Annotated in this window: 55 protein-coding genes (2 of these 55 cut by a window edge); 27 read left to right on the forward strand and 28 right to left on the reverse strand. The window is 45.0% G+C overall.

The features are described from left to right. Positions 1-331 carry the final stretch of a GGDEF domain-containing protein gene (locus R7Z78_RS19390; RefSeq protein ID WP_104976349.1) on the forward strand. The gene continues 818 nt to the left of window position 1, outside the view, so only the last 331 of its 1,149 coding nucleotides appear in the window; its start codon lies beyond the left edge, outside the window; it ends in the stop codon at positions 329-331. Here the strand turns inward: R7Z78_RS19390 and R7Z78_RS19395 are convergent. Both R7Z78_RS19395 and R7Z78_RS19400 read right to left on the reverse strand, forming a co-directional pair. Continuing rightward, a complete protein-coding gene (locus R7Z78_RS19395; protein ID WP_104976350.1) occupies positions 293-616 on the reverse strand; it encodes a hypothetical protein in 324 nt (107 codons plus the stop codon). The genes R7Z78_RS19390 and R7Z78_RS19395 overlap by 39 nt on opposite strands. A 132-nt stretch (positions 617-748) precedes the next feature. Next, the gene (locus R7Z78_RS19400) at positions 749-1,033 is read right to left on the reverse strand and encodes a pyrimidine/purine nucleoside phosphorylase (RefSeq protein WP_005383244.1); all 285 of its coding nucleotides are present in this window, start codon (positions 1,031-1,033) and stop codon (positions 749-751) included. A gap of 328 nt (positions 1,034-1,361) precedes the next feature. Here R7Z78_RS19400 and R7Z78_RS19405 point away from each other — a divergent pair, with 328 nt between their 5' ends. Both R7Z78_RS19405 and R7Z78_RS19410 read left to right on the forward strand, forming a co-directional pair. After that, entirely contained in the window at positions 1,362-1,865 is a 504-nt protein-coding gene (locus tag R7Z78_RS19405) for a DUF2850 domain-containing protein (protein ID WP_021035895.1), read from the forward strand. 369 nt (positions 1,866-2,234) lie between these two features. Beyond that, entirely contained in the window at positions 2,235-4,781 is a 2,547-nt protein-coding gene (locus R7Z78_RS19410; RefSeq protein ID WP_169644033.1) for a glycosyl hydrolase family 18 protein, read from the forward strand. 168 nt (positions 4,782-4,949) lie between these two features. Here R7Z78_RS19410 and R7Z78_RS19415 read toward each other — a convergent pair whose 3' ends face one another. Both R7Z78_RS19415 and R7Z78_RS19420 read right to left on the reverse strand, forming a co-directional pair. Continuing rightward, a complete protein-coding gene (locus R7Z78_RS19415; RefSeq protein ID WP_047102493.1) occupies positions 4,950-5,807 on the reverse strand; it encodes an alpha/beta hydrolase in 858 nt (285 codons plus the stop codon). 128 nt (positions 5,808-5,935) lie between these two features. Beyond that, complete coding sequence (locus tag R7Z78_RS19420) at positions 5,936-6,526, reverse strand: TetR/AcrR family transcriptional regulator (protein ID WP_047102492.1); 591 nt, start codon at positions 6,524-6,526, stop codon at positions 5,936-5,938. Between the two features lie 250 nt (positions 6,527-6,776). Here R7Z78_RS19420 and R7Z78_RS19425 point away from each other — a divergent pair, with 250 nt between their 5' ends. Together R7Z78_RS19425 and nhaD are read left to right on the forward strand one after the other, a co-directional pair. Continuing rightward, complete coding sequence (locus R7Z78_RS19425; protein ID WP_104976351.1) at positions 6,777-7,802, forward strand: acyltransferase; 1,026 nt, start codon at positions 6,777-6,779, stop codon at positions 7,800-7,802. 420 nt (positions 7,803-8,222) lie between these two features. Then, positions 8,223-9,653, forward strand: a complete 1,431-nt coding sequence (gene nhaD / locus R7Z78_RS19430) for a sodium:proton antiporter NhaD (protein WP_025768739.1) — start codon at positions 8,223-8,225, stop codon at positions 9,651-9,653. Positions 9,654-9,690: 37 nt separating this feature from the next. Here nhaD and R7Z78_RS19435 read toward each other — a convergent pair whose 3' ends face one another. Next, positions 9,691-10,086, reverse strand: a complete 396-nt coding sequence (locus tag R7Z78_RS19435; RefSeq protein WP_017821038.1) for a GFA family protein — start codon at positions 10,084-10,086, stop codon at positions 9,691-9,693. A 201-nt stretch (positions 10,087-10,287) separates the two neighbouring features. Here R7Z78_RS19435 and R7Z78_RS19440 point away from each other — a divergent pair, with 201 nt between their 5' ends. Then, positions 10,288-10,896: a YitT family protein gene (locus R7Z78_RS19440; protein ID WP_005374427.1), complete on the forward strand. Its 609-nt coding sequence runs from the start codon at positions 10,288-10,290 to the stop codon at positions 10,894-10,896. 71 nt (positions 10,897-10,967) lie between these two features. Here R7Z78_RS19440 and R7Z78_RS19445 read toward each other — a convergent pair whose 3' ends face one another. From R7Z78_RS19445 to R7Z78_RS19455, 3 genes are all read right to left on the reverse strand, one after another. Beyond that, positions 10,968-11,786: a hypothetical protein gene (locus R7Z78_RS19445; protein WP_017633819.1), complete on the reverse strand. Its 819-nt coding sequence runs from the start codon at positions 11,784-11,786 to the stop codon at positions 10,968-10,970. 100 nt (positions 11,787-11,886) lie between these two features. Continuing rightward, positions 11,887-12,369 (reverse strand): methylated-DNA--[protein]-cysteine S-methyltransferase, encoded by a 483-nt coding sequence (locus R7Z78_RS19450; protein ID WP_064354446.1) that lies wholly within the window; start codon positions 12,367-12,369, stop codon positions 11,887-11,889. Further along, complete coding sequence (locus R7Z78_RS19455; RefSeq protein WP_031780807.1) at positions 12,366-13,733, reverse strand: AlkA N-terminal domain-containing protein; 1,368 nt, start codon at positions 13,731-13,733, stop codon at positions 12,366-12,368. The genes R7Z78_RS19450 and R7Z78_RS19455 overlap by 4 nt, the downstream gene beginning before the upstream one ends. A 194-nt stretch (positions 13,734-13,927) precedes the next feature. Here R7Z78_RS19455 and R7Z78_RS19460 point away from each other — a divergent pair, with 194 nt between their 5' ends. From R7Z78_RS19460 to R7Z78_RS19470, 3 genes are all read left to right on the forward strand, one after another. Continuing rightward, the gene (locus R7Z78_RS19460; RefSeq protein ID WP_017633816.1) at positions 13,928-14,131 is read left to right on the forward strand and encodes a hypothetical protein; all 204 of its coding nucleotides are present in this window, start codon (positions 13,928-13,930) and stop codon (positions 14,129-14,131) included. 325 nt (positions 14,132-14,456) lie between these two features. Then, positions 14,457-14,900: a DoxX family protein gene (locus R7Z78_RS19465; RefSeq protein ID WP_005374434.1), complete on the forward strand. Its 444-nt coding sequence runs from the start codon at positions 14,457-14,459 to the stop codon at positions 14,898-14,900. A 9-nt stretch (positions 14,901-14,909) separates the two neighbouring features. Continuing rightward, entirely contained in the window at positions 14,910-15,605 is a 696-nt protein-coding gene (locus tag R7Z78_RS19470) for a pirin family protein (protein WP_104976352.1), read from the forward strand. Positions 15,606-15,686: 81 nt separating this feature from the next. Here the strand turns inward: R7Z78_RS19470 and R7Z78_RS19475 are convergent, their stop codons facing one another. Next, positions 15,687-16,580, reverse strand: a complete 894-nt coding sequence (locus R7Z78_RS19475; protein WP_005374436.1) for a LysR family transcriptional regulator — start codon at positions 16,578-16,580, stop codon at positions 15,687-15,689. Positions 16,581-16,729: 149 nt separating this feature from the next. On the opposite strand from R7Z78_RS19475, the gene R7Z78_RS19480 reads away from it, so the two are divergent. Then, the gene (locus R7Z78_RS19480; RefSeq protein WP_005374439.1) at positions 16,730-17,083 is read left to right on the forward strand and encodes a DUF413 domain-containing protein; all 354 of its coding nucleotides are present in this window, start codon (positions 16,730-16,732) and stop codon (positions 17,081-17,083) included. Positions 17,084-17,230: 147 nt separating this feature from the next. On the opposite strand, the gene R7Z78_RS19485 is transcribed toward R7Z78_RS19480, so the two are convergent. Beyond that, complete coding sequence (locus tag R7Z78_RS19485) at positions 17,231-17,482, reverse strand: DUF3081 domain-containing protein (protein ID WP_005374440.1); 252 nt, start codon at positions 17,480-17,482, stop codon at positions 17,231-17,233. Positions 17,483-17,856: 374 nt separating this feature from the next. Between R7Z78_RS19485 and nagB the strand changes: the two genes are divergently transcribed. Beyond that, positions 17,857-18,657, forward strand: a complete 801-nt coding sequence (gene nagB, locus R7Z78_RS19490; protein WP_005374441.1) for a glucosamine-6-phosphate deaminase — start codon at positions 17,857-17,859, stop codon at positions 18,655-18,657. A gap of 91 nt (positions 18,658-18,748) precedes the next feature. On the opposite strand, the gene R7Z78_RS19495 is transcribed toward nagB, so the two are convergent. Next, entirely contained in the window at positions 18,749-19,615 is an 867-nt protein-coding gene (locus tag R7Z78_RS19495; RefSeq protein WP_005374442.1) for a hypothetical protein, read from the reverse strand. 154 nt (positions 19,616-19,769) lie between these two features. Then, the gene (gene gltS, locus R7Z78_RS19500) at positions 19,770-20,996 is read right to left on the reverse strand and encodes a sodium/glutamate symporter (RefSeq protein WP_025768732.1); all 1,227 of its coding nucleotides are present in this window, start codon (positions 20,994-20,996) and stop codon (positions 19,770-19,772) included. Between the two features lie 413 nt (positions 20,997-21,409). Between gltS (R7Z78_RS19500) and R7Z78_RS19505 the strand changes: the two genes are divergently transcribed. The 3 genes from R7Z78_RS19505 to R7Z78_RS19515 are packed head-to-tail and all read left to right on the forward strand — an operon-like array spanning position 21,410 to position 23,465. After that, positions 21,410-21,781 carry a GntR family transcriptional regulator gene (locus tag R7Z78_RS19505; protein WP_005374444.1) on the forward strand — a complete coding sequence of 124 codons (372 nt, stop codon included), beginning with the start codon at positions 21,410-21,412 and terminating at the stop codon, positions 21,779-21,781. Continuing rightward, entirely contained in the window at positions 21,778-22,635 is an 858-nt protein-coding gene (locus tag R7Z78_RS19510; RefSeq protein WP_005383221.1) for an ABC transporter ATP-binding protein, read from the forward strand. The genes R7Z78_RS19505 and R7Z78_RS19510 overlap by 4 nt, the downstream gene beginning before the upstream one ends. Continuing rightward, positions 22,635-23,465 (forward strand): membrane protein, encoded by an 831-nt coding sequence (locus tag R7Z78_RS19515; RefSeq protein ID WP_025768731.1) that lies wholly within the window; start codon positions 22,635-22,637, stop codon positions 23,463-23,465. Before R7Z78_RS19510 ends, R7Z78_RS19515 begins: the two co-directional genes overlap by 1 nt. A 99-nt stretch (positions 23,466-23,564) precedes the next feature. Here the strand turns inward: R7Z78_RS19515 and gltS (R7Z78_RS19520) are convergent, their stop codons facing one another. Next, positions 23,565-24,800 carry a sodium/glutamate symporter gene (gene gltS / locus R7Z78_RS19520; protein WP_025768730.1) on the reverse strand — a complete coding sequence of 412 codons (1,236 nt, stop codon included), beginning with the start codon at positions 24,798-24,800 and terminating at the stop codon, positions 23,565-23,567. A gap of 862 nt (positions 24,801-25,662) precedes the next feature. Between gltS (R7Z78_RS19520) and R7Z78_RS19525 the strand changes: the two genes are divergently transcribed. The 4 genes from R7Z78_RS19525 (at position 25,663) to R7Z78_RS19540 (ending at position 29,321) form a co-directional block, all read left to right on the forward strand. After that, positions 25,663-26,457, forward strand: a complete 795-nt coding sequence (locus tag R7Z78_RS19525) for a DUF4344 domain-containing metallopeptidase (protein ID WP_169644035.1) — start codon at positions 25,663-25,665, stop codon at positions 26,455-26,457. 24 nt (positions 26,458-26,481) lie between these two features. Then, positions 26,482-26,868: a thiol-disulfide oxidoreductase DCC family protein gene (locus tag R7Z78_RS19530; RefSeq protein ID WP_025998548.1), complete on the forward strand. Its 387-nt coding sequence runs from the start codon at positions 26,482-26,484 to the stop codon at positions 26,866-26,868. A 175-nt stretch (positions 26,869-27,043) separates the two neighbouring features. Continuing rightward, positions 27,044-28,705: a methyl-accepting chemotaxis protein gene (locus R7Z78_RS19535; protein WP_025768726.1), complete on the forward strand. Its 1,662-nt coding sequence runs from the start codon at positions 27,044-27,046 to the stop codon at positions 28,703-28,705. A gap of 121 nt (positions 28,706-28,826) precedes the next feature. Continuing rightward, positions 28,827-29,321: a peptidylprolyl isomerase gene (locus R7Z78_RS19540; RefSeq protein WP_104976354.1), complete on the forward strand. Its 495-nt coding sequence runs from the start codon at positions 28,827-28,829 to the stop codon at positions 29,319-29,321. A gap of 397 nt (positions 29,322-29,718) precedes the next feature. Here the strand turns inward: R7Z78_RS19540 and R7Z78_RS19545 are convergent, their stop codons facing one another. The 8 genes from R7Z78_RS19545 to R7Z78_RS19580 form a co-directional block, all read right to left on the reverse strand. Continuing rightward, positions 29,719-30,354: a DUF2268 domain-containing putative Zn-dependent protease gene (locus R7Z78_RS19545; RefSeq protein WP_104976355.1), complete on the reverse strand. Its 636-nt coding sequence runs from the start codon at positions 30,352-30,354 to the stop codon at positions 29,719-29,721. 68 nt (positions 30,355-30,422) lie between these two features. Then, complete coding sequence (locus R7Z78_RS19550) at positions 30,423-31,214, reverse strand: LytR/AlgR family response regulator transcription factor (RefSeq protein ID WP_053303980.1); 792 nt, start codon at positions 31,212-31,214, stop codon at positions 30,423-30,425. 15 nt (positions 31,215-31,229) lie between these two features. Next, positions 31,230-32,252: a sensor histidine kinase gene (locus R7Z78_RS19555; RefSeq protein ID WP_104976356.1), complete on the reverse strand. Its 1,023-nt coding sequence runs from the start codon at positions 32,250-32,252 to the stop codon at positions 31,230-31,232. Continuing rightward, positions 32,253-33,599 carry a hypothetical protein gene (locus tag R7Z78_RS19560; RefSeq protein ID WP_104976357.1) on the reverse strand — a complete coding sequence of 449 codons (1,347 nt, stop codon included), beginning with the start codon at positions 33,597-33,599 and terminating at the stop codon, positions 32,253-32,255. It lies immediately after the preceding gene. A 45-nt stretch (positions 33,600-33,644) separates the two neighbouring features. After that, positions 33,645-34,430 carry an outer membrane lipoprotein-sorting protein gene (locus tag R7Z78_RS19565; protein WP_104976358.1) on the reverse strand — a complete coding sequence of 262 codons (786 nt, stop codon included), beginning with the start codon at positions 34,428-34,430 and terminating at the stop codon, positions 33,645-33,647. Next, entirely contained in the window at positions 34,423-35,691 is a 1,269-nt protein-coding gene (locus R7Z78_RS19570; RefSeq protein WP_104976359.1) for an ABC transporter permease, read from the reverse strand. Before R7Z78_RS19570 ends, R7Z78_RS19565 begins: the two co-directional genes overlap by 8 nt. Then, positions 35,679-36,377, reverse strand: coding sequence for an ABC transporter ATP-binding protein (locus R7Z78_RS19575; protein WP_104976360.1), 699 nt, complete (start codon positions 36,375-36,377; stop codon positions 35,679-35,681). The genes R7Z78_RS19570 and R7Z78_RS19575 overlap by 13 nt, the downstream gene beginning before the upstream one ends. A 9-nt stretch (positions 36,378-36,386) precedes the next feature. Continuing rightward, a complete protein-coding gene (locus tag R7Z78_RS19580) occupies positions 36,387-37,055 on the reverse strand; it encodes a hypothetical protein (RefSeq protein WP_005383200.1) in 669 nt (222 codons plus the stop codon). Positions 37,056-37,448: 393 nt separating this feature from the next. Here R7Z78_RS19580 and rodA point away from each other — a divergent pair, with 393 nt between their 5' ends. Continuing rightward, complete coding sequence (rodA, locus tag R7Z78_RS19585) at positions 37,449-38,531, forward strand: rod shape-determining protein RodA (RefSeq protein WP_065275570.1); 1,083 nt, start codon at positions 37,449-37,451, stop codon at positions 38,529-38,531. Between the two features lie 73 nt (positions 38,532-38,604). Here the strand turns inward: rodA and R7Z78_RS19590 are convergent, their stop codons facing one another. From R7Z78_RS19590 to R7Z78_RS19600, 3 genes are all read right to left on the reverse strand, one after another. Then, positions 38,605-39,321: a YebC/PmpR family DNA-binding transcriptional regulator gene (locus R7Z78_RS19590; RefSeq protein WP_005374482.1), complete on the reverse strand. Its 717-nt coding sequence runs from the start codon at positions 39,319-39,321 to the stop codon at positions 38,605-38,607. A gap of 135 nt (positions 39,322-39,456) precedes the next feature. Beyond that, entirely contained in the window at positions 39,457-39,666 is a 210-nt protein-coding gene (locus tag R7Z78_RS19595; RefSeq protein ID WP_005374484.1) for a DUF3283 family protein, read from the reverse strand. A 100-nt stretch (positions 39,667-39,766) separates the two neighbouring features. Next, positions 39,767-41,665, reverse strand: a complete 1,899-nt coding sequence (locus tag R7Z78_RS19600; protein WP_054575279.1) for an ATP-binding protein — start codon at positions 41,663-41,665, stop codon at positions 39,767-39,769. Positions 41,666-41,733: 68 nt separating this feature from the next. Between R7Z78_RS19600 and R7Z78_RS19605 the strand changes: the two genes are divergently transcribed. Beyond that, positions 41,734-42,489 (forward strand): substrate-binding periplasmic protein, encoded by a 756-nt coding sequence (locus R7Z78_RS19605; RefSeq protein WP_005374490.1) that lies wholly within the window; start codon positions 41,734-41,736, stop codon positions 42,487-42,489. A 68-nt stretch (positions 42,490-42,557) separates the two neighbouring features. Here the strand turns inward: R7Z78_RS19605 and ribA are convergent, their stop codons facing one another. Next, on the reverse strand, positions 42,558-43,619 hold the full coding sequence (gene ribA, locus R7Z78_RS19610; RefSeq protein ID WP_005374492.1) for a GTP cyclohydrolase II: 1,062 nt from the start codon (positions 43,617-43,619) through the stop codon (positions 42,558-42,560). Between the two features lie 238 nt (positions 43,620-43,857). Beyond that, entirely contained in the window at positions 43,858-44,055 is a 198-nt protein-coding gene (locus R7Z78_RS19615; protein ID WP_005374493.1) for a PA3496 family putative envelope integrity protein, read from the reverse strand. Positions 44,056-44,416: 361 nt separating this feature from the next. Between R7Z78_RS19615 and R7Z78_RS19620 the strand changes: the two genes are divergently transcribed. From R7Z78_RS19620 to R7Z78_RS19630, 3 genes are read left to right on the forward strand one after another with little or no spacing between them, the layout of a single operon-like run. After that, on the forward strand, positions 44,417-45,265 hold the full coding sequence (locus R7Z78_RS19620; protein WP_005374497.1) for an ABC transporter ATP-binding protein: 849 nt from the start codon (positions 44,417-44,419) through the stop codon (positions 45,263-45,265). A 2-nt stretch (positions 45,266-45,267) separates the two neighbouring features. After that, positions 45,268-46,200, forward strand: a complete 933-nt coding sequence (locus R7Z78_RS19625) for an ATP-binding cassette domain-containing protein (RefSeq protein WP_104976361.1) — start codon at positions 45,268-45,270, stop codon at positions 46,198-46,200. Next, a complete protein-coding gene (locus R7Z78_RS19630; RefSeq protein ID WP_065275567.1) occupies positions 46,200-46,667 on the forward strand; it encodes a transcriptional regulator in 468 nt (155 codons plus the stop codon). Before R7Z78_RS19625 ends, R7Z78_RS19630 begins: the two co-directional genes overlap by 1 nt. Positions 46,668-46,956: 289 nt before the next feature. On the opposite strand, the gene R7Z78_RS19635 is transcribed toward R7Z78_RS19630, so the two are convergent. Then, on the reverse strand, positions 46,957-48,927 hold the full coding sequence (locus R7Z78_RS19635; protein ID WP_005374502.1) for a replication initiator protein RctB domain-containing protein: 1,971 nt from the start codon (positions 48,925-48,927) through the stop codon (positions 46,957-46,959). Positions 48,928-50,165: 1,238 nt separating this feature from the next. Here R7Z78_RS19635 and R7Z78_RS19640 point away from each other — a divergent pair. From R7Z78_RS19640 to R7Z78_RS19655, 4 genes are all read left to right on the forward strand, one after another. Beyond that, positions 50,166-51,383 carry an AAA family ATPase gene (locus tag R7Z78_RS19640; RefSeq protein ID WP_005374503.1) on the forward strand — a complete coding sequence of 406 codons (1,218 nt, stop codon included), beginning with the start codon at positions 50,166-50,168 and terminating at the stop codon, positions 51,381-51,383. A 7-nt stretch (positions 51,384-51,390) separates the two neighbouring features. Continuing rightward, complete coding sequence (locus tag R7Z78_RS19645) at positions 51,391-52,365, forward strand: ParB/RepB/Spo0J family partition protein (RefSeq protein WP_005374504.1); 975 nt, start codon at positions 51,391-51,393, stop codon at positions 52,363-52,365. 105 nt (positions 52,366-52,470) lie between these two features. Further along, positions 52,471-54,498, forward strand: a complete 2,028-nt coding sequence (locus tag R7Z78_RS19650; protein WP_033907244.1) for a tRNA(Met) cytidine acetyltransferase TmcA — start codon at positions 52,471-52,473, stop codon at positions 54,496-54,498. 251 nt (positions 54,499-54,749) lie between these two features. Beyond that, a complete protein-coding gene (locus R7Z78_RS19655) occupies positions 54,750-56,429 on the forward strand; it encodes a DUF342 domain-containing protein (RefSeq protein ID WP_104976362.1) in 1,680 nt (559 codons plus the stop codon). A gap of 56 nt (positions 56,430-56,485) precedes the next feature. Here R7Z78_RS19655 and catC read toward each other — a convergent pair whose 3' ends face one another. Then, positions 56,486-56,802: the final stretch of a type C chloramphenicol O-acetyltransferase gene (gene catC / locus R7Z78_RS19660; protein WP_005374507.1), read on the reverse strand. 343 nt of this gene lie beyond the right edge of the window; the window shows 317 of its 660 coding nt (coding positions 344-660); its start codon lies beyond the right edge, outside the window — the gene reads right to left on this strand; the stop codon is at positions 56,486-56,488.

The following is a 56,802-nucleotide window of genomic DNA, read 5'->3' on the forward strand; positions in this document are numbered from 1 at the left end:
CTACTCCATCGCTCGATTTGCGGGCGACGAGTTTGTAATCATGCTTTACGATGTAAAAAGTAAAGATGACCTCGACAGCATCCTAAAACGGATCGTGAATCTGTTTCCGACAGGTTACCGAAGCTACGATATGATTAACGAGTTAACAATGAGTGTAGGTGCTGCTATCTATAAGCAAGATGCAAAGGATTTGTCTGAATTGACTCGATGTGCAGATAAAGCAATGTACGCAGCTAAACATACTGGTAAAAACCAGTACGCCTTTTATGAGTACTGCAATACGGAAGAACAGTCAACATCTGATGCACCAGAGGTACCAGAAGCTTGCTAATGACCAAGCGAACACATGCATCACCCAAAGCCCCACAACGAGGAATACGATTAACCACACTACTTGCAACGTTCTGTTCGGCTTGTCTTGCTGACGAGTGGGGTGATCTTTAAACGCACGGCCCTTCATTTTGCCCATTAAGCTCTTTCCTAGAGCACGTCGATAAAATTCACGTCTCTTATGAGCGGCATTGGCAACTTCGGTAAAGCGCTGTCTTTGCTCATTGGTGAGATCTTTGTCCTCGTAACGAGGAGGGAGATCAGAATGCTTGCGTTGTACTGCCATCACTTCCTCCCTGGTCGATGGGTACATTTTTATTAAGTATATACCCAAATAACCAAAAAGATGCGTTATAAGTGAAGCACATAGACGAAAAAACCACCCGAAGGTGGTTTTATGACGAGCAACAAATGAACGCTAGAAGTACTCACATAAATACGCAGTCGCTTCTTTCACTTGAAGCTCAAATGAAGAATTACCTTCCACTTCAAAAAACTCACCACTTTGATAAGTCGTCCAATCGCTCTCGCCAACACGCTTGACCACAAGCGCACCTTTTACAACCGTCATACGCTCTGGTGCTTGAGTACCAAACGTGTACTCACCAGGAAGCATCACACCAACGCTAACATCCTGATCTTTCTGGTTAAAGCCTAGTGATTTTACACTACCAGCAAAATAGCTATTTTCCTTAATATTCATTATTGGTTTCCTTATCAAAAGTCCGCTCTTTTTTACCTTGTTTCTTTCCGTTACTCAAGCTTTGAAAGCCATTAAACTCAACGTAATAACGCACATCCTTTGCTACTGAGCGAGAACCTTTTTTCGCGAGGATTAATCAGGCGACCTAAACCGAGCAAGAAAACCTGCGAAGTAATGAATGTGAGCAAACAACAAAACCATCAATAAGATGTGTATCTGAATGTAAAAGTGGACATTAGATCATAGTTTCGTCGTCTCAATGGCGGGATTGTTTGTTTTTAAAAAGGAAGGTTTCCACCATGTTAAAAAAGTGGAGAAAATTAGATCTATGACGGACTCGACTCGCCGAAGGCGAAAAGCACGACAAGAACCAAAACTTTCATTTTTGGCTCGCTACCAATCCAAAATCCTCAAGAGTACATTTGTCTGCTTCGGGATGGGTCTGTTGACGTTTTTTGGCTATCAAATCCACCTATCCTATCAAGACCACATTGATCCGGAAAAGGTGTACGGCGAATGGATTGAGATTGGCGCGCCACCCTACCAAACAGAACGTCTCGTTTTCACTGAAGATGGGGTATACCGAAACCATCGACTCATTACGACGGAATTTGAATTCGATGGCAAGGTCATCACGTTGAATACCGGATTAGGAAAGACAGCGTATCAGATCTCGGGCTCTCATCTTTCACCTCAAATACGCCGTATTGAGCCTCTTATTCCAGATCAGCGATTCATTCGTAAAGGATTTGAGCATACCGTTCAGGGCTCAGAAACCGGCGCAGCCTCTAAACGTCGCGCCGCGTTGAGTGAACACTTCAGCCGTGACTAGTATGTCTTCACGGCTATTTTTCCTTTCAATTCTCTTTCTATATCAATGAAACAAAACCTTAATAAACAACAAAATAAGGCCTTCATCGCATTTAACTAACTCGTTACTGAGTAAACAATAATTTTAGTTTCTGCTGAGATTTTATAAATTATTGACTCAGTCTGACACTTTCTGTGTAACAGAGTGCGAGTTTTAGTTAAGTTCTCTCAAGTGCCTCGAAAACCGTCTTAATTTTTTTTGACGAAAAAAAACTCTCTGAAATGCTGAGTGTGATGCTTTTGCACGTGGAGTAAATCCAATCATCTTATCTGGTGCAAGAGCAGCCTATGTTCTAGGTAGAACATGAATCCAAGGATTGAGAGAGAAGTTATGATTCGATTTAACCTATGTGCAGCTGGAGTTGCTTTAGCGCTATCAGGTGCTGCAGTTGCGGCTCCAACCGCACCAAGTATCGATATGTACGGTTCCAACAACCTTCAGTTTTCTAAAATTGAACTCGCGATGGAAACCACGTCAGGCTACTACGACATGGTGAAATACCATGAGCAAGCGAAGATCACTGTTAAATTTAACCAGTGGAGTGGCACACCTGGTGACACTTACAACGTCTATTTTGATGGTGTAAAAGTAGCAAGCGGCCCTATCACTGGTAGCCAAACGACAGCTTCGTTTGAATACGGCCAAGGTGGCTTATACCAAATGGAAATCGAAGCATGTGATGCGACAGGTTGTGCGAAAAGCGCACCAGCTGAAATCACAATTGCAGATACCGATGGTTCTCACCTGAAGCCACTAACGATGAATGTTGATCCAAACAACAAAACCTACAATACCGATCCAAGCGTCGTGATGGGTACGTATTTTGTTGAATGGGGCATCTATGGCCGTGACTACACCGTCGATAATATGCCGGTCGACAACTTGACTCACATCCTTTACGGTTTTATCCCAATTTGTGGCCCAAATGAGTCTGTGAAGTCTGTTGGCGGCAACAGTTTCAACGCGCTACAAACTGCTTGTACAGGTGTGCCTGATTATGAAGTCGTTATCCATGACCCTTGGGCTGCTTATCAGAAGAGCTTCCCACAAGCTGGCCATGAATACAGCACGCCTATCAAGGGTAACTACGCAATGCTAATGGCATTGAAACAACGTAACCCTGATCTAAAAATCATCCCATCGATCGGTGGTTGGACACTGTCTGACCCATTCTTCGATTTCGTGGACAAGAAAAACCGTGACACATTCGTCGCATCAGTTAAGAAGTTCCTGAAAACTTGGAAATTCTACGACGGTGTTGACATCGACTGGGAATTCCCTGGCGGCGGCGGTGCAGCAGCCGATAAGGGCGACCCTGTAAACGATGGCCCAGCATACATCGCACTGATGCGTGAACTGCGCGTAATGCTTGATGAATTAGAAGCTGAGACAGGCCGTACTTACGAGCTAACGTCCGCTATCGGTGTCGGTTACGACAAGATTGAAGACGTAGACTACGCAGATGCAGTTCAGTACATGGATTACATCTTCGCAATGACTTACGACTTCTACGGTGGTTGGAATAACGTTCCTGGTCACCAAACTGCGCTTTACTGTGGTTCATTCATGCGTCCTGGTCAGTGTGACGGTAGTGGCGTTGATGAGAACGGCGAACCGTACAAAGGTCCTGCTTACACAGCAGATAACGGCATCCAACTTCTTCTTGCTCAAGGCGTTCCTGCGAACAAGCTAGTACTTGGTACAGCAATGTACGGTCGTGGCTGGGAAGGCGTAACTCCAGATACACTCACAGATCCAAACGACCCAATGACAGGTACTGCTACAGGTAAACTGAAGGGCAGCACAGCACAAGGTGTTTGGGAAGATGGCGTAATTGACTACAAAGGCATTAAGTCATTCATGTTAGGTGCAAACAACACTGGCATTAACGGCTTCGAATACGGCTACGATGCACAAGCAGAAGCACCATGGGTATGGAACCGTACTACGGGCGAGTTGATCACATTTGATGACCACCGTTCAGTGCTAGCAAAAGGTAGCTACGCGAAGTCTCTTGGTCTTGCTGGTCTATTCTCTTGGGAAATTGACGCGGATAACGGCGACATTTTAAACGCGATGCACGAAGGTATGGCTGGTGGTGTGGTACCTCAACCAAACCGTAAACCAACCGCAGCCGCTGGCGCAGATCAATCGGTAACAGGTCCTGCAAGTGTGGTTCTAGATGGCAGCCTGTCAAACGACTCTGACGGCACCATCGCAAGCTACGCTTGGGAACAAGTATCTGGCACGGCAGTGGTACTAACAGGTGCAAACACAGCGAAAGCAAGCTTTGATGCAGCAGAAGTTATTGTTGAAGAGCAATTAACTTTCAAGCTGACGGTGTCTGATAACGAAGGTGCAACGGCATCTGACCTCGTTGTAGTAACAGTGAAACCAGCAGGTGTTGTTGACCCAGTGAACAGCGCACCAATAGCGCAAATTGTTGCTCCAGCAACAGCAAACGCTGGTGACGTTGTGGTTGTAGATGCAGCTGCGTCTAGCGATGCTGACAACGATACCCTGACATTCAACTGGACTCTACCTCAAGGTCTGAATGCAACGGTTGAAGGCTCTAAAGTCACGTTCACTGCTGCGGAATACCCGCAAGACACAAGCTTAAGCTTCACTGTAAGTGTGAGCGACGGTAAAGCGTCTTCATCGGCAAGCGCGACAGTGGTTGTTGCACAGCACACAACCGATCCGAACCCTGGTACTTGTGACAACGCATGGGATGCGAGCGCAGTGTACACAGGTGGTAACCAAGTGACTCACGCAGGTAAAACGTGGGAAGCGAAATGGTGGACTCAGGGTGACGATCCTAGCCAATCTGGCGAATGGGGCGTTTGGAAAGAAGTTGGCGTAGCTAACTGTAACTAACTTCAGCCTTGTAGACTTTCTGCTAAATAAACAAAGGACAGCTTCGGCTGTCCTTTTTGGATTTAACCTCTTAACGAGGAGAGCAACACCAGAGACGAAAAAATCTGAGGTGTTACTTTCAAATCGAATTAGCGCAAAACGGAGCGAATCAATCAGTAAAAGTAAGGGTTACCAAGCACTATCGAGCAAACGGTCAAAACTACTGAAGACTTGCTCACACTTCATCACTCGACCATGCCCCTGACCTTGTGTTGTCACTAACTCAACGTTTTTAATCTCTTCAGCCGCTTTTGCCGAGACACTGTATTTGGTGAACTTGTCTTGCTCATCATGAATAATAATGGTGTGAGACGGACGCTCAGACAAACGCTTCATCGGATCAATGGACTGTAACGGATAACCAAATTGGTCTTCAACTTCTGAAACCACAGCATTAAAAAGCTTCATCGAGTAACCGGAACGTGCAATGCTACCGAATAAGTTCTCTACGTAATTTAATACCGGAGCAATAAGCAGCAAAGGCTTGTTTTCTAACTTACTGTGCCTACACTCAAGAGCAGAAGCGGTGCCCATGCTGTGCCCAACTAGGCCAACAATATCCTCGACCGTATCCAACACATCTTCTAATCCTCTGACAAACCCCGGAATGTGCCCATACTTCCCCTCACTCTCACCATGTGCCGGATGATCGTACGCCAAAGCAGTAAACCCTTTCGACGCAATATGTTCCATCAGTGGATAAAACTGACTTGCCGTGCCAGACCAACCATGAGTTAGCACCCAAATAGGTCCAGAGCCCAAAGTATAGGTTTTGATGATGCCTGCATGCCCTTTAATTTCACCTTTGATAAGCCCTTGAGGTTCAATATTTTTAGGTTGCGTACGAGCAGGTGTCAGAAGAAGCTTGCGCGCGGTCTTCTTTGCATGTGACGGGGCCAGTGTATGGTGTAACCGAGTACTCATGTTCACCAAACTGCGCTTAATACTGAAACGTTGCGATGTATTAAAGTAAATTTTTTCACTCATAATCATGTCCTTAACTATCAGCTTTGCACAAAATAGAACGGTCGTGCTTTTTATACTGATAAGAAAGAGCGAAATCAGCCGCTCTTTGTGATTTTATGTCTACGAATCTGGGAAGCGAATAACCGATATTAGCCTTTCCAGCGAGAAAATAAGTTGTCGATCCCTTGCCAAAACAGACGCAAGCTTTCTTGCTCACCTTTAATTGAGTAAAAAACATGCGCACTCAAATAGAGACCGTACAAATCAAACGTTGCTTGGCGTGTATCTAAGTCTGCTGCAAATTCTTGCTTCTCTTTGCCTTTCGTTATTTGGATCTCCAAATAGCTCAGCCAAGTGTCTATGGATTTACGCAGCCCGGCCTGAAGCGGGCAATCTTTATCTGCCGTATCATTCCAAGCGTCAAGAAACATACAACTTCCTTGGAATGCGTGATTCCAAGTCATCCAAGAGTCGAGCAACCCTCGAATTTTACGCTCGATATTGCCATCCCCGAGTTCTCGAGCAGGCTCAATAACCCGATCAGCGAACACTTTATTGGCGTGATCAAGCACCGATAGCTGTAAATTCAACTTCGAATTAAAGTGGGCAAACAGACCACTTTTCGACATACCGCATTGCTTGGCTAACTCTCCAATCGTAAGACTTTCTAATCCGTCTTCGCTGGCGATTTCAAAAGCCCGCTGCAGAATAAACTCTTTTGTCACTTTTCCTTTTTGCATAATCTTATTTTTAGCACGATCGTTCTTTTTTGCAATCTCGAGTTAACTGGTCTAACCATTATTCAGTGCTATTTTCGACTCACAAATCAGGTATTGATTGCGTTAATAGGTTAATAATTAAGAAGTTTGAAGTAAGTCTTAATTTTCGAAACAGCTTCAATGTAAGCGCAAGTCTGTTGACTTTTTCACGTATTACTTCAACAACAACCTGCTATTTTCACCTAAGTTTTTTATTTAGGTAAACAATGTAATGGCAAAGAAACAAAAAATAGCCAGCTTAGAGTTTGCACGTATCATTGCAATGCTTGCGATTGTGGGTTTGCATTGCCAGATGGCACTGACGTACTGGCAGTGGGATGGGATACCATGGGTTGGCTATATGCTCAACCAACTGGCTCGTTTTGCTGTTCCGCTGTTCTTTCTCATCTCGGGTTATCTAATCCAGCCGAAGTTGAGTCATTCACCTATCGATACTCTTAAGAACTACGCCAAACCGTTAATGAAGGTTTGGCTCATTTGGAGCATGATCAGTTTACTGATGCCATTCCAATGGCAGACGGTCGCTGAGGCAGGGTATCTCGCAGAAAGGCAAGGTTATTGGGGGTACTTAATGTCAACCCCGATCAATTCACTCATCGAAGGCGGACTCGTTCATCTGTGGTTTATTCCGGCTCTGGTCATTGCCGTAGCGTTAATTGCCTTTCTCGTGCATATCAATATGGTGCAACTGATACTGCCAACTGCAGTATTGCTATACATATACGGGGTCTTTGCTGGCAGTTACGCGACCATTACCGACCTGCCAGCGCCTTTCTTTACTCGTAATGGGCCTTTTTTCAGCACGTTGCTCATTGTTCTGGGTTATTTCGCACGAGAAGCGCAGTGGCGGTGGTCGCGAAACAATACGGTTCGATGCATTATTCTTGGCATGGCACTGCATTTTGGTGAAGCTTACTGGCTGATGCAACATGACATCGCTTTCAACTCGCACGACTTCCTATTCGGTACCGTTATCTGGTCTGTAGGTGTCTTTATGTGGCTTTTGGCTCACCCTCATTTTGGCGACATGCCTTGGGTCTTCAAACTATCTCCTAGCGTGTTAGGGATATATGTTAGCCATCTGCTTATCATAATTGTCATGATGAATGTCGCTGGATTTATCGGGCTGCAACACCTCGCGAAAGATGTGTTTATTTATCCTGCAACGATTGTTGCAACCATACTGCTTGTGAAAGCAATCGACGCTTCACCGTTGAAAAAATGGCTCCTACGCTAAATGCATTCAGCTCTAGATATAGCTAGCTTTAACTCAAAAGGGTTAGAGCTAGCCAGTTCAAAATGAGATTTCTCTCTCACTGACCAATTTTTGACTTTCTAATCCTTCAGAATTTGCTTTCACTCACAAAAAACATTGTTCATTTCCTTTAAATTGGCTCGACTATTACAACATTGCTCATTAAACGGAGGCTGTATGTGGGCAGGTCAAGGACTCGTTCCTTTTTTAGAGATTAGTCACTGGTTAACTTACGGTTTATATGCCGCTGCGGTTTTATTCGGCGCAGCAAGCATTGCGTCACTCAGAAAATAGTGGCGCACACTATCATTTCCTAACTCCTACTGTTAATTCGAGCTCTCTCACAACTAACTCATTCATTTGTGGCTAATATTTCTCCAACCAGACAAAGGAGAAATGTCTATGCCAATCTATCCAATTGTGGCTTTCTGCTGTTTGTTGTTCTCTAGCGCCACCTTTGCTGCATCAACCAATGAACTGAATCTTGTTAATTCTGGTGTCGGTTACGCGGCTCTGATTATCTTTTCGATCGCTTACATACTGGTTATGTTGGAAGAGTATCTGAAAATGAGAAAATCCAAGCCAGTGCTGCTCGCTGCAGGGTTAATTTGGATTCTGATTGGCTACACCTTTGCTCAGCACAACCAGCCTGAAATCGCCAAATCCGCACTAGAACACAACTTGTTGGAATATGCCGAGTTGCTGCTGTTTTTGCTCGTGGCGATGACCTACATCAACGCAATGGAAGAACGCAAACTCTTCGATGCCTTACAGGCGTGGATGGTTGGTAAAGGTTTTGGATTCAAAAAGTTGTTCTGGCTGACGGGGTTTCTCGCTTTTGTCATTTCACCGATTGCCGATAACTTAACTACGGCCCTTTTGATGTGCGCTGTAGTGATGAAAGTCTCTGGTGATAATCCTAAGTTCGTCAATCTTGCTTGTATCAACATTGTTATCGCAGCCAATGCTGGCGGTGCATTCAGCCCATTTGGTGATATTACAACCCTGATGGTGTGGCAGGCCGGTCATGTCAGCTTTGCTGAGTTCATTCCGTTGTTTGTACCGTCATTGGTGAACTACTTGGTTCCCGCATTTTTGATGTCACTTTTTGTTCCAAACACAAAACCGAATACGATTCACCAACACGTTGAGCTAAAACGCGGGGCAAGGCGTATTGTCGCGTTGTTCATTTTGACGATTGCCACCGCAGTCTCTTTCCATGCTGTGCTGCACTTCCCACCCGTTATGGGCATGATGATGGGCTTGGCGTACTTACAGTTTTTCGGATATTTTTTGCGCCAAACTCTCAAACACTCACTCGCAAAAAAAGCAGCTATGGCAATTGCCAATGGCGATGATCAGGCATTGAAGCGCTTAGGCTCAGTGGTTCCGTTTGATGTGTTTCATCGTGTGTCTCGAGCCGAATGGGACACCTTGTTGTTCTTCTACGGTGTTGTAATGTGTGTTGGCGGTTTAAGTTTACTTGGCTACCTCGAACTGGTTTCAAACGTCATGTACACGCAATGGAACCCAGTCTGGGCAAACGTAATGGTTGGTGTCCTATCTGCAATCGTCGATAACATTCCGGTTATGTTTGCTGTACTGACCATGGAACCAAGCATGTCGATGGGCAACTGGCTACTGGTCACATTAACCGCAGGTGTCGGTGGCAGTTTGCTTTCCATTGGCTCCGCGGCAGGCGTCGCTTTAATGGGAGCCGCGCGTGGACAATACACCTTCTTTGGCCACCTAAAGTGGGCTCCCGTCATCGCCTTGGGTTATGCCGCCAGTATTGCGGTACACTTGTGGATAAATAGCGGTTTATTTACTTAAAAACACCTAGAATTAGTCACTTAACTTGCAATGTAACCTAACGGTCGGATGGATGGTTAACGCCATCCATCACTTCAATCGCTCCCAACTCATATGGGTTGACGCCCTCTAAGCAGCCGACATTATAGCCATACTCACTCGGGTCAGAACGACGCTGATGGTGCGTATAAATACCGCACTCGCCACAGAAAAAGTGCTTCGCAGTGTGTGTATTAAATTGATACTGCTTCAAGACGTCTTCGCCTTGCACAATACGAATACCGTTCAAAGGTACAGACGCGACAATCGCGCCACGACGTCGACACATAGAACAGTCACACCGTCTCGGTTTCTCAATACCATTGGGTAACGCCAGTTCCAACTCAACTTTTCCACAGTGACAACTCAGTCGATGTAATGTGTTGATTTGGGTGTTGCCAACTTTCTTAATCATAACTTTTCCTTGTTGTTTTTCTATCTGTGTACATTATGTTAAACAGGTTAATATCATCATAATCTCGTCCAAAAACTCGACATCCATCACTTTTCGCGACATTTTATTGGCCGATTTGTTAGTTGCTATTTTGGCGACTGTCTATCGCGTCCGTGAGACGTGTTATCTCCGGCGCGGTTTTTAAACCAAGGAAATTAATTTATGGACAAAGATCATAGCCTAAGAGAGAACCTCTTGGCTCTGACGCTCGGCAGTGCGTTAGTGTCACTTGGGGTGATATTTTTTAGCAAAGTAGGATTGCTCACTGGCGGTACGGCTGGCTTGGCGATCTTCCTAACCAAAGTGAGTGACTTCAGTTTTGGTCAGATATTTTTCGCTCTTAACCTCCCTTTTTATATTTTATCTGTGATGCGCATGGGTTGGCGCTTCACTATCAATACCTTTATTGCAGTTTCGATTGTCTCTTTTGCGGTCGATCATCTGCATCATGTGATTGAGATTTCACGAATCGAACCTTTCTATGCGGCACTTTTGGGTGGTGGGCTGATTGGAATCGGTATGTTGGTAATTTTCCGTCACAAAATGAGTTTGGGTGGCTTTAACATTCTAGCGTTGTACCTTCAGGAACGTTTTGGAGTTCGAGCGGGTAAAGTTCAAATGGCGTTAGATTGTGCCATCGTGGTGATGTCACTGTTCATTGTAGATGTGCACCTTATCGCTCTATCTGTTCTAGGTGCCATCGCAACGAACTTGATTTTGGCGATGAACCATAAACCAGGACGATACCAAGCAAAAGCGCAAGCAGCATAATCATCGCTGCATAGTCAACAACCCTAAAGCCCCCAGCCAGTCGCTCGGGGCTTTTTCATTCAACGCTAAGATCACGTCAACGAGCTCGTTTTGCAGTGCTGCTGCATCTCTTCATCCAATTTAGCTTTATATTTCTGGCTAAGATGGAAGTGTACTTGCATCAACAAGTCATGTGCGTGGAACAGCTCAAACGCGTCGCTACCATTTTGCTGACAAATAGCCTCACAGCGCTCAGCATGCACTTTGGCTTCTTGCGGTTTATCCGCTTTAAGCAAGCTCATCGCTAAGCGATACTCTGCGCGCTCTTCTTGCATCCAACCCCCTGCCACTTTCCAATAGTCTAGCGCGAGTGTCGCTGCTTCTAACATCTTCGATTTTTCCATGCACGTGCGCTCAGCCAGCGCTTCGTACTGACATGCTAAGTTGTTTGCAGTGATCGCGATAGCGCGCGCTAATGGCCCTTCTGCATCGTTCGGCGTCATTCCTAACGCTGCCTTCACCAACCATTGACTCGCCAGTTCAAGCTGAACAAGTGCAGAAAGTTCATTCGAAATCAAAGCGTAAACTCGGCGTTGTTCTTGCTCTTCCAATAATTCCATATTGTCAGTGCCATCTACGAAATAGCGCACAACGGCAATACTGCGTTGAAATGCCAAACTCTCGGCAACCTTGCGTTCATCAAAGTGCTCTAAACAAGTAAGAAACTGTTCTGGGCACTGGAGATGCCCAATAGCGGTATGCAGCATCAATGCGAATATTCGCTCGATTTGGGTAACGTCTTCCACCTCGCTCAGAGCCGTTTCTAGCTTAGCATAAACTTGTTCGGGATTTTCCTCGTGATGCTGCCAACACTCACTCATGAAGGCATCAAAATCCGTTTTGAAAGGCATGTCCTTATTGTCCTTCTTCTATTCGTATAACGATTATGAAACTCTACACTATCGTTACCCCTGTGTAGCACGCTTAATCCCAATACGAGAATCGCCTCACTTAAAGCAGTGTACCTTGCTCCAACGCGAGCAAACGTTGCTTGCGCTCCACTCCACCTGCATACCCAGTCAGTTTTCCGCTTTTGCCAATAACGCGATGACAAGGCACCACGATAGAAATCGGATTCTTCCCGTTTGCTAACCCAACAGCACGCACAGCTTTAGGGTTACCTATCGCATTCGCGAGATCTTGATAGCTCCACGTTTCCCCATATGGAATGGTCGTTAGTGCCTGCCAAACTTGATTTTGAAAATCAGTGCCTGTCGCTGCAAGGGGCAAATCGAATTCGTTGCGCAGACCAGCAAAGTATTCATCCAGTTGGGTGACAGCTTGGCGCAAGACCGGATGCTGCTCGTCTCGCCCCCCCAGCTCACTCGGCTTAGTGGTGCATGTTTCAAACCAAATGCCAAGTAAGCCCTCAGCGTTCGATTGGATAGTCACCGTTCCTAGTGGACTCGGCATTTCGGTATAAAATGTTTTCATGATTGATTCCATAAGTGAAACGTCGCGTAGCTTCCCCAAGGGGCCGCAGTGTGCGTATTCAGTGATGGGTAACGCTGCATCGCCTTTTTCACCACTAAGTCTTTATCTAGAAAGCAATCGGGTTGAGATTGCCCTCGCAGTTGAGCATAACTGACGGTCCAAGGTCCAATGCCTTTCAAAGCTAGCCACTGCTGGGGGTCAGCTTCTGAGTTGTCCTGCATAAACTGGGCGAAGCGCACTAGCGTCTCTTTACGGCTTTGCGGCATGCGCAAAAAGCTCACGTCGGCGTTCGCAATATCACTGGGAGTCGGGAAAAAACGTTTTTCTGACTCACCACTAAGTGTGGCCACCAATAAGTTAAGTTGACCAATCGCAGCTTTAACCGACACTTGCTGGCCTAAAATCGCTCTAGCCCCTGCTTCCCATGCATTCCATACACCAGGAATACGAATACCTTTACTCGACACGAGCCCAGGCGCGACATACTCCAAATGCTGCTCAACAGTACAAATATCAGCGTCAAGATCGAACATACGACGAATGTCAGACACCAAATTTTGCAGCTTCGTTACGTCTTCAATTTCAAACGCCAGTTCTAAGTATCCTTCACCTTTTGTCGCTTTAAACCAGGCTTTGCTGTCATCCAAAAAAACGTTGCGCTGATAACTCTCATCACTCACCAGCTCAACCCCCTCAACCGCTCGCAAACGATAGAAGTCCAACATGTGCGACCAATTCAACTCACCTCGATAAGGTAAGGCAATTCGATTGCAACCCGCACCATCAAACTCTTTACGGCGTACTTGAGAAGGCGTTAGTTTGAGAAACTTTTGAAAAGCATCGTTAAAGCGGCGCGTACTGTTAAAACCTGACGCAAACCCCACGTCGGTGACCGACATAGAGCTGGAGTGAAGCAACTGTTTGGCGAACATTAGTTGCTGATATTGCGCATACTGCTTGGGTGACATACCTAGATACTGCTCAAACAACATACGTAAGTAACGGTCAGAAATCCCAACACGCTCAGCCAACTCAGACACCGAATGGTGATGCAACTCCCCTCTATCAATTAACGAAATCGCTCGTTGAAAGGTCGTCTCGACACCTTTCCATGCCCAAGATCCAGGCGCGCTGTCAGGTCGACAACGTAAACACGGACGGTACCCTGCTTGAAGGGCTTGCGTCTTATCAGCGAAATACTCAACATTTTCTTCTTTAGGCAAATTTGCCGGGCAAATCGGACGACAAAAGATTCCCGTTGTTTTTACCGCCACATAAAATCGCCCATCAAAACGACTGTCTCGCGCGACTCGCGCCTTGTGACACTGCTCGAAGGTCAGTGAGGTATGGGGGTGAATAAACATAGTGCTTTCCTTGCTCATGCCTTTTGTCATTTATTGTTCATAGGCATCGTTCAATATAGTGTTATTGTAGCTTGCTTAAGCGCCCACAATTAGCCATTTTCGGAACTCAATATTGAGATTTATTGGCATTAGCGTTTTTGTACACTAAAGTTAGATCCAGAACATCACAACAACGTCGGCTAAAGGGAATTGGCATGGACTTACATACTTGCGTAATTGTATTAAGAAACCAAAAGGTTATTACCAGTAAATCCGTAGATCATTCTATTGGAATTATCGAACGAGACTCAGATAACGAGATCTCAGAAATTCAGATTAATGCGACGGATGGACGTAATATTCGAACTTATCACTACAACAACGTAGAGGAGTCATTAGAGAGCTTAATGAACCTCTGACGGTTTTCTTTAACGCACCTTTCTCCCTTGTTAAAAGCGAAAGCAATAGAGCACAGTACATGTGCTCTTTTTTTGTTTAACAGCAAAAATGTTTATCGAAAATAATGACAGACCTTGATTTAAAACAGACAATAATCGGCAAATAAACACTCGAATATAAAAATCAAGACATTGATTTAAATAAATAAAAACCAAATATTCAATTTTTTAGAACGAGTTTATCAAAATCCTCCCGTTATTTTTATATTCGCCTCTACCTAAACTGTTCTCAACAGCACGGGAGCACACGCTTCCCACTCATTGAAAAGAGTCAGAGGACAGAATCATGAAAGCACTATTACAGAAAATTACCACATCAAACGCAGGTTACAGCGCACTATCACTTCGCGTTCCAATCGGCATTATCTTTATGGCGCACGGCGCACAAAAACTATTTGGCTGGTTTGGTGGCTACGGGCTAGAAGGCACAGGTCAGTGGATGGCATCTATCGGTTTAGGTCCTGGCGTGCTCATGGCGTTACTTGCGGGCAGCGCAGAGTTCTTTGGCGGCTTGTTCATTTTACTTGGTCTGCTAACTCGACCAGCAGCGGTTGCTTTGGCGTTCACGATGGTGGTAGCGATATTCTCTGTCCACTTTGAAAATGGCCTGTTCATGGCAAACAACGGTTACGAGTTTGGCTTAGCATTACTGGCAGCAAGCGTTTCTCTGGCGTTCTCTGGCGCAGGTAAAGCAGCGTTAGATAACTTCTTAAACAAAAAGCTCTCTTAAGGAGGCCTTATGATTACGGTAAGACATGTAGCAGACCGAGGTCGAGCAAACTTTGGCTGGCTTGATAGCAAACATACGTTTTCTTTTGGTAGCTACTACGATCCTCAACATATGGGCTTTTCTGAGCTGAGAGTCATTAATGACGATGTAGTCAAGCCTGGCGCGGGTTTTGATACACATGGCCACCGTGATATGGAGATCATCAGCTATGTGTTGGAAGGTGTTATCGCACACAAAGACAGTGAAGGTAACGTCAAAACACTACCTGCAGGTGAATTCCAACTCATGTCGGCAGGGAAAGGGATTTACCACAGTGAGTACAATGCATCGAACCAAGATACGCTGCGGTTTCTACAGATTTGGATTCAACCGAACACATTTGGAACCAAACCAGGTTATCAGCAAAAAGATTTTGGTCGCAATCCTGGGTTAACGACTATCGCAACTCCAACTGGAGAAAACGGCACGCTACTTATTAAGCAAGATGCGACTTTGCATCAGTTAATTCTTGAGCCAAGTAGCGAACTAAACTTTGAGATTGAGTCGGGCCGAAATCTATTCATCCATCAAGTGACTGGGAGCCTTAGTGTCGACAATACCACTTTGACGGCTGGCGACGGCGCGAAGGTTGAACACCAGAGTAAGGTTGTTTTGCGCAATACATCAAACGAAAGCACAACAGCCCTGTTGTTTGACTTACCATAACTATCGATTCATCGAGATAAAAACAAAGCCGCCTTGATTTCTCAAGGCGGCTTTTTCGTTTTTCTGACTTTTCATTCAACGCTATTCGTCGGAAGTGCCAGAACCAATTTGCTGAAAACTGTAAGCGGTCAGTGGATCGATCTCTTTGACAATTTCTTCCACTTGCTTAATCGCGTCTACAGACGAGCTAGCTTTACGATAGCTCAAATAGATAGGGCGACACCAATCTTCTACTCCAGACACCTTGTGAAGCTGCCCATTAGCGATAAATGGCTCCACGAGAGAGATTGGTAAGTACGCGGCTCCACCCTTCTCTAAAATAAAGTCCAATGCGATACGCGCTGTTGAAGTGCGTAAATATGGAGCCGGAATCTTAGGGTGACGTTCAGAATGCTCTGAGGAGAAACGCGTCCCCCAGTCAACGTACACATATTTGTTTTCGAAAACGGTGTCTAAAGAATCTTTCTCAGTTGATACCAGAACGAGAACAACATCTGCCACTTTTTTACAGTTAAGCTCATCAGCTTTGATCTGATCGAACGCAAATGCCATATCTAACGTGCGCTCTAGCAAGCTACGACTGAGCATCTCACGTCCCATCACTTCTGCCATGAAGCCATAACCACCAAACGAATCTGTGACGACACTTAAACAATTCTGTAAATAAGCGTCCCAAATGTTTGGCGTGCCACCTAACGTTAGTTGCAGCGCTTTGCCATCTTCAAGCGATAATTCTAGCTTCGCTTGTTGCAATGTAGTGACCATTACCTCGGCATAGCTGATTAAGCGCTCACCTGCAGAGGTCAACTTTATGTTATTTCGATCACGAATAAACAATTGCGTATCGAAGTAACTTTCCAATTGTTTGATACGTGCGCTCACAGCGGCTTGGGTAATATAAAGGTTCTCAGCAGCACGTCCGAAGTGACGAACTCTTGCCAGCTCTAAAAATGTTCGAAAGACTTTTACATCCATAAACCATCTCCTGGTTAATATAAAACCAGATTAACAACTAATTAAAATCATGACGACAAAAAAGTTTTGTTTTTCTTTTGTTAGATTTAAGCCTAATTTTCGCCGTAAGTTCACTACATTCATCAATAACGGTTACAGAGGCTGTTGACATGTCTGACACTGAATTCCGTCATGGCAAAAAACGTTTTTACGATAACGTAAAATTCCCACGCGGCTTTGCAAAGTCTGGCGATTTTACTCTTTCAGAAGAGGAAATCCTAACAATTTATGGGGATACAATGCTTGGCTTAGAGTCAGGCGAATTAACACCTGAAAACAGCGAAGAGAAACACTTCATCAAGGTGTTAGAAAACCCGGGCAAAGCAAAAACAAAACTTGAGCGTACGTGGCTAAAGTACACCCAACTTGCTCGTGGTCGCAAGCGCTTCCATACGCTAAATGGTCGTAACAAGCCTGACGCCACAGAAGAATACATTGAAGAGAGTTTGGTTGAAGACGATTAATAACCAATAACCTAGTTCTCGCCTTTTTCTAGCAGTAGGCGAAAGCTCGTTTGACTTTACTGAGCGAGCAAGACAAGCTCATTTCTTCTCCTAAAGCCCAAGGGGGCATTCTCCCAAGGGCTTTTTTAATATTTGGGTGATGACCGTTTACTTGGCGAGCGTCGCAATCTTTTTCAGAAAGCTCTCTTTCAAATGCTCTTGGTCATATTCCAAGTGATAGGTGTTGTGGAAGCCAATTTTTAGCTCAACACCATTCCCTCTTAAGAAAACGTTGTACCCATCGTAGTCAGAAAACGCTTCTACACCTTCATACATTTTACCAAATTCGGTTGGCGTACCGTTGTTCATCACACATTCGTAAGCCTGTAGTACTTTGCTCGGATCTAACTCATTTTTCATACCGAATTCCTCACTGGTTTACACATTTCAATTATGGTTAAAGAATGAGCGCCATGCCATATCTAACCCATAATATTTGAAGTTCGTGTGCGATTTCGCACTCTGTAGGTTGTTAAAAAACAAGGTTAAGTGCGAAGGCAGAACTTAATTTAGATCATAAATTTTATCTATTGATTCGTCAGTTTCATAATGCAATTTCTTTGTAAAAAATCGTCTTATAAAAGCATTTAGATATAAAAATCGTCGACAAAACCAACATTGGTTAAAGAAAAAGCAAAATTTTGACCTAAAACAATAGCAGTTCGCCATTACTTATTTTATAATGCGAATTAATGTTTCAGTACATCGTCAATTCCAATAACTAGGGGCACAAAATGAGACTTATCCCGTTAACTCGAGCAGCACAAGTAGGTAAGTGGGCAGCTGCGCATATCGCTAAGCGTATCAACGACTTTAAACCTACTGCTGAGCGTCCATTCGTTCTGGGTCTACCAACTGGTGGCACTCCTCTAGCAACCTACAAAGCCCTAATCGAGCTTTACCAAGCCGGCGAAGTCAGCTTCAAAAACGTCGTGACTTTTAACATGGATGAGTACATTGGCATCCCTGCGGATCACCCAGAATCTTACCGCTCGTTCATGTACAACAACTTCTTTAATCACATTGATATTCAAGAAGAAAACATCAACCTACTGAACGGTAACACAGACGATCACGACGCAGAATGTAAGCGTTACGAAGACAAAATTAAGTCTTACGGCAAGATCAACCTGTTCATGGGCGGCGTGGGTAACGACGGTCACATCGCGTTCAACGAGCCAGCGTCATCTCTTTCTTCTCGTACTCGCATCAAGACCCTCACTGAAGACACTCGCATTGCGAACTCTCGCTTCTTTGACGGCGATATAAACCAAGTGCCTAAATACGCGCTGACTATCGGTGTTGGTACGCTTCTAGACTCAGAAGAAGTGATGATCTTGGTCACTGGTCATAACAAAGCTCAGGCACTTGAAGCAGCCGTGGAAGGTTGTGTAAACCATCTATGGACAGTTTCTGCACTTCAGCTTCACCCTAAAGCGGTGATCGTATGCGACGAACCAGCTCAACAAGAACTGAAAGTGAAGACAGTGAAGTACTTCTCTGAGCTAGAAGCAGAAAACATCAAAGGCTTTTAACCCATAGGATGGCAGCCTAGAAACACACTAAAAATACAAAACCCGTGTTGAACACGGGTTTTTTCTTATCTGAACAGCGGGGCTTAAGTCGTTAATAAGCTTTAATACCAAACTGACGAAGACGCTTAGGAAGCACTTCATCCAACTTGTCTAGTTCACTCGGTTCGACTTCGATAAGGTTGAAATGATGCTGCTCATAAACAGTACGAATGGTCTCACGGTCGGCCTGAGCCATCTCCCCATCGTCACTTCCCCAAAATTGCAAATAGACTTTGCCACCTGGCAAGTAAAAATCGCTAGTGACATCTTGGTCAATCGGCAACTGACGCTCATAAGCGTGCACAACACCAGCCAAGTACAGCCAGTTGTCGATGAGCAACTCCCCCTTAGAGCGCACGTAATGCCCATCTAATGTTCGGTGCTTGGCTTCAAATTTTTGGCGAAAGCTTGAGTACGATTTATCCGTAGAATGTGACTCCGCGTCTTGCCCTAAAAACTCAATGACAGACTGCTTAAGACGCTTGTTACGCAGCACCACATCGTGCCATACGACAAAGGTATTTTGTGTTTCTTTATCGGTTCTTTGCTGCCCACCAGCGCGCACACCAGCTTCAGTGACACTCCATCCCTCTTCGGATTTGGTCAACCAACCCAGTTCACTCAAAAGCTGGTTCATGCGCTTCGCATTCAATTTCAGCTTTTCACCCAGTTGTGTCGCGCTCAATGTTTTCCCTGAGCTGGGAGTCAGCTCAATATGTAAGTTGGTCGGCCAGACGATGAACTGGCCAAATTTAGGGTGATCCACATACTCACCGCCAAACTTTGCCCCTTCTTCGGTCAAAATCCACTTTTCATCTTGGCGAACGATGTAGCCTGCACGTTTGAGATCGGCAAACAGCAGCTTAGCTTCTACCTTGCGCATTTTCGCTAATGCCGACGTCGATATTTTTTCAGACATGTGGGTACCTCATGCTGCTGCAAAATTGAACACTATGTCGTCATAGTAACGCATTGATTTCACGGCTTGAAGTCAGGCAAACAAGATTTCGTGTTACAAATAGCAAAGCCAGCGTATAGGTGCTGGCTTTGTTATTTCGGTAAAAAAGCGAATGTTATTTAATAAAAGCGATGCATCCTTGCAAAATCACTAAATTCACAATGTCGATGAAGAATGCACCGACAATTGGAACCACCATAAATGCTTGTGGTGATGGACCATATCGACTCACGATGGAGCCCATATTCATGACCGCAGTCGGTGTAGCACCTAACCCAAAACCGCAGTGTCCGCTAGCGATCACCGCCGCATCGTAGTTGCCTCCCATCATGCGGAATGTTACGTAGTAAGTGAACATCGCCAACACTGCCGACTGAATAGCAAGAATAATAAGGAATGGGATCGCAAGATCGAAAATATTCCACAATTTCAAACTCATCAAGGCCATGGCAAGAAATAGAGATAGTGCAACCGTGCCAAGAATATCAACGGTTTCTAAATCAACCTTGCGCGCCTTCGTCACTTCCATGATGTTAGTGATAACAACACCAATAAACAGCGCATAAACAAAATCGGGAATCATTAACCACTTGATGTCAAAACTGCTTACCCAACTCTCCAGATACTTCGCGCCTGTCACGCAAAGTAGAATGATGGACAAGCTTTCAACGACTCTTTTCGCTGTGACACGATCTTCCTCATGTTCGTTGTACGTCACCAGTTCAGGGAAACTCTGATGACTTTGATTGGTGCGTCCGTATTCCGATTCCAAGTTGTGTTTGTTTAGTAGCTTTTGTGCAACAGGGCTGCCAATAATCCCGCCCATCACCAAGCCAAATGTAGCAGAAGCCATTGCCACCTCTAGAACATTATGCAAACCATACATTTCTTGAAAAGTTTGCGACCACGCAGCTCCAGTTCCATGTCCGCCAGAAAGCGTAATGGATCCGGCGATCAACCCCATGAGTGGATCTAACCCCAACGCTGTTGCTAAGGACACGCCGACCGCGTTTTGGATAAGAATGTAGACCGATGCCACAACTAAGAAGATGAAAACCTTCGCACCGCCTTTAATCAGTTGGGTGTAATTTGCCGCTAAGCCAACGGTTGCAAAAAACATCAGCATAAAGACGTTTTGCAGTGGTAAATCAAAGGAGACATCCACACCATTTAAGTGCATCGTCGTGATGACGCAAGCGACCACTAGACCACCAACAATTGGCTCTGGAATATTAAATTTTTTTAAGGTTGGTAACTTGGTATTGATGAACTGCCCTAAAAACAACACGCAAATTGCGACGAGGAACGACTCCTGTGGGCCGATAGATATTACCTGATTCATGAGACCTCTTTACTCTACTCTTTCTCATTCATTGAGCACGCGCTCAACGTGAGATAGGTGCCTAAGCCAGTCAGATTGCCTCTCGAAACTTTTGTTTTCTAGGCCTCCTTGACCATCAATTCTCATCAAGTAAGAAATAGGCAGACCTAAAATTATGCTAATTATCATTCGGTGAGAATATTCATTTAGAACAGGCGATAAGTGTATTGATGGGAAGAGAAAAACAACACTTCTCAACTTATGAGAAGCAATTAATTTCCATATAAAACAAAACCTCAAAACAACGACCACATAGGTGGATATTTAGAGCGAATGAGACAGGCGGATACACTAGGTTTTAAATTATTACTTTCTCTCTAATGCACTAGGTGTTATACATATATATAACACCATCTCAACCAAGAGATTCACTCATGACTAATTGGCATGATCGCCAACCGATATTTCGACAGTTGGCAGACCAGATCACGCAGCAAATACTGCAAGGTGTCTGGCAAGAAGGCGATGCTCTGCCCTCCGTCCGTAGCATCTCTGCAGATATGAAAATTAACCACCTCACCGTTATGAAAGGCTATCAATTGCTTGTTGATGACGGGCTAGTGGAGAAAAAACGCGGTCAAGGTATGTTTGTCGCTTCAGGAGCAAAGCTCAAATTACTCGCAGACGAGAAGGCACGTTTTCTTCAGCAACAAATTCCGCAGATAGCCGACACAATACAGCGTCTGGATATGTCACTCGACGAATTCATTCAACAACTAAAACCACACTTGAAAGGTGACCAATGAGCGCATTAGTCAGTGTAAACAACGTCTCCAAGCAATATCAGCAACAAGGAGAAGCACTGCATGAAGTGAGTTTCGACCTACATGCAGGACAAGTACTTGGCTTACTCGGCCATAATGGCGCAGGTAAATCAACGCTTATTAATGCCCTACTCGGTGCACATGAATATCAGGGCACTATTCGTATCAACGGATTTGAACCCATTATGCAACGCGACAAGATAATGCAGAGCTTATCCTACATCTCGGATGTCAACGTTCTGCCAGATTGGATGACCGTTGCTCAACTGCTTAACTATACCGAGGGCGTGCACCCAGGGTTCAATCGCGCCCAAGCAGATACGCTACTTCGTCAAACGGACATCAAACCTCGTGCGCGTATCAAATCTTTATCCAAAGGGATGAAGGTGCAATTACACCTCGCGATTGTGATCGCGACCAACACCCAAATCCTCATATTGGATGAACCGACACTCGGGTTAGATCTCGTGTATCGCGAGACGTTTTATCGTCACTTATTGGAATGGTTTCACGACGGCGAGCGCGTGTTGATCATCGCCAGTCATGAAGTATCAGAGATTGAGCACTTGCTGACAGATGTTCTGATTCTTAAGCATGGTCGCCCCGTTCTGCAAACCTCGATGGACAGTATCAGTGAAGACTATTTCATTCTTGAAGCCAACGACGAGCACCGCACACAAATTGAAGCGATGAACCCACTCTCGTCACAAAAAGGCCTCGGTTCAACGAAATGGTTACTCAAAGCCCAGTATGCCCAACAAGCAGAAACAATGGGCTCCATCCATGGGGTGAAATTAGCGGATTTATTTTTAGCATTGCAGAAGGAGGCAGCGTAATGCGTTCAGTTGTCGCGATGTTGCAAAAAGAGTGGTTAGAAAACCCTCTTGTTTTACGTATTCCACTGTTTGTGTTGGCGTGTGGAGTTATTCTCTTTGTGAGTTTAATGAGTAACGACACTCTACAACACAATATGTTTTTCCAAATGAGCTTTGGTGGCGATGTCAGTGACATTCACAAAGAGCTTGGTGATGATGTCAATATGTTGATTACCGGAGGAGCAGGGCTGCTGTCTATCTTGTTAGCCGTTCAGTACTTCCCAAGAACGCTACGCAAAGAACGGGCGGAAGGCAGCATTATGTTTTGGCGCAGTATGCCTGTCAGTGACATAAAAGCCCATTTAGTGAAGCTAGGATTTGGCTTATTGGTGATTCCGCTTGTCTGCTCGGTGCTCGTACTCGCTGCAAATTCAATGTTGTGGTTGCTGAACATCTCTACTGATCACCAATTGGCTTTATTGTACCGCCAAGCCTCGTTAGGTTACGTGCTGCTGCATTGGGGAGAGTTTTTAATCAGAATGTTGTTCGCCGGTATTCTGCTGTTACCGCTGGCATTAACTGCGATGGCTATTTCACAAAAAGTGAACTCACCACTGGTCATTTTGTTTATCGCCATTTATGCGCTGCGTTGGATGCCTATCGCACTTTTTGGTTTCTACGGGCTAGATCAGTTTTTCTCCGAAGTGCTTTACCTTCCGCTGCACGCCATTATTACACCAAACCCATTCAATGCCATTCCTCAAGCGGGTTGGTTAAACGTTGGCATTTACGCCTTCATTGGTATTCTTGGTTGGACAGCTAGCCTCAAGTTCAGCCGAACTATCCAATAATGCTTCGTTCAATAAACGACCAAACCAAGTCATAAAAAAACGGTCACAACCAGTGTTGTGACCGTTTTATTTCGCCTCTAGGAGCTCATCCACTTAACTTTAACCAAGGAATGAAATGTAGCCTTGCAAGATAATTAAGTTGACGATGTCGATAAAGAAAGCGCCCACAATTGGCACCACCATAAATGCTTGTGGCGACGGGCCAAATCGGTTAACGATCGAACCCATGTTCATTACGGCTGTTGGGGTTGCCCCCAAGCCAAAACCGCAGTGCCCCCCTGCAATAACAGCAGCATCGTAGTTGCTTCCCATCACTTTGAACGTAACATAGTACGTAAAGATTGCTAAGACGACAGACTGCACAGCTAAAATAACCAAGAATGGAATCGCTAGATCGAAGATATTCCATAACTTCAAGCTCATCAGAGCCATCGCTAAGAACAGAGATAGCGATACCGTACCTAACATATCGACCGTTTCGGCATCTAACTTACGAATCTTGGTCACTTCCAAGAAATTCGTAATGATCACACCAATGAATAGCGCATATACGAAGTCTGGAATCATCAGCCATGAGATTTCATACGTGCTTACCCATTGCTCGACATACTTGGCCCCAGTAACACAGATCAGTAGGAAGAAGAGTTTCTCCACCACTTTTTTCGCCGTTACTTTATCTTCTTCGTATTCATTGTAAGTCACCAACTCCGGGAATTTCTCGTGAGTTTTGGCATCTCGACCACCACGACCATACTCAGACTCTATGTTGTTCTTTTCCACCAGACGCTGCGCTACAGGGCTACCAATGATACCGCCGATGATCAAACCAAAAGTCGCTGATGCCATTGCAATTTCTAAGACGTTATCCAATCCATACACGTCTTGAAAGGTTTGTGACCACGCAGCACCTGTACCATGACCACCTGACAGAGTAATCGAGCCAGCAATTAACCCCATCAAAGGATCTAAACCGAGCGCCGCCGCAAGTGAAACGCCAACGCCGTTTTGTATGATGATGTAAAACGATGCGACAGCTAAGAAGATAAAAACCTTCGCACCTCCTTTCATCAACTGAGTGTAATTTGCGGCCAAACCAACTGTCGCAAAAAACATTAACATAAACGTATTTTGTAATGGCAAGTCGAACTCTAAGTCGATGCCGTTGAAATGAAGAGCAGTAATCATGCAGGCCACAATAAGACCACCTACAATCGGCTCAGGTATGTTGAATTTCTTTAAAATCGGTAGCTTAGCATTAATAAAATGCCCCAGGAAAAGCACACTGATTGCGACCAAGAAGGACTCCAGTGCACCTACAGATATTAAATGATTCATATCGCCTCTTATTATTGTTCTCTTCATTCTCCGTAATGAATGAGTGTTAGTTTAACCTTCGTTCAATAGCAAATTTTCTCGCTTTATTGTTTCGAAAATACTCAAAAAGTTGGTGTAGATGCGCCTTAGGCTAGTTTAAGGGGCGCTCCTTAAGCGATGTGTCAGTTTTTACGCTGTTAGCAAGCCCTTAAATGTGAAAGGAGCTGATACAGCTCCTTCAAATGGCCCCTCGCAATACCTGTGCGTTATCGCTTGGGCTGTCGTGTTGTGAGTAAATTCTGGGTGACACTTTCTGAACCACTTCGGGCTCCCTTACTTAAACAGAATGTGTCAATTACTATCAAACAAAGTTCCTTCCCGTTGTAACCGCTAAACGCCGAGAGCGCGTTCAAAACAATTGGGTTTGCCTGTTCCTGTCGTAGCTTTTCAACTCTGGCTCATGGTGTATAAACGAGCCGAATCCAAGGAAACTCTCAGGCTGCAACAAACGTTTTCGTCACAACGGAGCAGGATTATAACATATCGCTGATAATTTTCTTCAATTCAGTGACATTCACCAACCCCATAGTTAAACCTTGCAATGATTAACTGCCTATTATCATTTTCACAGATAAAGATCGAAGCACAGTTACTCAGTAAGCTTCTTAGAATACGATGCATAGCTAATAACTTCACCGCCGTTCTTATCCAGGAGGTCTTGATAAACGCCCTAGAGAACCAAGCAGCCGAAATATGCGATGTTATCATGATTGCTTTTCGAGACCGACGTCCCGACTTTGGCTAATGAGTACAACCCCAACTATGCATCAGACAAAAACATGTATAATTTTTTATACAAGTTATTCAATAACAAGAGTCCCACATGAACATTCATTCGCTTTGCCCTGCACTATTACTCAGCGTCGTCTCATCAGCTACAGCAGCTGAAAACATTCGTATTCAATATTCTCCCGTAGAGACAACTCATGAAAAAATCGCCCAACAATCTATTCAAAGCAGCGATGTAAACACCATCTTTGCTGAGCTATCTCAGGCCTACTTTCCATTTGATAAAGCTCTCACGCTGGTTTACGGCGGAGAAGATGGTCCAATGTATGATCCTGATACACACACAATATACGTTCCTTACACTTTTTATTTGGAGTCGCTCAATTACTTCTCCAATAATCAGTATGAAGAACGCTTCGGAAAATCCCCAAAAACAGGGGCGCTAGATACGTTATTGCACACTTTACTTCATGAAGCTGGACATGCTTACATCGAAGATCAAAGCATCCCTGTTCTCGGAAAAGAAGAAGATGCGGTCGATAATTTTGCCACTATTTTAATGATTGACTTCCTAGAAGATGGCGCAGATATGGCCATTAGCGCCGCCGACATGTTCGCATTCGAATCCGGCGACAGACCGGACTACTACGATTTTGGCGAGTACATTGACGAACACAGCTTTGATTTGCAGCGTTACTTTTCAACGTTATGTTTGGTGTACGGTAGTGATCCTAAGCAATACAAAGCCTTACTCGATGAAGTAGAAAAAGACTACCTGCGTGATCGCAAAGAGTTCTGCCAATTCAATTACGGCAACATTCGCGACAATTGGCTGCATTACTTGCAAAACAATGAACCAAAAGAAAATTCGCCACGTAAAAGCGATTAGAAAATCTCAAACAAGAAGACCGCAATGACAAAACTCACCATATTTTATGACGGAACCTGCCCGCTTTGTGCCAAAGAGATGAAGGCGCTAAAACAACGCGATGCCAAGCAGCACATCAAAACCGTCGATATCTATAGTGATGCATTCGCAGATTATCCTCAGATCGCTCCTGAACAAGCCAACACCATTTTGCACGCCCTCAACGAAAAGGGGGAGCTTCTGCTTGGGTTGGACGTGACTCATCGTGCGTGGCAACTGGTTGGTCGCGGTTGGCTCTACGCTCCACTGCGTTGGCGCCTCGTTAAACCTGTTGCTGACTGGCTTTACCTCAAATTCGCAAAGAATAGGTATCGCGTCTCATATTGGTTAACAGGGACTTCTCGTTGCAATAGTGGGTCGTGTTCACGTTAATTGTGATCCCGCTTAAAAATGCTACGACCTTCGTCTAGATTTACAAATTTCCAGTACTTCTGATTGATTAACTCGGTTAATCTCTAAGCATTACAACAATAAGTATTAACACTTTTATCAGGCAAGCTTATTCAGCTTGTCACTTGTAACGCTGCGCCGAGAGAAGGACGTCTCTATGAATCTGACGATCAGAAAACGACTATATATCCTTTCAATAATTCCAATTCTAACTATGGCAATAGGCATGATGTGGTTCACCTACGTACAAACCACGGCCTACAACGAGCACGAGATTGAGCAAACTCGAAGTCGAATGATGGAGATGAAAAAAGCCGAACTCAAAAGTTACGTACAAATGGCGCGTTCCGCTGTCGAGCCGCTACTCGCACAAAATGCCCCACTGGAAGAGGCTCTGCCTATCTTGAAACAACTAGAGTTTGGTCAATCCGGCTACATCTTTGGTTATGATTCAAAAGGCGTTCGCGTCGTGGTGGGTAAAAACACCAAAGGCATCGGGGAAAACTTCTATAACTTGCAGGACAAGAAAGGCAACTACCTGATTCAGGATTTGCTAAAAAATGCCAAAACTGGTGAGTTCACGACTTATTACTTCCCGAAACTCGGTCAGAGTGAAGCACTACCGAAACTCAGCTACTCAGTCTTTATTCCTGAATGGGACTTGATGTTGGGAACGGGTTTCTACACGGACGATATCGACGCCATTGTGGCAGACATGGAAAAAGCCGCACACGAAGATCTCAACACCACACTAACTGCGATAGCCCTGTTTTGTGCCTCGATAACAGCGATAGTTGCAGTCTTTGCCGTATTTGTTAACCGCAGCATCATGAAACCTATTGAGCAGTTTGATGCTTCAATTCACTCTTTCGCACAAGGCGATGCAGATTTAACAGCGCGCATGGAAGAATCTAGCGTGCCGGAGTTCACGCAGCTGAGCCGCAACTTCAATATCTTCGTTGAAAGCCTCCAAGGCATCATCAAGAGCGTTAGCCACGTAGGACAAGAAGTGGTTTCAGAGACCAACGAGATGTCACAGCGTGCATCGCAAGTGGATGAATTAGCTTCTGGTCAACGTGAAGAGACCGAACAAGTCGCAGCGGCAATGACCGAGATGACAGCAACGGCGCACGAGATTTCAAACAACGCTAACCAAGCAGCACAATCAGCCAGAGACGCCGATGAAAACTCGCAACAAGCAAAACACATTGTTGATTCGGCAGCGAACTCTGTCGAAGCACTCGCGCTAGAGGTGTCGGAAGCCAGCACGGTGATTTCTCGTTTAGAGAGCGACGTAAAAAACATTTCTTCTTCTCTGGAAGTGATTCAGGATATCGCCGAGCAAACCAACCTATTGGCACTAAACGCAGCCATTGAAGCAGCCCGTGCAGGCGAACAAGGTCGAGGCTTCGCAGTCGTTGCCGATGAGGTTCGTAAACTGGCGAGTCGCACTCAAGACAGCACAGGCGAAATTCACCAAATGATTGAGCAGTTGAAGTCTGGCTCGGATGCGGCAGTGAAAGCCATGGGTTCAAGCCAAGCGCGTGGTGAAGCAACGGTTGAGGAAGCACGAGCTGCCTCTGCCGCACTGCAAGAAATCCAAGCCGCAATTGCTAACATCATGGACATGAACACGCTTATCGCAACGGCAACCGAAGAGCAAAGCCAAGTTGGGCAAGAGATTTCACAACGCATCGAAGTCATCTCTCAACAAAGCAGCCAATCGGCGCACCTTGCCAACCAAAACCGCGCAGGCAGTGGCAACCTTAACCACAAAGCTAACGAGCTGTACGACTTGGTCGGTCGCTTTACGGTTTAACGCTTTCCTCACCCATTCACCATGCAAACAGCGGCGCCAAAACGTCGCTGTTTTTATTTCTGCTATCCTCATACGACTTAGCTATAATGCCGCCAACTTAGCACCTACAAGGGCAAACCAGATGATTATTATGACCACCAATTTCGGTGACATCGAGATTGAACTGAACCTAGAACGAGCGCCAGTTAGCTCAAAGAACTTCAAAAAATACTGTGAAGATGGCTTCTACAACGGCACCATTTTCCACCGCGTTATCGATGGCTTTATGATCCAAGGTGGCGGTCACACCGAAGACATGGCAGAAAAGCCAACGCGCGCACCGATCGCCAATGAAGCAAACCGTGGTCTAAAGAACCTTGTTGGCACTATCGCAATGGCGCGTACCGATGCACCGCACTCTGCAACGGCACAGTTCTTCATTAACTTGGAAGACAATAATTTCCTAGACCACACCGCAACCACCAACCTAGGCTGGGGCTACGCCGTGTTTGGTAAAGTGACCGCGGGTATGGATGTCGTAAATCGCATCGCGAAAGTGAAAACGACCTCTAAGCTTGGTCACGATGATGTGCCATGCGATCCAATCATTATCGAGAAAGTGACAGTCAACGAATAAGCCCATTCGCCTCTGCGGAGAAATCGTCGTTATAAAACGAAGAAAGCGCCTAACGTCTTATGATCTAGGCGCTTTTTGTTTTTATGACTCAGCCGATTATACCCAAGTGACTTCAAGATGCAGGATTCAGAGCGTTGTCATTGATTCGAGGTCAAGGAAAACAACGCAGCGTAATAGCCAGCTCTTTCCAAGTTGTTTGACACAGAAGTCGAGCCAATGACACGCTCCCAAAGGGCCCTCTTTACAAATAGTAAGGGTCTTGGATTGTATACTTTGTTGTCGATTCTCGAATTGGGCCCACCAAACCTTTAAATCGCCGCCGCGTCTACAAACCAAGTCATTCTCGCTGAACCTAGCATCTCGAGGTTACTTGGGTATAGTTTGGCTTGTGCCGAAGTTATTGATAGAAAAGCTCAGCTTTGGCTCCAACCAAATCCAGTTCAGAGCCTTGAAAATCAGCCAGATATTCAGCAACAAGGTTGTACCCAACCCAATACCCCATGTATTTCGGCCAGCGGCTTTCATCGCTGCCAAGAAAGTAAGCGTCGAAGTTGTAATCTAAGCTGGTCAACTTGCCTTTCATCTCAGCGTAGAAAGGGCGCCAATCTTGATCTTTGATTTGCTCAAACAAGCTCGGAGTGACGCCGCCATTCACCTTACGTTCGAAGTGACAAGCTAACCCTTCCATAATTAGTACATCACCAAGTGCAACGCCACTTTCTCCCGCTCGCATACGGAACAGGTGATGCAACTCATGCGCTAACACCGCAGCTATTTCTTTCTCAATAACGTTTTTAATATCAGTACGTTGAGTATCAAGCAGAACCTCTACACGATAGGCACTTAAGCAATAGCCACCAATCCCCGTCTGCGGTACGTCATTGCGATCAAACGGGCTAACGGTTAGGTCGACGTTACTTAAATCAAAGTAACTAGAAAGCTGTGAGCTCAGGTCATCAAGTTTCTGATGTAAATACTCAGCGAGTGGAGACAACTCTCCCGTTGCATTTAAGAGGGTTACGCGATAACTCATTTATCTTCCTTGATAATGTGGGTTAAGAGCAGCGAGTTTACAGTGTAAAGAGTGAGCAGTTCTAGCGATTACATCCCTTTGAACAAACTTTGAGATGCACGACTCACCGGAAGCTTAGTTTCTCCAACGTGAACAAACATTCTGCCAGCAAAGTCTTTGTTTACTTTGCTAATTTTGCACACTTGCACCACGCTTGAACGGTGCACTTGCCAGAACTGTTCTGGGTTAAGCTGCCCTATCAACTCTTTCAAAGATGTACGAATCAAATACTCCTGCACTTTGCCTTGTCCTTGTTGGGCATACACAGAAACGTATTTTTCTTCCGCTTTGAAATACAACACATCAGACGTGGCGATCAGATGAATGTCTTCCCCTTGCGTCGCTTTGATCCACTGAAGATATTGCGGTGTTTGTGGCGCGGATAATTGCTGCAACTGTTCTAACAGGCTGCTCATCTGCACATTACTGCTTTCTTGCTCTCGCTTAGCAAGGCGTGCTTTCACTCTTTCACACGTCGTCAGGAGGCGCTCATCCGAGATAGGCTTGAGCAAATAATCGGCGGCATTTTGCTCAAAGGCTTTTATGGCGTAATCATCGTACGCGGTAACAAATACAATCAAAGGCGGGTTGGCGAGTTGATTGAGTTTTTGCGCTAATGTCATGCCATCCAAAACTGGCATACGAATATCGAGAAACGCAATGTCAGGTTGACTTTGCTCAATGGCTTGCAACGCTTGTTCACCATCGGCGACTTTGGCTATCACCTCTAACTCTGGCCACACTTCAGCTAGGCTTTTATCAAGATGACGCCTCAATAGCGGTTCATCATCAGCAATAATGGCAGTAAACCCTGTATTCATTCCTTTCTTCCTTGATTACGATTCCATTGGCCAACTCAGGCGAACACAAACGCCACCCTGAACAGACTCACTGATAGAGACCTCTCCTTGCCCTGCGAACAAAGCTTCAACTCGCTGCTTGAGATTACTTAGACCCACACCAGAGCCCATGTGACCACTCACGTGATTCAAGCCAACACCCGTGTCTCTGACTTCAATCCTCAAGTTCTGTTGTTCGCGCTTGATGAGCAAGCTGACTTCACCACCCTCTCGCTTCGGCTCAATACCATGGATGATGGCGTTTTCGATTAAGGGTTGAAGCATCATCGGCGGTAATTCGGTTCTGCCTAGCCCTTCTTCCACCTCAATCTTGTAACTGAGTCGATCACCCAAACGAGTTTGTTGGATGCCTAAGTAAGCCTCAAGTAACGCCGTTTCATTGTCTATGGTGGTGTGTTCTTCGCGTGAGCTTTTGAGCGTTGCACGCAGCAGCGCGGTTAACTGTTCTAGCATCAGCTTGGCTTTATCAACATCTTGCGACATGAGCGCACTGATATTCGCCAAGGTATTGAATAGGAAATGCGGTTCAATCTGGCTTTGCATCTGCTTAAGCTGACTTAGCAACAGCGCACGATCTTGCTCTGCTTTCTCGCGCTTGATGGCTTCCAACTCTCGTTGAGCAACCGCCTCTTTCTCACGCGAGTAAAAATAGAAATAACACATACCGCTAAACAGTAATCCCATTAAGCCAACAGGGATCATATCGGAGATACCAAAATACTCTCCGAGCCAAAATTGCGCATTAATCACCCCAAACAATAAACAGGCAACAAGCGAACACACCACTTCTATCATACGTGGGATGGCTGGAAACAAACGGTCAATCAACCATGAGAAGAAGATAGCCGAATAGCCAAATCCGAAGCTAACCGCTACATGAATGTAAAATGGACCGCCCCAAACCGAGAGCGTCATTGCTGCGATAAAGAGACAAAATGCCGTGGTCACTAATAAGCTACGCGGCCATCCACTTTTCACCACTGATTTTGCTGAACCCATTTAGAATTTCCCTTTGATGTTAAATACAATCATATGCTTATCATTGATTTGTGCGTAAGCAGATTGGTCGTCTCCGGTTAAAAAGCGTGCGGCAACTTCCACTTCTACACTTTGATCGCCAGTATCAATCCATTGGTAGTTAAGCCACTGCGTGACAATCACACCACCATCTTGTGGCGACAGCATCAGATCCAACGTAGGGGTTACATCACTTAGCCAGCCCATATCCGCTTTGCCGTTCCAAGAAGCCCACGCTTCCAAATCCCAACTCCAGTGCAGCATTAGGTTATGCTGAACGATATTGGCATGCTGAAACCCTTGGGCATAGCTTGTCGCAAGTAGAGCGCTGCTAGCCAACAGAGAGTTGTTAGGATCAGGGATCCGAGAGAGAAATTCTCCACGCTCTATTGCTTGTTGCCATTCGTTTTTCGACCATGCTCGGCTGTCGTACCAATATTCAGCAATCACGTTGTGTCCGGCTTGGTTTGCCCAGTTCAATCCAATCAAGGCTTGGAATGCGCTGCCCTGCTTCTCAACCGAAACAGGTTGGTAAAGATCGTCTTGCTGAAACTGATAGCCGACACTTTGCTTTTGCCACAGCATGGAACCGTGCATGGCGATGGATTCATCCCACACGGCGATGGCACTGGCGCCAAGTAAACCTCGGCGCACATCATCGTAATAACCAATAAGTTGATACTCGGTATCACCCACCAGCGCATAACGACGAATACCAACACCTTGCTGCTCTGCGGCTTGATCAAGTGCACTCTGGTCTTGTTGCCCCCAGCTTGAATCCGTCGCAATAACTGTCCACTCGCCGGCCATATCGTAGTGTGAAAGTGAAAACACGCCCGCCCCCTCTTCTGCGACTAAGCCAACCGGGTTTTGTCGATAAGGCTTAAACAGGTCCAAAGGTCGGTAGCCATAACCCACTCCCCAATCCACGCGCAACTTACCCAAACTCACATCAAGTGTAGTGTCACCGACTTGCCACTCCCCTAGCCAAGCCAACTCTCGAATCAACAGTTGGTTATCAGCTTCACTCCACCAATCACTCTCTCCTTGTTGGTTGAGGTACAACCCTTGGCTGTACAGAGCAAACAAGCCACTGAAGTTCTGATAATTCACCAGCACATCCAACAGTGCATTAAGTGAATCACGAGAACTGCCCTGCGCCTGCATAAACGCGCTATCACGCAGCTTGGCAGTTTCGTAACTGACAGCCCAATCCCACTCAAAACTCAGCTCATCATTGGCAAAAGCAGGGGCTGCTGCGCCCACACACAATGAGGCAGCAATCAACAGACTGGTGCTTTTGTTAAGGTTAGGCTGGTGCGGTTTCATGTGACTTCCTTGCTCGTTTTCATGGTTCTCTTTCCGAAGCTCAGACTAAAGCTGAGTCGTATTGGCTTTCGGCAAATAACTTGGGTTGTAGAACTTGTTGTCCAGCTGCCAAGGCACGATTTCTTGGTACTCGATAACGGTCTTTTTGCTCGGCTGAATGCTATCAAGCAAAGTCATCTCACTGACGTAGTCTTCGCCATTGTCGCTTGCACGTCCGTATTGCGCTTGCTTGGCGAGTTTGCCAGAGCGCAAGTAGAGATCAGCTTTAATTGGAAACGCATCTTGCTCAGACAACCATAAGTCGATCTTCTGATAACTCGCCCCTTTGGTTTTCGCGGTTAAAGCAAGATGATAAGCCGCGACACTTTCCCCGTTCACCGAAACGGTTTCTGTCGCTTTCCATTCACCTTGATAATCTTGGCTCCACGTCAGGGTTGAGATGTCGCCGATAGACGCTTCACCAAGCAACTTCTGCATTGGCGTAATGCGAATCGGGCGGCGGCTCTTTGGCATTTGCAGCCAGTAGTTGTCGCCCATCATCAGCATCTTTTGCCCAGCTTCGACTGCTGATTTGAACACCACCAGCGATTCACGATTTGGACGCGTGTACACGTGGTAAAGGCGGGTTTTATCTAACTCTTGGTCTTGATATAGGCGCACCAGTGACACCACTTTGGAGGAGTCATCTTGCAAACGGTAGCTATCCGCTTTTTCAATCAATTGCGCGACTTGCTGTGCATCTAGCGCTGTTTCATTCGCACTGGCATTCATGCATGCAACGCTGCTTACCATCAACAGTGAAATTGGTAATAGTGATTTGAAATTAAACATAAATCAGTGCCTCCGTAATTGGCTTGTTCACCCCTTTGCGTGCCGAGAAAAACGCCGCAACCAAACAAATCATCAATACTGCGAATCCTGCTATAGCCATCAGCTCCCAAGAGAAGTAAATCGTTAATGGGTAACCTTCTGTGCGTCCTGGCGGTGGCGGCATTTGCACATCCACGACCATCAGTAAGACGGTGACTAGCGCCGTAAACAAAGCACCGATTAAGCTGCCAATCACGGCAAGTAACCCTGCTTCGCGCAAGAACCCAGCAATAATTTCGCGAGGGTAGCTACCAAGTGCTGACAAGGTGCCAATTTCACGTGTACGCTCGGTGACCGACATGGTCATGGTGTTGAACAGCGCAACAAAGACCACCAGCGCCATCACTGCACCCATGATGCCGAAGATACGGTCGTACAAATCTTTCACTTTGAGATAGAAGAACGCACGTTCTTGCCAAGGCGTAATCTCAATACCTTGGTCGCCAAAGTTCGGCTTTTGCTTACTCAGAACCGAAGCCACTTGTTGCTCGACTTGGCTCGTTAAATTGGTATCGAACAGGAAGACAGATAACGCACTGACTTTGTCTGAACCGAGCAGCGATTGCGCGCTGTTGATGTGCACGTAAAGCTGGCGTTTATCAAGCTCAGGCACTCCTGTTGAATAGATGCCACGAACTCTGAAGTCATACGCGTTCAATGCGCCGTCGGTAGTGGTTGCCAGTAAGGTAATCCAATCGCCAACGTGCACGCTTAGGTTATTCGCCAAATCAACGCCAAGCATCACCTCCGGCTCTGCAGGGTCATAACGCGATGCGTGAATGTTGGACAGCGTCTGCCCTTCGCGCACATCCAAAAACGGTCCTTTCATATCGAATTCTCGTTCGTTCACGCCAATGCCGATAAAGATCGAGGACTTGTTGCCGTTGGAAATCAAACCGCTGAACTCAACTCGTGGCTGCACGCCTCGCACTTCATTCAATCCAATCAATTGCTTGGTGATGTCGTCGGCGTGAGTTAAACCGTTACTCAGTGGCATCTCTTCTTCTTTGGCGAAATAACCCGGCGTGGTTAACGTCAGATGCCCCGTATCACGCGCTGTCGATTCTTTCAAACTGTCGTAGGTGTACAGGCCAAAACCACCCGCACTGGTTAACGCAAACACGGCAATAGCGATGATCAGCATCGACAACAAACTGCGACGGCGATTGCGTTGCAGGTTCAACCAAGCAAGGCGAACGGAAACTGGAATTAGCTTGCCCATGAAACCTCCTCCACACTTGCGTGCGTTTGAGTAATTTTGCCGTCCACCAACTCAATGGTTCGATCGCAGCGAGATGCCATACGAGGGTCGTGTGTGGCGACGATGAAAGTAGTACCAAGCTCGTGTCCGAGTCCTTTCATAATGTCGATGACCTTGTTGGCAGTTTGGCTATCAAGGCTTGCGGTTGGCTCATCGGCAATCACCAACGCCGGTTTGTGTACTAACGCACGAGCAATTGCCACACGCTGCTGCTGACCGCCCGACAAGTTATCGGGCATGTGATGAATAAACTCGCCCAAGCCAACGTGTTCTAGCATTTGTGTAGCGAGCTCGGTTTGTTCCGCTTTTGAAAAACCGTTGAGGTGTAGCGGATACGCCACGTTCTCTAACGCTGTCATCACGGGCACAAGATTGAATTTTTGAAATACAAAAGCAAGCTTTTCACGGCGCATTTTTGCAGCCTGCATTTGTCCGGTTGGGTATGGGCTGCCTGCAAATGTCACCTGACCTTGGTATTGAGTATCCAGCATGCCAAGCACATTAAGTAAGGTGCTTTTGCCTGAACCAGACGGCCCGCACAATGCCACCATTTCGCCGGCAAACACTTCACCAGACACGTCTCGCAATGCACGCACCGTTTGGTTGCCAAGGGCGTAATCGCGACTGAGTTGATTAAAAACGATCATGACGCCTCCCTAATACTTGGCTAGCAACGCTTTCGCGGTTTGCGTTTCTAGATTGCTGTCGCCCAATTGCTCCATTTGCGCTAACCATATTTTGGCTTGTTGAACATCTTCAGCGCGCAGTGCCGCTTCAATGGCGTAGCGATAAATCCACGAAGTAGCCGCGAAAGGTTGTTGGCTAAAACTCGGTTCATCGAGCAGAGAAAGGTACAGCTCGTAGCCACGCTCAAAGTGATTGAACATATCTGGCAGAGAAGTAAAGGTAGTGGCTGCCATGGCGGTGGCTAATTGATATTCCGGCAAGCCTTGTAAGCGCTGTTGTTCTTGCAGTGGTACTGGCTGATTCGCCATTAGATCCAAACCTTTTTGGATTGTGGCAAGACCGCGCTCGGTGAACTTCATCTTGTTCCAAGGCATAAACGCCTCACGACCTTGCAACGTCTCTGCACTGCCTAAATACACCAAGGTCACTGGCGTTGCGCCTTGCTCTTCGAGTTGTTTGGATAATTCGCCGTAAACGGTATCAACTAAACCAGAGTCACCCTGCGCCGCTTGGTTGAATTGACTGAGTGTGCGCTCGCTTGGGTTAGCCAGAGCCAGATTGCTGCTGAGTGCAAATGCGGCGATAAACGTACTTGCCAGTTTAAGAGCTTTGATTGAGCGAGATTGAGAAACCATCATGTACTGTCCTTAGTTGAACGTGATTTGATGGTTTCAGATTAAGGGAGAAGATCGCACGCTGCTTTTACATGCGACCAATGGCAGTTATGCGGAGTGAATGGTATTGAGAGAGGATGAATGACATTCACTTAAACAGAAAATACAATTCCGCTCATTCGTAACTCTACATTTTTACGGCAGTCACAATAAAAACACTGGCTTAAAATCTGAGGCTAGTGTATTTATCCATCCCACAGCTACCCATAACAGACAGTGTCGCACTCTCCTTTCTTACACACCTTTGCATGGTGTCTGTTGTTTCCAAATCGAGATTCTTAGCATCGGAATAGTTTGAACTCTTCGAGTTTTAGTTGTTTTCGCACTCAAAATAGGTGCGTTATTAGGTCGTTGAAAATGAATAAGCGTTATTTCCCAAGAGTTGATTTGCCACTACTCATGGCGATCATTCCGATCATGCTGTTAAGTTCGCTCACTCTCTGGAGTGCCAGTAGCTTTAATGAGGCGATGCTCTTCAAACATTTGGCGCGCTGCGGACTGACATTAGTTTGTATCTTGGTCATGTCCTCGATTCCAGCGTCCAGCTATCAACGCTCAGCTCCATATCTCTACATTATTGCGGTTGCGCTGCTACTTGCTGTCGCTTTATTTGGTGATAGCACCAATGGCTCTCAACGTTGGCTCGATATCGGCTTCTTCCGCTTTCAACCGTCTGAGCTAATCAAACTTTCCATTCCAATCATGATCGCCTGGATGCTGCATATTGAAGGAGGTCGACCAGACAGTCGGAAAATTGCGTTTTGCTTACTTATTACAATGATTCCTGCCGGGTTAATCGCGCTACAACCGGATTTAGACGGTGCAGTTTTTACCATCATTTATGCATTGTTCGTTTTGTTTTTGGCTGGCATGAGCTGGAAAATAATCTGCGGGTTTATTGCGAGCATTTTAACGTTAGCACCTATTTTATGGTTCTTCGTTATGGAAACCTATCAAAAGAGCCGTGTAACACAGTTCTTGCACCCTGAGTCCGATCCACTGGGTTCGGGCTACCAAATCATACAATCTTTGATTGCGATTGGCTCAGGCGGTATGAAAGGTAAAGGTTGGATGAATGCAACGCAGGGAACACTTGGGTTTATTCCAGAAAGTCATACGGACTTTATTTTTTCGACCTATGCAGAAGAATGGGGCTTTGTTGGCAGTTTAGTCTTACTCGCATTGTACTTGTTTATCACTGCACGCGTTATGTTGCTTGCATGTCAGTCTGACCACTTTTTTAGTCGGCTGGTAAGTGGCGCATTAGCGATGAGCTTTTTTCTGTATGCTTTTATCAATACGGGCATGGTGAGTGGCTTGTTGCCAGTAATGGGTAGCCCACTTCCCTTCTTTAGCTATGGCGGCACGGCGATGCTAACTCAAGGTATCTGTTTTGGTGTAATCATGTCGCTGTGTTATTCCAAATATCGTAACGCATAGCTCTGCTTGAGAAAAAGCGATCAAAAAAAGGCTTCCCTGAGGAAGCCTTTTTACAACGATATGAGCGAATTAATTACAGCTCTGCGTTGTGGTAAACCTGCTGAACATCATCACAGTCATCTAGAAGATCTAGGAATTTCTGGAACTTCTCAGCATCTTCACCCGATACAGGCGTATGAGTTTGCGGAACGAATGTGATTTCTTCAACATCGATCGTTAGATCTGGGAATGCACCGTTAAGCGCAGTTTTTGTTTTGAAGAATTCAGTGTGAGGTGCGAATACAGTGATAACACCGTCTTCTAGCTCAACGTCAGTAACGTCTACGTCTTCCATCATTAGCGTTTCTAGGATGATTTCATCATCGTCGCCTTTGAACTGAAATACCGCTTGGTGATCGAACATGTGAGAAACCGAGCCCTCAACACCAATTTTCGCACCGACTTTCACAAAGCATTGGCGTACATCTTGGAAAGTACGGTTGCCGTTGTCTGTTAGACAGTCAACGATAACGCTAGTACCGCCAGGACCGAAGCCTTCGTAACGTGCTGGAGTGTAGTCTTCACCACCGCCACCGTTCGCTTTGTCGATCGCTTTATCGATAACGTGCGCAGGAACTTGGTCTTTTTTCGCTTTTGCGATCAGGTGCTTCAAAGACAAGTTCATGTCTGGATCACCACCACCGTTTTTCGCGCACATGTAAATTTCTTTACCGTATTTGGAATAAACTTTAATTTTCGCGCCTGCAGTTTTCGCCATAGAGGCTTTGCGCACTTCAAAACTTCTTCCCATCGGGATGTCTCTCTAAATTCAAATTTAATGCGAAGGATTTTAGCAAAAAGCGAAACCTTTTCAATTTCGCTTAGCAAAGGAATAGGGAGGTTACCTCATTCGTCGCATTGGATTGAACCATTGCCACGGTTCGCGTTAAGCGACACCCATTACTCGTTTGTACTTTTCGACCGATTGCTGGAAAAACGCCTTTTCATCAGCATCGTTAATCTTGGACAACTGTTCTTCTATTGCTTCAGGACCAGATTTGGCCTCTCTGAGCTTCCAAACCAAAAACGACGCCTGCTTATCCAGTTCGATTTTGTTTTTTTCGTCAGGCGGCAATAGGGATAGATTAAACGACATTCACAGCCTCAAGGTACTTTAAATACTAGCCGGGCACTATATCACACAGAGTTACAATTACAGAATAGAAACGCACTTAACTTGATCGATTTCAAGTTAACTATTTAGGCACAGCGCTGATTTTCAGTGCTTTTGGTAAATGCTGTTCGAATATTTGTTGTAATCGAGTCTTGGTAACGGGTTTAGCCACGAACTCGTTCATCCCAACATCGAAGCAATGTTGCTGATCCTCTTTAATGACATTGGCACTTAGCGCAATAATTGGAACGTGTTTCCCCCACTCTCCCATTTTTCGAATTCGCTCCGTAGCAATAAACCCATCCATCACAGGCATTTGGCAGTCCATAAAAATCAAATCGAAAGGCTGCTGATCACACAGCTGCAATGCTTCTTCGCCATGGTTGGCGACACTCACTCGCACACCCAGTTTTTCTAACATGATGCGAACTACCTTCTGATTGACGATGGTATCTTCAACAACCAATACCCAAGGTTTATCGTTATCTTGAGGGCTGATTTCGTTGTCTTCCGCTTTCGGGAAATCTAATACATTAAGTTGGTCGGTATAGGTCGATTGCGCATTTATTACAGCAACAGGAATCGAAAATTCAAAACAGCTTCCCAGCCTAAGCTCACTTGTTAGTTGTATTTCCCCTCCCATCAAGTTAACCAACTGTGCAGCTATCGCCAAACCAAGCCCTGTCCCACCATACTTTCTGGTGGTACTACCATCAGCTTGTTGGAAGCGTTCGAAGATTGCTTGTTGGTGCTCTTTCGCAATACCAATACCAGAATCCACAACTCGAAACCGGATATGAGCGGTCTCTCCATCAAGTCGAGATAACGCTACAAGAAGCTTCACATGGCCGCGCTCGGTAAATTTAATCGCGTTGCTCAACAAATTGTTCAGAACTTGTTTCAATCGTGTGGCATCACCTTGCACTTCCATTGGCAAGTGAGGATCAATATCGCTGAGCAGCTGTAAGTTTTTCTGCTTGGCTTTGACACTATGTAAACTGATGACATCGTCAAGTAGCTCGCGAAGATCATAGCTCGTGTATTCCAGCTCTACTTTGCCAGCTTCAACTTTAGAGAAGTCCAAAATGTCGTCGATGATCGTCATTAGTGAGTGAGAAGAACTGTCAATGATCTCTACAAACTCTTTTTGCTGGGGATCGAGGTCGGTGTCATTGAGCAACGACGACACACCAATAATGCCATTCATCGGTGTGCGGATCTCATGACTCATAGTGGCAAGAAACTCACTTTTCTTACGATTAGCGACTTCTGCCCTATCGCGTTCAGCCTCTAACTCAGTCTGGTGCTCTTTCACTTTCTCAACACTTCGGTTGTATTTCTCTGCCAAAACACTCACTTCATCAAAGCACCATCGTTTAGGGAGAGTCACTTTACTCGGCACTGTACCGCCACGAAAATCGCTCACCGCACCAGACAGCAATTGTAACGGATTGACCAACAAGCGAAACGCCACCCAAAGAACACCAATGATGAGGACAAGAATTTTGATCGCTTCTGTCGTAAGTAGAAAAAAGAACTGCTGCCAAAGATCTTCATATATCGCGCTAAGATCCGATTGAACCGTTAATATCGCGAGATCATACGTTTTATCGCCGACCCGATACTGCATCGGCCAGCTTCTCTCGACAACATCCTCAGAAAGCGCCGAACCTAATTCAATGATAACTTCGTCTTCACTAGCAATACGTAAGTAGTCCACCGAGGGCATACGCATTGCACCTTGAGCTTGTGTCAGCAACAGCTCCCTATCCTCTACCCACAAACTCGCAGAAAAGCTCGATAAATAGCTAGACTCAACCTGCTTTAATTCAACATCTAAATGGGCTAAATCTTCGTGAAAAACTCGATATAAGCTCACTGTAGAAATGATGACCGTAAAGATTAAACTCAACGTTAATACCGCCAACATAAGTTGGTTGCCGATACTAAAACGACGTTGAGATCGCTCTTTTTCATCCATATGAAACCGCTCCGATAAACTTGCGCTACTCTAAATATAGCTACGCACAAATAATAATCGAGGATACGATGAAAAGACTTCTACTTAGATTGGCTTTTAGCTTAATTGTTGTAAGTTCTCATGTGACCGCAAATCAAGTGAACTATTACGTCATTGCTGAACAAGCTCGACCATTTCAAATTGAACAACAGGGACAAATGCACTCCGGAATTGTGACCGATATCGTCAGCGCTATCTTCGCGGAGTCGGATTACCAAGTGAATTATCACACTTATCCATTTAAGCGCATGATTTCCATATTGGAAGAAGGCGCTGAGCCAAACTGGTTAACTTATGGCAGCCCGAACTGGGGCAAGGTGCAATCGGAAAATTTATCTGAGGAGCCCATTTACACTGTAAAACATGTACTGGTGTCGAGTAGCGAGAAGCCTTTAGAATTCAAAAATATGGATACGATGCATGGTCGTTCTATTGTATTACTGCTGGGGTTTGATTATCCAAATTTAACACCGTTCTTTGAAAATGGCAGTGTCAATGAAATGCGTGTGAAAGACTACAACGCCGCATACCGAGTGATAAGCCGAACCCCTGGAGATACAGCTTTTGTCGAGATGGAATCCCGAGTCCTTTACAACTTAAAGCGACTCAATTTGCCGTTAGAGAATTTTCAGATACAGCCTTTCAGCTCGGTTATTCCTGACTACTCAATCTACCTGGCTTTTTCACCTCAAATGCAACCAGAAACTCAAAATTACATCAATACACGACTCGTTGAATTAAAAGCCTCAGGGGAAATTGATGAAATCATTCAAAAGTATCAATGAATCAACTCATTAACAAAAACGCCAACGATGATACGTTGGCGTTTTTGTTTCTGGGAAATCTGTAGCACTTACTTAATGTGGTTAACAAACTTAGGATCAAACATGTGCCCCAATTTACTCGCCTTGGTTTGCAGGTAATGTTGATTACTTGGGTTATTCCCTTCTTGTAATGGCACTCGTTCAATGACGTTAATATCAACCGCTTTTAAGGCGGCGAGCTTGCGTGGGTTATTCGTCATTAGACGCACAGCGTCAATCCCCAAATGCTCTAGCATTCCTTTACAGAACGCGTAATCACGCATATCAGCGGCAAAACCTAAACGCTCATTTGCTTCCACGGTATCTGCGCCATCATCTTGTAAGTGATAGGCACGAATTTTATTAATCAAGCCGATTCCACGCCCTTCTTGACGTAAATAAAGCAGCACGCCACATCCCTCTTTGACGATGTTTTGTAGCGCTCTATTAAGCTGAAAACCACAGTCACAACGCGTGCTAAATAGAGCATCTCCTGTAAGACACTCCGAATGCAACCGAATAAGTGGAGCAGCACTTTTTGTTGGCTCACCATAGACCAGAGCAAGATGCTCTTTATTTGTCGCGGCTTCAATAAAGCCGTACATCATAAATGTGCCCCACTGGGTGGGCAATTTGGCTTTATCGATAAACTTCACGAGATTGTAAGGCTCAACATGTCTCAGCTCTGCCCGCACATTCATCAGAATCTCTCCTAGATGATTTTCTCCTTTACCATCTCCCCCGTCTCCCCAAAAGGCATCTTTATGAGAATGCTCTGTTAGGCAAGCGTTACCCGTTCTCATTAATTGCTGCGCTAATGGTGGATTTTGTAGAAACTTTTCCCTAACGATGAAAGCCATAACAGCCAACTTTATATCGTCCCAATCGCTTCTGACAAAGTGTTCGTATTTGCGGCTTAAAGCAAACGCTTCGTCAGGGGTGCTTGCGTGCTGAATTTTACTTTGCAACTGAGCATCGAGAAACTTTTGGGCTTGGTAATAATGTTCGCTGGTGGGCCAAGTTTGGGAGGAGATATTGACTGGGGCATGGCAAAAATTTGAGAGAAAACCGTGGGGCTCATCGGGCTCATAAAAAAGGATTTGATCAACCATACTTGCGCTCCTTGCTTTGTGGTTGCGATAATCAACAAAAAGCATATCGCTACTGATATATCTAGTAACACAAGGTCAGATTGTCAAACTTCTTCGGGACGGGACGTGAGTGTGAAACTCGTGCTTTTGAGGCGCAAGACAGATAAATGGAGAGTTTGAATAAGAGAGTAATAGAGTGAAAAAATAAAAAGGGCAGTCCGTCGACTACCCTATGGGTTGCTAAACCAACCTGAGGCGATCAGTGTATCAAGCCAAGCTCCCTTGCTTCTTCAATGGTCAACCCACTTTCACGGATCTCACGTAACGCTTCAATGCGTCTTCTGGCTTCTGCTGATTTCACTGTTTTCTCTGGCTTCACAACGGTTTCCTCATCAGGTAATTCCCATTTGTGAGCGATGTTGGTCATCTCGTCATGGTCGATAGAATTAATGGACATATTTCCTCCGAACACACCATGTTTTCGATGCGTAATCTATAGCAAAACCGGAACAAGGTGGTAAGAAAAACTGTAGGGAAATGTGACCCCTCCCGCCCTTTCGCTAACTCCTTAATAGATTCATCATTTAAGTTTTGCCAAGGGACAAATTTACGATTAAATTTGAGTAATTCCCCCTACGAAAAGTGTGCTGATCTAGCTCTCAATTCTGCTCTTCTTTAGTTTTATCAACGACGCATTACACCACTTCCTGTTTCACCTAACTTTCGAGTCACTTCACTGATTCATAGTTTGATACTTTCTAAAAACCGCCACACCTGATAATGATAATAATTATCTTTTAGATTGGTAAGGTGTTTATATGGATGGTATTAACTTAAGTCATGCATACCACAATGACCCGGTCATCCAGATCCGAGATTTGTGCGTCGATTACATCACTGATAATGGTGATTTTAATGCGGTAAAGTCCGTCAGCTTTGATATCGGCAAAGGCGAAGTATTTGGTCTTGCCGGTGAATCTGGATGTGGTAAAAGCACAATCGCATTCTCAATAAATCGTCTTCATAAGCCGCCAGCGTTCATTTCTGGCGGTAAAATATGGTTTGATGGCAAAGATATCCTTAGTATCTCAGACTCTGAACTGACCGCTCTAAGGTGGAGTGAAATCGCCATGGTGTTCCAGAGCGCGATGAACTCACTCAACCCTGTCTTAACGATACAAGAGCAATTTGCAGATGTGTTACGACATCATCAAGGCCTCACTAACGCTCAAGCAAAAGATAGAGCAGAAAAGTTGTTGGACTTGGTCAATATTCCTCGAGAACGCTTAGCAGAATATCCTCATCAATTTTCAGGAGGAATGCGTCAGCGCTTGGTGATAGCCATTGCTTTGTCTCTAAATCCAAAACTGATCATTATGGATGAACCCACAACAGCATTAGATGTAGTGGTACAGAGAGAAATTTTACAGCAAATTTATCAGCTTAGAGATGAGTTCGGTTTTTCAGTCCTCTTTATCACTCATGACCTGGCACTCATGAGCCAACTATGTGATCGAATTGCAATCATGCGTCACGGAGAAATCGTCGAAGTCAATCGAGCATACGATATACGCAATCATCCTCAACACCCCTACACGCAAAAGCTATGGGCTTCTTTCCCAAACATCCATGACGTCCACAAACAACCAGAGTTACAAGGAGCGTAACCATGAGCCAGCCTATCATCCAAATGAAAAATGTGATTAAAGAATTCAAAGTGAGCGGTGGTTTAGCGAAAGAGGAAACCTTTCGTGCGCTTCAAGGAGTGACTTTTGATCTGTACGCAGGAAAAACCTTGGCTTTGGTTGGAGAGTCAGGCTGCGGTAAGAGTACTTGCGCTCGTTTAATAACCAAAGTCTATCCAGCAACGCAAGGCGAGATCCTTTTCAATGGCACTGACATAAATGAGATCACGTCACGATCGGCTCTACAAGAATATCGCAGTAAAGTACAAATGGTGTTTCAAGATCCGTTTGGCTCTCTCAATCCAACTCATACCATTCGCCATCACCTAACACGTCCTTTAAAAATTCATAAACAAGTCAAAAACGCGCGCGACATCCCAGCCCGCTTGGAAGAGCTCCTAAAGCTGGTGGAACTACCTGAAGAGACATTGAATAAGTTCCCTCACGAACTCAGTGGTGGGCAACGTCAGCGAGTAAACTTAGCAAGGGCTTTAGCGGTAGGTTCGCAAATCATTCTTGCGGATGAGCCTACGTCTATGCTGGATGTTTCTATTCGCTTGGGAGTGTTGAATTTAATGCAACGAATGAAGCAAGAGCTGGGAATTGGTTTTTTATACATCACTCATGATCTGGCGACTGCGCACTACATCGCGGAAGAAACCGCAGTAATGTACAAAGGGCAAATCGTTGAATGGGGCGACACTCATTCAATACTTAAGAATCCGCAGCATCCTTATACTAAGCTGTTGATTTCTGCCGTTCCTGATCCTGACTTACCTTTTGGTAACTTAGTGAAAAATGAGCCAAACTATTCGATAGATGCCGATGAAATTCGTCAACGTAGCAGCATAATTGTCGACGAATTTGATCAAATAGGGCCAAATCACTATGTAAAACAATGGACTGAGGCAGCGTAATGGATTTGAGTACTTGGCAAGATCAAATCGCCATGTGGTACGAACAGCGGAAACATGATCAAGTAGAAAAATTGGAAACGATCTTATATCAGGTGCCTGATGACGTGTTTGGACCCGAATTGAGTGATCTTCAAAGTAAAGCGATTGCTTGCTGGTTGGATGGATGTTTACGCGTGTTTCAACATGCAAGGTACCAAGACCCTCAGAAAGCATATCAAACCTTGCTTTATACGAGTGCAAAGCTTGAACAAGCAGCATGCCAAGTCTCGACTGATATTCTGATCAAAGATTGGTGTTTGAGACGACTTCAGCATCTCACCGTTGTGGCGTTAGAGTTTTGTAATCAGCAGTGTGATCAAAACAAGTGGCAGGAACAAGCCCATAGCTTAATCGAATCACATGTTGCGTTGATGCGTTCATTACACTGGAATGAATCCAAGAAGCATGATCAAGGTTTACCTCATTAGTCCGGAAAAATGATCAAGGCTTAATTAGCGGAATTTTAGGCAAAAAAAAGCGAGTTTCCTGAGGAGAAACTCGCGAAGTCTATTCAGAATGAATGTAACAATATGAGCCAATCTATTAATCATCAGAAAGGACAAAAGGTTGTCTATTCGGGATAAATAGTAGTATTAGGCTTGGCTTCTAATGTCAGTGGTTTGTAAGAGTTAAGTCTGTTTTTTATCATCGAAAGACATTGTTACATTTCAAACCGATACATCACACCTATAGCTTGATACACATCAAGCGACACTTTTAAATCGCCATTTCATCCAAGGCACGAAATACCATTTCATCCATGTGACCATCGAAGATTTGACGACAAACTTTCCGACGCACCGCTAACCCCGCAATCAAGCGCTCGATGGTAAGATGCTTAACATCGTTCTGGGTGTTAAACAGCTCGACGGTTTTACTTAATGTCTCATAAGGAATCGGCTCATCCCCTACCCTTAGCCAATCGAGCTTCTCTATGTAATCTGAGCACTCTTCTTTGATTGAGGCATAGGAGTGCCCTGTCATCGCAGACAAAGCCGTTATACTGCGTTCTAGAGCCTCTGGTGAGGTATATTTAGATAGAGTAATGGTGATCTCATCAGCATTGATCTCTACCAAATGTTTTCTTTGCTTCACGCGTCGCCCTAAATTTCCTCTTGGAGACGGTGCTTTGCGTTGAATGGGCTCAAATTCGCCGTCTATGATGCCTGAGAGCTCCTCAAGCTGCTGTCGGGTTACCATCTCATTACGAAGCGGGTTTGGCAGCGTAGGCGCCATGTTGCGCTTGCCTGCGTTGGTTGTACGAGCACGTGAGTAACGCAGCACCTCTTCGACGTCACATTTGATGTCGATCTGGTAATCCATCACTTTATCATTCTCGATCATAGTTTCGATCGTTAAGTGATAGCCCCATAAGTTCACCACAAAAAGATCGTCTGTCCCTTTGCCGTCTGACAAGCGTTTCAGCTCACGGATCAGATCCATGGAGAACCGACGCCATTCAATGTTACGTGCAAGCTTCTGATTTAACTCACTCAGTAGCATGCAATCCGTGTGACGACGAACCATGCGACTACGGAAGAAAGAGTACAGTTGAAACACCAACGTATGTTGTTTCAAGATCTCTGGCGGAAACAAGAAGAAATAATCGCGTGTTAACAGCTCTTCATAAAACGAAGGTTCCCAAACTAAAATATATAAGTTTGGCTTGATACGAATTTCACCATCGCTTCCCTCCACAGGTGCCTCTTCAGAGGCTGTGATGGTTCGTGCAAGAAAACGAAAACGATCACTTTTGAAGCCCTCTGGCATGTTTTCACTTAGCCAACGTCCAGTAAGTTCATGGAGCTGAAAATCAGTGAATTCAATGCGATCAATGCTATCGCGAATGGAATCACGAGCTGGGCCACTGTCTTTTTTGCCTCTGAGCGACAAAATATCAGTGATGTATAGCGGCGTTTTGTTTGGTACGTGAGCAGCATCAAGCTGATACTGATCTTTGTGATGATCATGATACTGAACCGTTAACGTGAAGAGAGCGAACAGGGTCATGAGATCATCCACAGTCATGATATTTTTGGATGATCGCGTCTCAATAACGGCTTTTGTGCCAGAGATCGACACCATGGATTTCTGATAACTTTTTCGAGTTCTTGGTGGCGCAAGTGCTTGGTCAATTATCCCAGCCCAATTTGTTGGAGATACAACAAATTGATCGGCTTCATCTTTCATCGTGGGAGGTGTGTTTAACCCGTGCTCATTCAACAAACGTTTGTTTACTTGAGTCTGAGCCAATGCTTTCGAACGTTTTTGTTTCTCGTTCTGGCGAACTTTGTCGGTAACAAGACTTGTTGCTCCCAACACAGATATAAGCTGATTGGGATTCACAAATTTATGTAGCATCGTTTTACCAGCAAGTCCCTCTTCAAAACGCACTGGAGTTTGAGTAAATAAACCAATATTTACTGCCGCGCGCAAACGTTGTTGCAGAGCTGCACGTGTGAGTTGCCCATCTGTTGCTTCCACAATCTCTGTGGTTGAAACCAAACCATCCTTGCTGCTGAAGCCTCGTAATGAGATCAGATTAAGCAACTCTAAGATGCTTTTGGTCACCCCTTTGAAATGTTGGTACTGCTCTACCCAATCCGCAGAGGATTCATGTACCTCAAAAAGATGGCCATCTTTGTGGCTTCTCGGTGCTTTAATCAGAATTTTTTCATCAGCCGTCATTTTAGATCCAGATCACACTAGCCGTAGTTGTGCTATGGTTCCGAAGAATAAAGAAAAACAGATCATAAATAAAGAAAAAAGATTGTTTTTTAAATAACTGATCTTTTTGATTAATCTGATCTTAATTGATTATATGATCTAATGATCTGGCTTGAAATTTCTCGCTAAGCTTTTGTTCTATAAGACTATTATTTCCATGCATTTCGGAACTATGATCATAAGAAGTCTGAAAGTATGATCAACAATAACCTGAAAGCATGATCATATTTATTCGTAAGCATGATCATTAAGGTTATGAAAAGATGATCAAAAGAGTCTCGAAACGATGATCATGATGTTTTTACAGGTTATCCACAGATGCAGTATTTAATAATGATCTTCACGATGATTATATTGTGCATTGGTGATGTTATTTATACTCGGATCGATGATCAAGAGCCAATATATCTATCGTTCTGGCGCCCATATTGATGAGATATCACTCATCTGATTAAAATACATTCAAGTCGCTCATATTTAGAAGTAAATCCTAGTCTCTGCTTATTTACAGGAAGCATGATCATGAGAGCGTGATTTATCATAGCAACTTGAGCAATTTCATTGTTCCGGCTTCTATAACGTCAATTTCTGCTCAATCCCCCATTCTGTCTGCACTCAACCGTAAATCAGAGAAGAAAACTCATGCTTCCGAGAGATTCTAAGGCTTGATCATATTTCCGATTAATGGATCTTATTTTATTTGCGTGTTTACACCGTACTCTGCTCAATTTTGCCATGATCATGCTTTCGGATTTGTTTATTAACACGGAAGCATGATCATAAGTATACCTTGATCATACTTCCATAGATGTTTCGCTGGAACTGCCCTATTTTGTTCGGAGACATGATCAAGGTGTTCAGGTCTTTATTGTTCCGATATTACTTACTATTTTTCGTTTAAATTAGGTTGGTCTAACATAATCCGTAATTTAGCTTAAGATTATAATCGTTCCGGTAGAAAATTGATTTACATTGTAAATGAGTGACGCTGTAACACTTTTTATTTTTAAGTTTAGGTGTCCACTTATGAGAAGATTATTTGATTAAAAATAGTTATCTTTTTGACCATAAATCATAAAAGCGTCGATTTGGGTGTTTTTTTATGTGATGGTAATTCAAAATGTTCGTGCACCTTTTTGTTGTTTTTGGTCTTTACTGCTGTACAATTGCAATTATAAATCCTTCCAACGGAATTTGGCATGAAAAGAGAAAAAACGATTGAAAACCTTCTTGAGTTAGCGGAGCTGACTCAGCAGGTTCAAGCTGACCGTATTGAAATTGTTTTAGAAGAGCGAAGCGATAACTACTTCCCACCAATGTCGAAAGCGATGATGGAAACCCGTTCTGGTCTAACTCGCCGTAAGCTCGACGACGCGATTGGTAAAATGGAAGCCGCTGGGCATCAATTTACTAAAAACAACGCGAATCATTATTCAATTACGTTAGAAGAAGCACACATGCTCATGGATGCGGCTGAAGTGCCTAAATTTCATGAGCGTAAAAAGAATTCAGGTAACAAACCTTGGATTATTAATGTGCAGAACCAAAAGGGCGGTACAGGTAAATCAATGACCGCGGTTCATTTAGCGGCATGTTTAGCGCTAAATTTGGATAAACGATACCGTATTTGTTTAATCGACTTAGACCCACAAGGCTCGCTACGTTTATTCCTCAACCCGCAAATCAGCATGGCAGAGCATGATAATATCTATTCTGCGGTAGACATTATGTTGGGTAACGTGCCTGATGGTGTGGAAATTGACAGTGAATTTTTACGTAAAAACGTATTGCTGCCAACGCAATATCCGAACTTAAAGTCGATTTCAGCGTTTCCAGAAGACGCGATGTTTAATGCGGAAGCATGGCAAACGCTATCTGAAGACCCATCACTCGATATCGTCCGTCTGCTGAAAGAGCAACTGATTGATAAAATTGCTGATGACTTCGATATCATTATGATTGATACCGGTCCACACGTTGACCCATTAGTATGGAATGCGATGTATGCATCAAATGCCTTGCTAATTCCTTGTGCGGCTAAGCGTCTGGACTGGGCTTCAACAGTAAACTTCTTCCAGCATTTGCCTACGGTATATGAAATGTTCCCGGAGGACTGGAATGGTCTTGAGTTTGTTCGCTTGATGCCAACCATGTTTGAGGACGACAATAAGAAGCAAGTTTCTGTTTTAACTGAAATGAACTATCTTCTAGGTGACCAAGTTATGATGGCTACTATTCCTCGTAGCCGTGCGTTTGAAACCTGTGCCGATACCTACAGCACAGTATTTGATCTGACAGTAAGCGATTTTGAAGGCGGTAAGAAGACACTAGCTACCGCGCAGGACGCTGTTCATAAAAGCGCACTGGAATTAGAGCGTGTCCTGCACTCTAATTGGCCGTCATTGAATCAGGGGTAATAAGTAAATGGCTTTGAAAACGTCTGAATTAAACGCGAAATTATTTGGCAAAACGAATAAGCGTCGTGTTGTGACTCCGCAAGAGGCGCAAACTGCGGCAAAAGAGAAAGCTCAAACGATTGAACTAGCAGTTGCAGGTGAAAATATTGTTCAGTTTGAACTTGTGCGTATTCCTGCAAATAAAGTTGCGACAGAAACAACAGTATTTGTTGATAACGCTCGTGAGCAATCGTTCTTAAATGAACATGCTTTATCTGATGTTTTAGTCACACTCAAAGAGCGTGGCCAACAATATCCAGCTGTAGGTCGTAGAACTGAAGATGGCAAGATCGAAGTTTTAGATGGTAGCCGTCGTCGCATGTCTTGTATCCTCGCTGAACAAGATTTTTTGGTTTATGTTGCTGACAACATCAATACTGACCATGCTAAGTTTTTGTCTGATGTGGCAAATGCTCACAAGCCGCTCTCTTTATATGAAAAAGGGAAAGAGATGCAGGCTAAGCTTGATAGTGGTGAAGCTGAAGATCAGAAAGCATTGGCAAAAATGTTCCAGTGCAGTGAAGCGTTGGTAAGTGGCGCTTTAAAAGCCGCAGCATTACCGTTAGAACTGCTTCAAGCGTATCCGAATGTTGGCGATCTCGGTCGTCCAACAATCGTGAAACTGCACAAACAGTTTTCAACGCTGACGCCAGAGCAGCAGCAAGAGCTGTTAGATAAATGTCGCTCTAGCGAAGGGTTTTTATGGCAGCGAAGCACAGCTCAAGGCGTTGCTCGTCTGACAAAAGAAGTCACGGAAAGCATCGAAAATTGGATTACTGAACTTGCACCAGCAAAACCTGGCAAGAAGACGGAAAAAGTCGACTTAGTAAAAGGTCGAGCAAGCTATAGCCGAAAAGGTAGCAGCCTGGCGTTGAACTTGAAGAAAGTTGACGACAGCTTAATGGAAGAGATTCTTGCGTTTGTACAAACCAAACTGCAATAACAAATGATGATTGAATCAACCGCCTCCGGGCGGTTTTTTTATATCTGAGAAGCGTCAAATTAAAGATGTGATACCATTGTGTCAGTTCAACGTTGGATAGACAAAATGCAGACACAATCTGATTTCCTTTCATCACTTCAACATCAAGCTCACCGATCTTTCCAAAGGATTGGTGTAGTCATTCAAGGCGAGGCTTCTTGGCAAAATGCGTTGATGTCAGAGTTCCATAAAACGCAGCGCCATCAACGTTGGTTTTCTGTTGGTGATTTTGGTTTGAAAAACGTATCCAGTGTTTCGTCTAAACAAGGGCACATGTTGCTAGGCAGAGAGTGTGACGTTCTATTGTTTGATGCTCGAAATGGCTTTGACGCCAATAGTTTTACCGCTGCGCTTGGCTCATTGGTTGGCGGCGGTTTTCTTATTGTCATTACTGAGCCGCGACAAACTGCGAATTTTTCTCAGCAATGGATGCACAAACAATGGGAGAAGCTCGTTGTTATTGAGCAAGACAAACCATCGCCAACGGCTCCAGACATCAAGCAAGCAGAAAAAGAAAGCCACTACAGGGAACAAGAACATGCCATTTCTCTAATTGAAAAGGTGGTGACAGGACATCGAAAGCGACCATTAATTTTGACCGCTGATCGTGGGCGCGGAAAAACAAGTGCCCTCGGCATTGCGTGTGCGAGCTTATTACAGCAGAAGCCACTTAGAATCTTAATTACGGCACCATCTATAAAAGCCGTTGAGCCTGTTTACCAACATGCTTTGCGGCTACTTCCTAATGCGCAGCGTATTAGGAAGGACAGATTAGAATCAGGGCAGGGAGCCATTCAATTCATTGCTCCTGACGAACTTCTATCGAGCAGACCTGAATGTGATTTGTTACTTGTCGATGAAGCGGCTGCAATTCCAGTTCCTATGCTCAAAAGCATTACCGAACATTATCATCGACTCGTTTTTTCTACGACTGTTCATGGTTATGAAGGTTGTGGCCGGGGCTTTACGATTAAATTTGTTGATTGGCTTCAGAAACAGCGTTCGGGAATGAAAACATGGCACATGACACAGCCCATCCGCTGGAGCATGAATGATGCGCTTGAATCATGGCTCTATGACGCGTTTTTGTTGGATGCGGAGTTAACGCACCATCAACTTAAACAGGTCGACTCAATTTCCCTTTCTAAAGCCGATAAGAACAATTTGATATCGCAGCCTAGTTTGCTGCGTGAGTGCTTCGCTCTTTTGGTGAATGCTCATTATCAGACCTCGCCGAATGATTTGATTCACCTTTTGCAAGACGACAACAGTCAGCTCTATTTTGCTAAGCAAGATAATGCGGTTGTGGGGGTGATATTAGCGGTCGAAGAGGGGGGCCTTGACGATGAATTGGTTGAAGAAATCCAGTTTGGTAAGCGTCGTCCTAAAGGGCACTTAGCCCCAATTACGATTGCAAACCACCTAGGATTTCCGAATGTCGCGAATCTATCGACGCTGCGAGTCATGAGAATTGCGGTTCATCCAGCATTGCAAGGCAAAGGCATTGGTCAAAAAATTCTGCAGCAACTTGAGCAAATGGCTGCTAAACACATTGCCTACTTATGCACGAGTTTTGGTGCGACGGAAGAGTTGCTCTATTTCTGGCGACAATCGAACTTCCGTACAATTCGCTTAGGGTCAATGCGCGATGCTGCTAGCGGTTGTTATTCAGTCTTGATGGTCAAACCTTGTGATTCCCAACAGACGGTTTGGGTCGACCAATCTCAGGCGCTATTTGAAGAAATGTTGTCTAACAATGTGGCTGACGTCTATCCAAAATTAGAAGCCCCTATTTTTCGAGCTCTATTGCCGCAACCTTTGGGAATGAGTCCACTTCATCCCGCTAAGTTATTACTAATTGAATGTTATGCTGATGGTGGTAACAGTTATGAGTCTGTGTCTGTGTGGCTTCAGCAGTGGTTACTTAACTTAGGTTTGAACTCCGCTTCCGACTTGATGATCAGTAAGCTTTTTCTTAACCGTAGTTGGACTGAATGTGCTCAGCAATTTGGTTTACCTGGAAGAAGGCAAGTTGAGCAGCAGTTAAGGGACGAAGTAAGACACATTTGGAGCGATTTACACTGTAAACAATAAAGGGAAATTTACACTGTAAATGAAATTACTGGGAGCTGATTTTACACTGTAAATCCAGCTCCTTTTTGTTTCAGCGTGTATTTTGATTGAGCTTTAGGCTAAATCGAGTTTTCTCTTAATATCCTGTTTAACCGTTATTGATGGATTACTTTCTTTAGTGACGTGAGCCCTATAATAAGAAATGCGAGGTTTGTTCAGAAAACGGATTTGGTTAGACTGAGAGTGTTGATGGGAAGCAAAGTGGTAAGGGTATGTGGAAGCTGTGTCTTGAGTTATCTGAAGATAAGACCAAGGTGATAGCCCGTCTTCCGGGTGAAGTGGATCTCGGTGGTGAGCTAAATCAAAATGAATTAAACGAGCAGCTCGTCGTAATGAACGCCGAAAAGATGTTTGTTGTAGAGGGGGAAGTCGTTAGGTTCATTAACTGCGCCAAAGAACGTAAAGCTGAAGCTTACGAAGGCATCGTCATTGCAGAAAAACGCAACGCACAAGTTGAGGTCGAATTGTCGAATAATGACATGCTCGCCAGCATGAACGTTGTCGGCGCGTACGGAGGCCGAGGTTTACGTGGCCCCGAGATTGTTCAAGCCCTTGCTCAAGCGCGAGTTTCGAAAGGCATCAACAAACTGGCTTTGAAGAAAGTGTTGGTTGTCAGCACTCAGCTCAAACCCGGCGAAACTTTTTCTCAACCTGTAGCGGTTGGTAAGCAACCTATCAAAGGCAAAGACGCTCTTTTTACTCCTCTTGTTAAAGACATCACCAAACGCATCCTCAAACCCAAAGACGGCCAATCTGCTAGCGACAAAATTGATTTACGTAACCTCGGTGAAACTATCGCGGTTGACGTAGGCGATGAGGTGATGCGCCGCACGCCTGCGACCAAAGGCACGCCTGGCTTTACTGTTCAAGGGCGAGTGATTCCTCCGCAAGCCGGAAAAGACAGCCCAATGAAGCCGGGCAAAGGCACTGAGATAAGCAAGCAAGACCCAAACCTATTGATTGCATCGGTATCCGGTACGCCTCTGATTAAAGACAAAACCATCGAAGTTGATAACGCACTCTGCCTCAATAGCGTTGGCGTGAATACAGGCCACGTGAAATTCAAAGGGAATGTGATTATCGGTGGCAACATCGAATCCGGAATGATTGTTAAAGCGACGGGCTCTATTACTGTAGGCGGCTTCATTGAATCGGCTGAAGTACAAGCGCAAGACGACATTCAAGTTGGTAAAGGGATCATTGGCCACACCGTGAGTGATGGCCAGCCAAAGAGTTGTCACGTCAAAGCCAAAGGTTCGATTCGTGCCGGCTACGCCCAATATTGTGATTTGCAAGCTGGCGAAGATATTGAGTTGGCGGTGCACAGCATGAATAACGATATTGTTTGTGGGCGCAATCTGACGGTGCTAGACGCGAACGGTAGGAACGGCACGCTCAGCGGCGGAGATGCAAAAGTCGGTGGCAAAGTGGTGTGCTTACAATTGGGCGTAGAAGGCGACACCGCCACTAAGGTAGAAGCGTTCGCACGCTATTCTGCATTTAAGGAACGATTAGCAGAGCTTAAAGAACAATACAAACGCGCTCAAGAAGGCACGATGGATGTGATTCGTAAAGAGCTCGAATTTAAGAAACGTCCTAAAGCCGAACGTACCGACGAAGAACAAGCTCAGATTGACGTGATGAAAACACAAAACAACGAGCAGCTTGAAGCGATAAAGCAAAAGCTAGAACAAACGGAACATGACTTTGAAGTCGCGTTAGAAGAAAATATTGTCGAAGCCAAAGAGCGTGTCTTCACTCGCGTGACGGTGCAGTTTGGCGACGAACAAGTAACGACAAAGCGCACTCATGGCGGTTGTTCGTTCCGTTTCAATCAATACGAAATTAAAGTCTCGGCGAACTTGGAAGAAGAGGACGTCGCTGCGGTTTAAGCTTTCTTACTCACTGAGCCCACACGTCGCAACAAGATGTGTGGGCTTTTGTTTATCTACAAATCGACAATGTGCTCTTGATAGTAGTCCGCAAGCGCACCGACTTGGCTGCTACACATTACTTTCATTGCTTGTTTAATGTGTTCTATTGGCCAGTTCCACCATTGGATATTGAGTAGAGTTTCAATCTCTTTATCGTTGAATCGTTGACGTACGACTTGGTTGTTTCCAACCACCACCGAATAAGGTTGCACGTCTTTCGTCACTACTGCGCGTGCTCCGATGACGGCTCCATCACCGATGTTTACTCCGGGCATGATCATCGTCTCACTGCCAATCCAAACATCATTCCCCACCACTGTATCTCCGGCAC

This window comes from Vibrio sp. 1167, assembly GCF_033340375.1.
Classification (GTDB): domain Bacteria; phylum Pseudomonadota; class Gammaproteobacteria; order Enterobacterales; family Vibrionaceae; genus Vibrio; species Vibrio alginolyticus.

Excerpts from the sequence above, each read along its gene's own strand:
- R7Z78_RS19550 (WP_053303980.1), bottom strand. The coding sequence starts at position 31,214 with ATGAATACAGGGTTTACTGCCATTATTGCTGATGATGAACCGCTATTG.
- R7Z78_RS19535 (WP_025768726.1), top strand. The coding sequence starts at position 27,044 with ATGAATCTGACGATCAGAAAACGACTATATATCCTTTCAATAATTCCA.
- gltS (WP_025768730.1), bottom strand. The coding sequence starts at position 24,800 with ATGAATCATTTAATATCTGTAGGTGCACTGGAGTCCTTCTTGGTCGCA.
- gltS (WP_025768732.1), bottom strand. The coding sequence starts at position 20,996 with ATGAATCAGGTAATATCTATCGGCCCACAGGAGTCGTTCCTCGTCGCA.
- R7Z78_RS19435 (WP_017821038.1), bottom strand. The coding sequence starts at position 10,086 with ATGATTAAGAAAGTTGGCAACACCCAAATCAACACATTACATCGACTG.
- R7Z78_RS19480 (WP_005374439.1), top strand. The coding sequence starts at position 16,730 with ATGTCTGACACTGAATTCCGTCATGGCAAAAAACGTTTTTACGATAAC.
- ribA (WP_005374492.1), bottom strand. The coding sequence starts at position 43,619 with ATGGTTGATCAAATCCTTTTTTATGAGCCCGATGAGCCCCACGGTTTT.
- R7Z78_RS19555 (WP_104976356.1), bottom strand. The coding sequence starts at position 32,252 with ATGGGTTCAGCAAAATCAGTGGTGAAAAGTGGATGGCCGCGTAGCTTA.
- R7Z78_RS19615 (WP_005374493.1), bottom strand. The coding sequence starts at position 44,055 with ATGTCCATTAATTCTATCGACCATGACGAGATGACCAACATCGCTCAC.
- R7Z78_RS19620 (WP_005374497.1), top strand. The coding sequence starts at position 44,417 with ATGGATGGTATTAACTTAAGTCATGCATACCACAATGACCCGGTCATC.
- rodA (WP_065275570.1), top strand. The coding sequence starts at position 37,449 with ATGAATAAGCGTTATTTCCCAAGAGTTGATTTGCCACTACTCATGGCG.
- R7Z78_RS19545 (WP_104976355.1), bottom strand. The coding sequence starts at position 30,354 with ATGAGTTATCGCGTAACCCTCTTAAATGCAACGGGAGAGTTGTCTCCA.
- R7Z78_RS19600 (WP_054575279.1), bottom strand. The coding sequence starts at position 41,665 with ATGGATGAAAAAGAGCGATCTCAACGTCGTTTTAGTATCGGCAACCAA.
- R7Z78_RS19650 (WP_033907244.1), top strand. The coding sequence starts at position 52,471 with ATGCAGACACAATCTGATTTCCTTTCATCACTTCAACATCAAGCTCAC.
- R7Z78_RS19560 (WP_104976357.1), bottom strand. The coding sequence starts at position 33,599 with ATGAAACCGCACCAGCCTAACCTTAACAAAAGCACCAGTCTGTTGATT.
- R7Z78_RS19470 (WP_104976352.1), top strand. The coding sequence starts at position 14,910 with ATGATTACGGTAAGACATGTAGCAGACCGAGGTCGAGCAAACTTTGGC.
- R7Z78_RS19420 (WP_047102492.1), bottom strand. The coding sequence starts at position 6,526 with ATGCAAAAAGGAAAAGTGACAAAAGAGTTTATTCTGCAGCGGGCTTTT.
- R7Z78_RS19395 (WP_104976350.1), bottom strand. The coding sequence starts at position 616 with ATGGCAGTACAACGCAAGCATTCTGATCTCCCTCCTCGTTACGAGGAC.
- R7Z78_RS19565 (WP_104976358.1), bottom strand. The coding sequence starts at position 34,430 with ATGTTTAATTTCAAATCACTATTACCAATTTCACTGTTGATGGTAAGC.
- R7Z78_RS19505 (WP_005374444.1), top strand. The coding sequence starts at position 21,410 with ATGACTAATTGGCATGATCGCCAACCGATATTTCGACAGTTGGCAGAC.
- R7Z78_RS19580 (WP_005383200.1), bottom strand. The coding sequence starts at position 37,055 with ATGATGGTTTCTCAATCTCGCTCAATCAAAGCTCTTAAACTGGCAAGT.
- R7Z78_RS19460 (WP_017633816.1), top strand. The coding sequence starts at position 13,928 with ATGGACTTACATACTTGCGTAATTGTATTAAGAAACCAAAAGGTTATT.
- R7Z78_RS19445 (WP_017633819.1), bottom strand. The coding sequence starts at position 11,786 with ATGCCTTTCAAAACGGATTTTGATGCCTTCATGAGTGAGTGTTGGCAG.
- R7Z78_RS19570 (WP_104976359.1), bottom strand. The coding sequence starts at position 35,691 with ATGGGCAAGCTAATTCCAGTTTCCGTTCGCCTTGCTTGGTTGAACCTG.
- R7Z78_RS19590 (WP_005374482.1), bottom strand. The coding sequence starts at position 39,321 with ATGGGAAGAAGTTTTGAAGTGCGCAAAGCCTCTATGGCGAAAACTGCA.
- R7Z78_RS19630 (WP_065275567.1), top strand. The coding sequence starts at position 46,200 with ATGGATTTGAGTACTTGGCAAGATCAAATCGCCATGTGGTACGAACAG.
- R7Z78_RS19605 (WP_005374490.1), top strand. The coding sequence starts at position 41,734 with ATGAAAAGACTTCTACTTAGATTGGCTTTTAGCTTAATTGTTGTAAGT.
- R7Z78_RS19465 (WP_005374434.1), top strand. The coding sequence starts at position 14,457 with ATGAAAGCACTATTACAGAAAATTACCACATCAAACGCAGGTTACAGC.
- R7Z78_RS19595 (WP_005374484.1), bottom strand. The coding sequence starts at position 39,666 with ATGTCGTTTAATCTATCCCTATTGCCGCCTGACGAAAAAAACAAAATC.
- R7Z78_RS19475 (WP_005374436.1), bottom strand. The coding sequence starts at position 16,580 with ATGGATGTAAAAGTCTTTCGAACATTTTTAGAGCTGGCAAGAGTTCGT.
- R7Z78_RS19455 (WP_031780807.1), bottom strand. The coding sequence starts at position 13,733 with ATGTTTATTCACCCCCATACCTCACTGACCTTCGAGCAGTGTCACAAG.
- R7Z78_RS19530 (WP_025998548.1), top strand. The coding sequence starts at position 26,482 with ATGACAAAACTCACCATATTTTATGACGGAACCTGCCCGCTTTGTGCC.
- R7Z78_RS19440 (WP_005374427.1), top strand. The coding sequence starts at position 10,288 with ATGGACAAAGATCATAGCCTAAGAGAGAACCTCTTGGCTCTGACGCTC.
- R7Z78_RS19510 (WP_005383221.1), top strand. The coding sequence starts at position 21,778 with ATGAGCGCATTAGTCAGTGTAAACAACGTCTCCAAGCAATATCAGCAA.
- R7Z78_RS19525 (WP_169644035.1), top strand. The coding sequence starts at position 25,663 with ATGAACATTCATTCGCTTTGCCCTGCACTATTACTCAGCGTCGTCTCA.
- R7Z78_RS19655 (WP_104976362.1), top strand. The coding sequence starts at position 54,750 with ATGTGGAAGCTGTGTCTTGAGTTATCTGAAGATAAGACCAAGGTGATA.
- R7Z78_RS19640 (WP_005374503.1), top strand. The coding sequence starts at position 50,166 with ATGAAAAGAGAAAAAACGATTGAAAACCTTCTTGAGTTAGCGGAGCTG.
- R7Z78_RS19575 (WP_104976360.1), bottom strand. The coding sequence starts at position 36,377 with ATGATCGTTTTTAATCAACTCAGTCGCGATTACGCCCTTGGCAACCAA.
- R7Z78_RS19400 (WP_005383244.1), bottom strand. The coding sequence starts at position 1,033 with ATGAATATTAAGGAAAATAGCTATTTTGCTGGTAGTGTAAAATCACTA.
- R7Z78_RS19515 (WP_025768731.1), top strand. The coding sequence starts at position 22,635 with ATGCGTTCAGTTGTCGCGATGTTGCAAAAAGAGTGGTTAGAAAACCCT.
- R7Z78_RS19540 (WP_104976354.1), top strand. The coding sequence starts at position 28,827 with ATGATTATTATGACCACCAATTTCGGTGACATCGAGATTGAACTGAAC.
- R7Z78_RS19485 (WP_005374440.1), bottom strand. The coding sequence starts at position 17,482 with ATGAAAAATGAGTTAGATCCGAGCAAAGTACTACAGGCTTACGAATGT.
- R7Z78_RS19425 (WP_104976351.1), top strand. The coding sequence starts at position 6,777 with ATGGCAAAGAAACAAAAAATAGCCAGCTTAGAGTTTGCACGTATCATT.
- R7Z78_RS19635 (WP_005374502.1), bottom strand. The coding sequence starts at position 48,927 with ATGACGGCTGATGAAAAAATTCTGATTAAAGCACCGAGAAGCCACAAA.
- R7Z78_RS19405 (WP_021035895.1), top strand. The coding sequence starts at position 1,362 with ATGACGGACTCGACTCGCCGAAGGCGAAAAGCACGACAAGAACCAAAA.
- nhaD (WP_025768739.1), top strand. The coding sequence starts at position 8,223 with ATGCCAATCTATCCAATTGTGGCTTTCTGCTGTTTGTTGTTCTCTAGC.
- R7Z78_RS19410 (WP_169644033.1), top strand. The coding sequence starts at position 2,235 with ATGATTCGATTTAACCTATGTGCAGCTGGAGTTGCTTTAGCGCTATCA.
- R7Z78_RS19645 (WP_005374504.1), top strand. The coding sequence starts at position 51,391 with ATGGCTTTGAAAACGTCTGAATTAAACGCGAAATTATTTGGCAAAACG.
- R7Z78_RS19495 (WP_005374442.1), bottom strand. The coding sequence starts at position 19,615 with ATGTCTGAAAAAATATCGACGTCGGCATTAGCGAAAATGCGCAAGGTA.
- nagB (WP_005374441.1), top strand. The coding sequence starts at position 17,857 with ATGAGACTTATCCCGTTAACTCGAGCAGCACAAGTAGGTAAGTGGGCA.
- R7Z78_RS19415 (WP_047102493.1), bottom strand. The coding sequence starts at position 5,807 with ATGAGTGAAAAAATTTACTTTAATACATCGCAACGTTTCAGTATTAAG.
- R7Z78_RS19625 (WP_104976361.1), top strand. The coding sequence starts at position 45,268 with ATGAGCCAGCCTATCATCCAAATGAAAAATGTGATTAAAGAATTCAAA.
- R7Z78_RS19450 (WP_064354446.1), bottom strand. The coding sequence starts at position 12,369 with ATGAAAACATTTTATACCGAAATGCCGAGTCCACTAGGAACGGTGACT.